The sequence below is a fragment of the Saccharothrix sp. CB00851 genome (assembly GCF_001905065.1).
Classification (GTDB): domain Bacteria; phylum Actinomycetota; class Actinomycetes; order Mycobacteriales; family Pseudonocardiaceae; genus Actinosynnema.
Genome location: NZ_LWLC01000030.1, coordinates 1 through 56,475 on the forward strand (window position 1 = coordinate 1; position 56,475 = coordinate 56,475).

Below are 56,475 nucleotides of genomic sequence, written 5' to 3' on the forward strand. Positions count from 1 at the left end.
GGACACGCCGAGGAACGCATGATCACCCTGACCTTTCAAGATCTGTAGCGTTTTCGCTGGTCACGCGACCGAGCTGCAGGAGTCGCGACGCAGGACAACGGAGCTCGTTGGTACAGGCAGTCGACCAAGACAGCTTGTCCCAAGGAGCTCCGTTGCCCTCTCATTGTGTCCCGCCGCCTGCGCTGACGGCCATCACCCGCATGGTCACCGTGGCTGCGGGCCGGTTCGCTCCCGGGCACCTGGGGGAACTGACGCGGGTGGTCCCGTTCGATCTCGTGGACGCGGTCCTCGAGGAGACCGGGACGGTCCAGCGGCGGTTGCGCGACCTCCCGTCTCGGGTCGGTGTCTACTTCCTGTTGGCGATGTGCCTGTTTCCCGAGGTCGGCTACCGGCTGGTCTGGCAGAAACTGACCGGCGGACTGGCCGGTCTCGCGGTGGCCGATCCGTCCGCGAAAGCCTTGCGGGACCTGCGTCGCAGACTCGGCGGCGCGCCGATGCGCCACCTGTTCGAGCTGCTGTCCGGACCATTGGCCCAGCCCCGCACACCGGGCGTCCGGTTCGGGCCCTACCGCATGGTCTCCTTCGACGGCTGCAGCTCGATCAAGGTCCCCGACACCGCCCGCAACCGGGCCTGGCTCGATTCCCCGGGCAACGGCGGTTATCCCCTGGTGGAGCTGATGACACTGGTCGAGACCGGCACGAGGGCGTTGATCGGCGCGGTGTTCGGTCCCACTCGTGAGGGCGAGACCGACTACGCCAGACGCCTGTTGCACCTTCTCGCCCCGGACATGGTGGTGTTGTGGGACAAGGGTTTCGACAGCAACGCCTTCCTCGCCGACGTGCACGCCACCGGCGCGCGGATCCTGGGACGGCTGCGCGACAACCGGCGCATCCCCGTCCTGGCCCGTCTCGTCGACGGCTCCTACCTGTCCACGATCGGCGCCGTGCGGGTGCGGGTAGTCGACGCGCGGATCACCGTGACCGTGAAAGACGGGACCACGTTCACCGGCACCTATCGACTGGTCACGACCCTGACCGACGCCCGCCGACACCCCGCCGCCGCCCTGGTCGCCCTCTACCACCAGCGGTGGGAACACGAATCGGCGTACTACGCCCTGCGCCACACGATCACCGGCGGACGCGTCCTGCGCTCGGGCGACCCGGCCGGGCTCGAACAGGAGATGTGGTCCCTGCTCACGCTCTACCAACTCCTGCGCACCGTCATGGTCGACGCCGCGGAATCCCGACCCGGCACCGACCCGGACCGCTGCGGATTCACCACCGCCCTGCACGCCGCCCGCGACCAGCATGACCACGAGCTCGCTGCCATGGCCGGGCACCGTACGCAGGACCAGCGTGGTGGCATGGTCCGGTTCATCGAGCATCGTCTGCCCACGGCCCTGTTCGTTGACCGTCGCAACGCTGATCTCGGAGATCCACGCTCGCAGTCCTGGGGGGACCTCGACGGCGCGCTTGTCCACACCCATGGCGTCACAGTAGACGCGCCAGGCGCTGTAACACGTTCCGAAACTTCCAAGCCGCCGCAACGACCACCGTGACAGCGTCGCCGGCATGATCCTGATCACCGGCGCCAGTGGCACTGTCGGAAGCCACCTCCTGCACCAGTTGACCTCCCGGGGCGAGGCAGTCGAGCCATGACCCGCAATCCCGGTGCCGTGCGGGCCGAACCTGGCGTTGATCTCGTCCGGGCGGACTTCGACGATCCAGCCTCGCTGGCAGCGGCGGTGGCCGATGTGCGGGCGGTGTTCCTGCTCACCGCGCCCACCTCACCCACCCCGGCTCACGACCTGGCCATGCTGGAAACCGCCCGGTCAGCAGGAGTGACCACCGTCGTGAAGCTGTCCGCGATCGGCACCGGCGAGACGATCGGCGACAACCAGACGGTCGGAGCCTGGCATCTGCAGGCTGAGCAGGCCGTGCGGTCCGGCGGCATGGCCTGGACAGTGCTGCGGCCTTCCAGCTTCGCCTCGAACGTCCTGCGATTCGCGCACACGATCAACGCCGGGCATCCCGTCCCCAACACGACCGGCACAGCCACCCAGGGCGTCATCGACCCACGCGATGTGGCCGCCGTCGCCGCCGAGGCTCTGACCACACCAGGCCACGCCGGACGGACCTACACCCTGACCGGTCCGGAACTGCTCAGCGTCCCCGACCAGGCCGCCATCCTGGAATCCGTCCTGAACCGCCCCGTCACCACAGTCGACCTTCCCCTCGACATCGCCCGTGAGCAGATGTTGCAACATGGCACCGACCCGTCGGCCGTGGACGCCGCCATCACCGGAATGGCCTGGGCCCGAGCCGGACACAACGCCATCCTGACCCAGGACGTGCCCCGGATCCTGGGGCGCCCGGCCGCCACCTTCGCCACCTGGGTCCACGACCACCAGGACGCGTTCCGGCCAACCCCGTAAGCACCACCATCCCAGGACCTCAGGCGACGCGAACCTGCCGAAGGGGAACCTGCAGAATCAGGCTGCGGCGCACCGGCACCTGTTTCTGCCAAGGAAATGTCACAAGTCTGAGACTGATCTTGATGACACCGCAGTGAGACGACCAGGAAACCCCAGGTCACACAAGATCGACATGTCATGCGATTTGGGACCCTACAAGGACGCCCGTGACCGACCTGTGGACCTACCGCGCTCGCGGCACCGACCACACGGTGAGGACGTCGCTGCGGCTGTCGTGGGAGATCACCGGTGACCCGATCTCCTACGACTACACCCCCGACGAGATCGACGCCGTGGACCTCCTGCGCCTGTGGGTGGACCGGTGCCACCCGGACAACGGCAGCGAACGTTCGTTCGGACCCGGGATGATGTGTATCTCCTGGTTCGTCGACGGCCCGGAGGCGCACCACTTCGAAGCCGCCCCGTTCACCGCCGCGCCGCTCGGCGACGAGAACTTCCTGACCTTCTACACGTGGCCGGCGCACGTCGACACCGGAGAGCCGCTCAACTGGCTCACGTTGCCGGTGCGCGACAAGCTCTGGCACGACGGACAGGCCGACAAAGGCGGTTTCCTGCAAGAGGCAACGGGCTGGAAGCCCTCCCCCTGCAACCTGCGGTGTACCTGCCCGGTCTCCTTGCGGCCGTCCCCGACCTCCGCGACATCGCGATGCCATAGAACCGCACGGTGATCGCGTCACCCCGGACCGTCCGGAAGGAAGGTGGTCCGGGGGCGGCCACCGCTGCGACCCACTGCCTGTTGGCTCAGAGAGCCAGCAGATCACGGATCTGGCTGGACTGGGTCGCCTGCGCCACCTTCGCCAGGACGAAGGCGACTGCGTTGCGCACAGTGTCCGTCACGGTTCCTTTGGTCATCGGCTTTCACCCCTTTCGTCGTCACGTACATGTTCACCGACAGGCTGACTCCTGCGAAGGGCGGAGTCGGCAATACGACCGGCTAGTAGGTACATGGCGATGTGGGCGACCAGCATGCCTAGGTTGTCCGTGTCCACTGCTCCCGAGGCCAGGAACTCTGCTGCCTCTCTGAACCAACAGACCCCGGCGATCGTAACCGCTCGGCTGGCGAAGGTCACCGAGCCCCGCCGTTCGTGACGCACGGCGGGGGACCGGTGCGGTGGCGGCCTGGCAGGGCCAAGGTCTGCGGTCGTGACGTGGGACAGCGGTACGCGGCCGTGGATTCGTGGACTGGCGGACGAGACGCCGGTGTTGTGCTACTTCTGCGGGGAGCAGACGGCGATCGTGTCGATGGAGGACCGACTTGATGACACCGGCCGGGTGGAGTTGTACTGCCGCAACACCGACTGCGACGCCCGCGACATCACAGTCCTGGTAATGAGGGACGGAACCCGGGAGACCGCACAGCGCGCCGACGTCCGGGTGCTGCGGATGATCGACGATCCCAGCCGTCCGGGTCGCCTGCCCGCGCGCCGACGGGGTGTGCCGAGCGGTGAGGTGTCGGTGGAGATCGACCCGTTCGGCGATGAAGTGGTCGGCCGGCGCCGATCCCCAGGACCTATCGACGGTGTGGACGAGGTGGGTGCCGGCGCGCCGGACGCCTGACAGACGGGGGTTCTCGCCGGTCAACGGCCCTTGTCGAGCAGGTAGCGCAGGGTCTTCTGGGCAACCGGCGTGCCGTCGGGGCGGGTGACGGCGGCCGAGAGTTCGGCGATCATGCGCACCGGGACCGCGTTGCGGGCGGCGCCGTTCAGACGTGCCCGGGTGATCGCCGCGCGCAGCCTGCTGGCGTGGTGGTGGTCGCGGCGTTCGGCGGTGGTGAACTCGCACAGGGCGCGGTGGACGTCGGGATCGGAGAGCAGGATCAGGTCGTCGGTGGGGTCGACGAAATGATGGTCGTCGCGGTTGAAGTCGTGCGGGATGACTCCGCCGAGTTCTTCAAGCCGTTGGTTGGCCAGGTCCAGTTGGGCGATCCGCCGTTTGTTGCGGTCCAAGGGGCTACCGCGCCAGCGGTGGCTGCGGTCGTGGACGGCCTGGATCTGCTCGGGGGTCATCGGGTTGGCGGGCAGGTCGCGTTCCCCGTCGCCATAGACCTGCCGCATCCTGCCCGCCCACACGTCGAACGACACCGCCCGGACGATCGGAGTGGGGGGGATATGGGTCTTGACGCTGGCCAGGCTGTCGGGGTCGGCCTGGCGCCACTTGCGCAGCCGGCGCTGGATGAACTCGGCGAGTACGCCGCGGTGTTTGCCGTCGCCGGTGCCCGCGTGCCAGGGCACGGCGCGGGTGTCGTCGGGGTTGTACTCCATCGCACGGACGATCGCGTCGTTGCACCAGCCGGCCTCGTAGAGGGGCTTGACTTCCCTGGTCAGCTCCTGGAGTTCGCTGTACGGCCAGAGGGTGCGGCTGATCAGGGTCAGCACCGCGGCGCGGACCTGGTCGTCGTTGACCGGCACGACCTTGCCCGGCCACTCGCGGATGCGGTACATCCACGGTTGCAGCCGTCGACCCCGGAAGGACGGATCCTGCTCCAGACACTTGAGCAACTCCGCAGTGATGATTTTCGCGGCGGTCGAGCGTTCCGGCGGCAGCTGCTCCATCGCTCCTCCACGGCTGCGCGGATCGGTTCGCGCTGGTCACAACCTCTTGTCTGACGACGGCCCACTCTAGTGCCGGGACCAGGTGCTGGACGCAGACACCTCCGCTACGCTTGGTCTGTGTCGATGTCAGTGGCCAGTTCAACCTGCCCACTGACGGCCACTTCGCGGGGAGGTATCTGGCCGTGTCATCGCTACGCTCGGTGAGCTTGCCTGCCGGGCCGCCGGGCGGAACCGGATCAATGATCCCGAACCAGGCATCGGCGTGTGTCGCACTTCCGGGTGAAGTCTGCAGGGCTACCGCAGCTCAGACGTGGCAGGGTGCAGTGGGGTTGTCGAGTTGGTGTTGGGCACGTTCGGCGTCGGTGTCGCGGCCCAATCACCGCTACAACTCCAGTGCCTGCCTCCGAGCCGCGACACCGCCACCGAACGCGCCCAACACCAACTCGACAACCGACCCGGAACCGCAACTCCGACCCCAAGAACTACCCCGGTCCCGGACGGCAGGCGCTGGCATTCCCACACAGTGGCCCTGGCCGCACCGCCGCCAGGGCCACTGATCGACGCATCGACGGCCCCGCTGATCGACTCGCCGTCACAGCCAGTGGTGAAAACGCCGGTGATCGTGACGCCGACAGAGCCAGCACGGCCTACTGCCGCCGTGTCCCGCCCTTGCCCGCATCATCCTCCACCCCATCATCGCCAGCAGCCGCGACCATCCCTGACAGTCAGCGCTACCAGCGGGGCACTCGGCACTTCCACGGCCACACCAGGACCAGAGGTAACCGGCCCCGGACAGCCTACGGTTCTATTGATCTCCGCCACAGCCTCGATCACTCGGCGAACCGACGCCCCGGTCGACCTTGACCAAGGCGCCCCGGCTTCGACGTGGACGGCCAGCCTGCTCGCCTTCCTCATACAGCCGGCGACTCCGCTCGGCCAGATCGTCCGGTCAGTCAGGCTTCGGAAAGCCATTGATCTCGACCTGCGCTTTTCTCACTCGGTAGACCGTCGCCCCGGTCGCCTTGGTCAAGGAAGCCCGGCCTGGGCGCGGCTTTCCGGCCTTATCTGCCTCCTCATACAGTCGGCGGATCCGCTCGACCAGACCGGTCTCGCTAGCGGGTTCCTGTAGCCACTCGGACAGCGGCGACCGCCCGGTCAGGCCACCATTCGCCCGATCCGGCTCGGGCAGGGGCGACGAACCGTCTTCCGTGCCCGACGGGGCAGACGTCAGCGCCAGCGGGTGACGTTCACGGGTCAGCGCCTGCAATGCCGTCGCCACCTCGTCGATACTGGCTTTGACATAGACCTGGGTTACACCGTGCAGATTGGACTTCGGCATGGAATGCCCGGCGTACGTACGAGCCACCGCATAGCCGAAATTGCGCTCCACCCACGTCAATGTGGTGTGCCGCAGCCAGTGCGTGCTGATGCCCGCTACCCGCACACTTTCCACATACTTACCCACGCGCGCCCACAGCCATTGATAGTGGCCAGAGGTCAGCGGAGTGCCGTCGGCACGCCGCAGCACCTTGTCCTCATCGTCCCGGGCACCCCGGTCACGGGCATGGTGAAGCAGGTGCTCCATCAACGTCGGCGAAACAGGCTGCCATCGTTGCGTGTTCTTCTCCCGCAACCGAACAAGCAACTGATCGGGATCCAGATCACGCACCCGCAGCGCCACGGCACCGCCGGTGCGGGCCGCCGTCTCCAGGTGGAACCGCAGGAGCAAAGCGTCCAGCACCGGATCGAAGCCCGTGCTTCGGGCTGCGGCCAGGATGTCCGAAACCAGTTGCGGAGGCAGAGCATAGCGCCGCGAATGACCCTTGCCTGGCGTGCGAATCAGCCGCATCACGTTCTGCCGCACACTGATCAACTCGTGTTCCACCGCGTACCGGTACAACCACGACAACGTGCGATGCGCGTGCCGCACCGCCCCGTCGCCACCGACGCCAGACCTCCGCACCTGCGCAGTCTCCCGCGCATGCGCCAGAAACCTCCTCACCTCGTCGACGTCGACCTCGTCCAGACGGAGCGGCCCCCACAACGCCATCAGCTTGTTCACATAGGGGCGGTAGGTTCGCCGGGACCCCGCCGGCATCGCCTCGACCGCCTTCGGCACGAACTCAGCGAACGTCGGAATCCTCCGTGCAACCACAGCGGTGAGGAGGTCTTCCGGCGTCAGGTTCATTTGCTTCACCACCTGCAGAGCCACCAGCACGGCCTCGGGATCCGGACGGTCACCGCCGCCGGCGCCCCCGGTCGCCTCTACATCAGCCACCAGCCACCTCCGCACCGCGGTCCACTCCGACAACATCCGGTGTCCCAGACGACAGCGTCCGGGACACCGGCGGCCCTTCCTCGACCGAGCGGACATCGGTCACCATCCGCTCGGGGTCCGGCAGGAAGCGGTCCAGCGCCTCCTGACCGTGGATCACCAGCGCTGACAGCGACGGCACCGCCACCAGCAGTACCTGCTCCCGCTTGGCGAATCCACACCAGTGCAGGATCGGCGCCGGCACGGCGAGCATGGTCCGTTCGGTCAACGCGGACTCGCCGCGCGGATCACGGCAGACCACCAGGGTGCCGCTGCCGTGCACCTTGATCGACACCGGCATCCGGCTGTGCCACTCCAGAACACCGAACAAGAGTCGATCGCCGATCCGGCCCTTCTCGTCGAACGTGCGGATGGCGTGGCGGCGCGGATGCGGCACGCGGAGGACCGGCAGAGCACCGGGACCCGGCGCCTCGGTCCGTCGCAGGTCCAGTTCCCGCCGCCGCAGGAACCGACCGTCGCCGGCGAGGCCGCCATTGTCGGAATCCGGCACTGGGGGGTGAAGGTCCGGTGGGGGAGCCCCGGGTTCGGGGTGGCCGCCGAGCACGAGACTAGGGACAATCCGGTTACCCACGGTGACACCCCTCGGGGGTGAAGTCCCACGGGGGAGAGACCGGCGGCGCCGGTCGAGACGCGTTTCGGGTGGGCTGCTGTGCCGTGGGAACCGGTGGGATGAATCCCACGTCTGCGTGTCGGATATCTCGATCTACACCGACAACAGCCAGTCCTACCCGAAGCCGCCTGCCGACGTGCTGCTCGCGCAGGCCTACCGGTACCGGGACTTCTTCGAGCTGTACAAGAAGTACTCGCGGCACATCAGCTCGGTGACGGTGTGGGGCCTGGCGGACGACAACACCTGGCTGGACAGCTTCCCGGTCACCCGCAAGGACCACCCGCTGCTGTTCGACACCCGACTGCAGGCCAAGGGCGCGTACTGGGGCGTGGTGGACCCGAGCCGGATCACGACCACCACGACCACCACTACGACGACGACAACCACCACCACCACAACGACCACCACGACCACGACGACGACGTCCATGACGATGCCGCCGGTGTTGTGCACGGTCGAGTACAAGGTCGGCAGCCAGTGGCAGGGCGGGTTCCAGGCCGAGGTCCGGATCACCAACCGGACCACCAGGCCCGTCGACGCGTGGACGCTGGCCTGGTCGTTCCCGGACGGTCAGCGGATCACCCAGCTGTGGAACGGCGTCCACACCCAAGAGGGCCCGGCGGTGAGCGTCAAGCACGCGGGCTGGAACAGCATGCTGCCGGTGAACGGCTCGGTGTCGTTCGGGTTCCTCGGCAGCTGGACCGGGTCCAACAACAAGCCGTCCTCGTTCACGCTGAACGGGACCCGCTGCGTGACCTGACGCGTCAGTCCTCGGTCACCCGGTAGTACCTGATGGGGGTGTAGGCGCTCGCCGTCTGCGCCGTCCACTTCCGCTCCACCGGTGGCGCGCCGTCGGGGCCGGTCTGCTCGCGCACGACCGGCTCCGACTTCGCGTCGTCGGCCCAGCGCACGAACAGCGCGGCGTGGTACGGAGCGAGGAGGGCGTCACCGGGGAGCAGGTCGGCGCGGGGGATCTCGGCGGCCACGTCGCGCAGCGTGGTCGTGGTGCGGGAGTGGGTCAGGCCCCACGCCATCGAGACGTAGCCGGAGCAGTCGGTGCGGTAGCTGCCGTACACGTTCTCGTGACACGCCTGCTGGCTGTACGGCACCTGCGCGTCCAACCAGGACTGCGAGCGGACCAGCGTTTCGCTGCGCGAGGTCACGCGGTCCTCCGCGGTCGTGCCGCAGGCGATCACCACGCCCGGGTCGTCGGCCGCGTGCGCGACCGGCGCCTGGAACGCGGCCGTGCACGCGAGTGCGGCGATCAGGGTGCGCGTCTTCATCGAACCCCCTCGGGTCGCGGTGTCCCGCCGCCTCGCGCGGCGGAGTGGCACCAACGGGGTTCCCGGCGTCCGGCGCACCAGCGCCGGACCACCCGGCCGGGTGGTCCGTCACGCGCGCGGTTTCACCCGGAGGGGCGAGGGTAGTCGGGCGGTGATCGCAGCGGACGTGGGAGGGGACCGGCATGCGCGTCGTCATCGTCGTGGCCGTGCTGTGCGCCGCGGTGGCGTGCGGCGAGGAGCTCGGACCGGGTGACGCCCGGTCGTCCACGGACGAGGTGAGCACCCGGGAGATCGGCGTGCTGGCACCGCCCGAGGCGGCGGACGCGGCGTTCACCTACGACCAGGAGGCCGCGCCCGCCGGTGCCGAGCTGCAACTGGAGGTGATCGAGGGCGACGGCGCGACGACCGTGCGGCTGTCCGCCGAGCTGCTCCAGCCCGATCGCGGTTACGCAATCCACGCGCACACCGACCCGTGCGGCCGCAACGGCATCGACGCCGGTCCCCACTACCAGCACGAGGTCGACCCCGCCGCGACGCCCGAGCGGCCGTCGGTCGACCCGGCCTACGCCAACCCGCAGAACGAGATCTGGCTGGAGCTGACCACCGACGGACAGGGCAACGGCCTGGCCGAGACCACCGTGCCGTTCACGTTCGACGACCGCGTGCCCGCCTCGATCGTGCTGCACGAACAGCCGACCACCGAGACCGCGCACGGCCGGGCGGGCAGCGCCGGCGCCCGCCTCGCCTGCTTCACCGCCCCGTTCCGCTGACGGCTCAGTCGACCGCGGTGGTCTTCGGCGAGCTGTAGACGACGTCGACGTACTCGCGGTGCCGCTCGATGTAGCCCTTGATGAACGGGCACAGCGGCAGCACGGGCAACTCCCACGCCCGCGCCTGGTCGAGCGCGGCGCGGGCCAGGGCGCTGCCCACGCCCTTGCCCTCGAACGCCGGGTCGACCTCCGTGTGGGTGAACACGATCAGGTCGGGCGTGCGGATGTACACCGCCTTGCCGGCGGGCGTGCCGTCGACCAAGGCCGCGAAGTGCTTCTCCGCGGGAACGTCGTGCACCTCGATGGCCATGGCGCGATCCTCGCACAGCCCACCGCTCACCGTTCCCCCAGCACCACCGCCCAGTCACCGCTGGTGCGCTCGGCGACGACCGTGATCTCCACGGTGGCGCCCACCTCGGCCTTCGCACCGGAATCCTTCTCCCACAAGTCCTGCGGCAGGGACGACCCGGTGGTGGCTTCGTAGGTCCACTTCACGTAGTCGAACACCCGGACGCCGTCGACCAGCACCTGGATGCGGCCGGGGGTGTTGGCCGCGACCTGGATCCGGACCGGTCGGTCCGGCAGGTCCAGGGTGGTCCGCCACGTGCCGTTCGGCCGGTCCCGTTCGGCCCGCCGCAGGTCGATCCTCGTGGCCGGTGCGCCCAGCAGCGGGTCGACGGGCGACAACGACTCCGGCCGGGGCGGGAACCGGTAGTCCTCCACCGGCACCACCTCGCCGACGGCAAGGGCGAACGTCGTGCCGGCCGGGATCGGCCCCGGCGTCCGCCGGGTGCCGTCCGATTCGCCGACCGTGATGCCGAGCGTCACCGGTGAGCCGACCGGGAAGCTCTCCGTGGTCCAGCTCACCACCCCGTCGGCCGGCTGCCGGCCGCAGGTGGTCCCGAACGCGGAGCGGCCGTTGACGGTCACGCGGTAGGCCGATGGCCTCGGCGAACAGCTGCCGCTGGATGCCCTGGGCGTCGCTGACCTGCCTGCGTGCCACGCTGAGCACCAGGTCGCCGTCGCGCAGCCCCGCCCGTTCGGCCGGACCGCCGGGCACGACCTGCACCAGCCGCACGCCCGCGCGTTGGCCGGTGCGCTCGGCGACGGCGTCCGGCAGGGGCGCGGGCGCGCCGACCACGCCCAGGTACGCCCGTCGCACCCGGCCCTCGACCATCAGCGTCGACAGGATCCGCCGCGTGGTGCTGTTCATCGGGATCGCCAGCCCCAGGCCGATGCCCGCCAGCGTGGTGTTGATGCCGACCACCTCGCCGGTGGAGTTCGCCAGCGCGCCGCCGGAGTTGCCCGGGTTGAGCGCCGCGTCGGTCTGGATCACGTCCTCGATCACCCGCCCCACTCGGCCGTTGCTCACCGGCACGGCGCGGCCCAGCGCGCTGACCACACCGGCGGTCACGGAGCCGGCCAGGCCCAACGGGTTGCCGACGGCGATGACGAGCTGGCCGACCTGCAGGCGGTCGGCGTCGCCGAACTTCGCCGCGCCCGGCGCGTCCGCCGACGCCTTGAGCACCGCCAGGTCGGCCAGGGGATCGGTGCCGACGACGGTGAACGGCGACTCGGCGCCGTCGGCGAACACCGCCGTGCCCTCCCGGCTGCCGCCGACGACGTGCGCGTTGGTCAACAGGAAGCCGTCGTCGGTGAACACGACCGCCGACCCCGCGCCGCGCGGCATCCGCACGCCGGCCACGTGCGGCGTGACCGACTTCGCCACCGCGATCACGGCCTGCGAGTACGCGTCCAGCGGGTCCATGGGCGCCTCCCGATCACACGACCACACCCCAATCGTGCTCTTCGGGGAGCCGTGCTGTCCGGGGCGTTCGCCGACAGCGCACCCGCCCCGGACAGCCGTGGCTCAGCGGTCGAGCAGCATCGCCAGGTCGACCGCGTTCGCCATGGCTTCCGTGCCCGCGTCGTTCGGGTGCAGGTGGTCGCCGCTGTCGTAGGCCGGGTTCAACGTGGCCGGGTCGCCGGGCACCGCGGTCGCGGCGGCGAAGTCGATCACGCCGTCGAACTCGCCGGAGGTGCGGATCCAGTCGTTGAGCGTCCGCCAGGTCGCCTCGCGCTCCTCGGTCCAGATGAACGACCCCTTGAACGGCAGGATCGTGCCGCCGTAGACCTTCACGCCCTTGGCGCGCGCTTGCGCGATCACGTCGCGGTGCCCGGCGATCAGGTCCTCGGCCGACGCGCTGTAGCCGATGTCGTTGACCGCCTCCAGCAGGATCATCGCCTTGACCCCGGTCTGCGACAGCACGTCCCGCCGCACCCGCGTCACGCCCGCCACGCCCCAGAACGGCTCGTCGCGGTCGGCGATGAGGCGGTTGCCGCCCAGGCCCGCGTTCACCACGGACAGCGTGCGGCCCGGCACCGCGTTCAGCCGCCTGGCCAGGAAGTCGGGCCAGCGGCGGTTGGCGTTGCCGGTCGTGTTGGCGGTGTCGGTGATCGAGTCGCCGAACGCCACCACCGTGCCCGCGACCCGCTTGGCGGGCGCGACGTCCACGCCGTTGACGACCATCCAGCACGGGGTGTCGGAGAACCCGCCGGACAGCACCCCGGTCCGGTCACCGGCGGCCAGGTAGTTGCCCTGCGCGGTGAACGGGTGGTTGGTCAGCGGACCGGTGGCCTCCGGCACGTACGCGCTCACCAGCAGCGTGGACAGCGCCTCGACGTCCAGCCGGACCGGGTCGCTGAACAGCTCCCGGCCGGGCGGCACCGTGACGGACCGCCTGCCCTGGAACGTCAACGCCCGCACCGTGCCCGGCACCGCCGCGTCGCCCGAGGCCTGCACCGCGACCGTCGCCCGACCCACCCGCAACGGCGTGCCACCGAACGCGTTGGTCACCCGCACCCGCACCGACTCGCCGCCCGCGCTGAGGAACACCACGTTGCGCACGGTCTGGTCGCGCAGCCCTTCGCCCGCCGGGCAGTCGCTCCACGGGATCTCGCTGCCGACCACGGGACTCGCCGCCCAGCCGGCCACCCAGGGCTTGCCGTGCGCGGTCGCGGTCGGCTGGATCACCGCCGTCGCCACGAGCGCGGCGATCACGGCCAGTGTCCCCACGTTCCTTGCCATGAAGGTCTCCCAACGCCAGTCGTCTGTGATGGCGTCGCCGACGGTGGCAGTGGTCAAATTAACCGGTCAAGCACACCACGACGAGCGGCGTGATAGTTGCGATGAGTGGCCTGTGCTTACGCGTTAAGCAGGGGTGCGGGTGGTGGGACAACATCTACCTCGACGCCGTCGGCTCGGGCGACGCGACCACCGGCCTCGACCGCGGCTCGGTGACCCTGCCGGTCGCGCTCGAACCGGGCAGGTCCTACGGCTACTTCGTCGAGATCACCGACGGCAACGTGCAGCGCGACGCCAACATCTGCGTGTTCCAGCCGCACCAGTTCTTCACCGCGCCGGCCTGAGACCCCGCTTCGGGTGCGCACCGGCTGACCGCGACCCCCCGGTGCACGGTCAGTCGGTGCGCGCGGGCGTTCAGGCGTGGTCGGGCAGGGTGCGGGCCACGTCGTGCGGCGACGGCATGGCGGCCACCTCCTCGGCGATCTCGCGCGCCGCGCTCCGCACGGCCTCGTCGGCGAGCAGGTGCCGCGCCCGGTCGGTGATCGCCTCGGCGGTCACGTCGTCGCCGAGCAACCGGTCGCCCAGCCCGGCCTCGGCCACCGCTTCGGCGTTGCTGAACTGGTCGGCGCCCTGCGGCAGGACCAGCTGCGGCACGCCCGCGCCGAACGTGCCCAGCGTCGTGCCGCTGCCGCCGTGGTGCACGACGAGGTCCACGTGCGGCAGCAGGTCGGCCTGCGGCACCCACTCCAGCACCACGACGTTGTCCGGCAGCTCGCCGATCGCGTCGGCGTCGACGGTGGGTCCGGCGGCCACGAGCACCTTGGCGTCCACCGCGGCCAGGCCGTCGATGGCCGTGCGCAGCACGCCCACCTCGCCGAACGCCGTGCCCAACGTCAGGTACACCAGCGGTTCCCGGTGGTCGAACACCCACCGCGGCAGCTCGCCCGGCTCGGCGAACGGCACCGGCCGCAGCAGGATCCGGTCCGGCGCCTCGGCCAGGAACGCCGGCTCCTGCACCGACGGCGGGCAGATGTCCAGGTACGGGTTGCCCAACGTCATCACGTCGCGGTCGGGCAGCTCGACGCCGAGGTCCGCCGCGACTGCCCGCAGGTGCCCCTGCGCGACGTCGGTGAGTTCGTTGGCCCGCCACATCCGCCCGAACGAGTGGCACAGCGCGGGCACGCCGGCGACCTTCGCGGCCAGGCCCGCGCCGGGGTTCCCGAACTCGTGCACGACCAGGTCGGGCTTGCGGTCGGCGATGACCGATGACACGTCCGCGGCGAAGTGGCGCGGCAGCACCGAACCGAAGACGAAGGAGATGACCTCGGGCCCGACGTCCTGCGGCCGCCCCAGGTCGGCACCCGCCTCCGCGGCCGCCGCGCGCATGTCCAGTCCTCCGGCGACGTGCTCGACGCCGTGCGCGGCCAAGGCCTTCGCGAACGCTTCGCCGGTGACGTAGGTGACGTCGTGGCCCAGCTCGCGGGCGGCGATCGCGAGCGGCAGCAAGGGATAGGTGTGTCCGTGTGAGCCGAGGCTCGAGAAGAGGATTCGCACTGGTTCGAGCGTAGCGAGACTTTTTCTACGGCGGGTGAATTTCGTCCGTTCGGGGCGTTTCCGGCGACGAGGCGAAGATCACTCCGGTGGCGCCAGGCCCGCCCGCACGGCCACCGTGGCGTCGATGCTCGCGCTCAGGAACCGGGCGACGACCTCCTTGTCGGCGTCGCTGAACCGCTCCCACGCCTGGGTGAACGCGCCGTCGAGCGGCTGGAAGAAGTGCCGGCCCAGCTCCAGCGCCTTCTCCGACGTGCGCAGCTCGACCTTGCGCCGGTCGTGCGGGTTGCGGGCGCGTTCGACGTGCCCGGACGCCTCCAACCGGTCGAGCACGGACGTGGTCGCGGACGCGCTCAGGTGCAGTGCCTCGGCCAGCCTGGAGGGGGACATCGGCTCGCCGCTCCACCGCGCGTCCATGATCACCGCGAGCGCGTTGAGGTCCGTGCGGTGCATCCGCTGCTTCTGGCCGAAGAGCTCCGCGAAGCGGTCGGTTTCGACCGTCAGCTGCCGGAGCAACCTGACCAGGGTCGAGTTGTCGGCCATGCGCCCTCCCGATTAGTGTTTCGACCGTCGAACTATTGGACCGTCGAACTAAGTGACCTCGGAGGTCATTCTCCCGTGCACGCGACCCGCTCCCGCACCCGCTGGTTGTTGCCCGCCCTCGTGGCGGTCGCGTGGCTCGCGCTCGGCGGCTTCTCCGGCCCGTTCGCGGGCAAGCTGAGCGAGGTCGCGGTCAACGACAGCACCGCGTTCCTGCCCGCGTCGGCCGAGGCGACGGAGGTGTCCGAGCGGGTCAAGGCGTTCGGTGACGCGCGCGGCCTGCCCGCGATCGTGGTGGCCGAACGCGCCTCCGGCCTCACCCCGGCGGACCGCGAGTACCTGGGCGGCCGCGGGTTCGCGGGTGAGGCGTCACCGGTGATCCCGTCGCCGCGCGACGACCAGGCCGCGCAGGTCGTGGTCGCGGTCGACCCGGCCGATCCGGCGGGGGCGGTGGAGGCCATCCGGGAGAAGGTGGCCGACCCGCCCGAGGGGCTCACCGTGCTCGTGACCGGTCCGGCCGCGCAGGTCGCCGATCTGAAGGAGGCGTTCAGCGGCATCGACGGCCTGCTGCTCCTGGTCGCCGGCGCGGTCGTGGCGCTGATCCTCGTGCTCGTCTACCGCAGCCCGCTGCTGCCGCTGGTGGTGCTGCTGTCCGGGGTGTTCGCGCTCGGGCTGGCCAGCCTCGCCGTGTACCTGCTCGCGGACGGCGACGTGATCGACCTCAACGGCCAGAGCCAGGGCATCCTGTTCATCCTCGTGTTCGGCGCGGCCACGGACTACGCGTTGCTGCTGGTGTCGCGGTTCCGCGAGGAGCTGCGCGACACCGAGGACCGCTTCCGGGCGATGCGGGTGGCGTGGCGGGCCACGATCGAGCCGATCGCCGCGTCCGCGGGCACGGTCGTGCTCGGCGTGCTGTGCCTGCTGTTCAGCGACCTCAACTCGAACAAGGGCCTCGGTCCGGTGGCCGCGATCGGGATCGGCGCGGCGCTGCTGGCCTCGGTGACGTTCCTGCCCGCGGTGCTGGTGCTGCTCGGCCGGTCGGCGTTCTGGCCGCTGCGCCCGAAGCTCGGCTCGCCGCACCCGGAGGCGAGCGGGCTGTGGGCGCGGGTCGCCGGGCTGGTCTCCGCCCGACCGCGGGCCACGTGGGTGGTGACCACGCTGGTGCTGCTGGTGGGCGTGGCGTTCCTGCCGCAGCTCAAGGCGTCCGGCACGGCCCAGTCGGACGTGTTCCTCACCGAGGTCGACTCGGTGGCCGGGCAGGAGGTGCTGTCGCGGCACTTCCCCGGCGGCAGCGGCGCGCCGACCGTCGTGCTCGCGCGTGCCGGGCAGGCGGAGGCGGTGGCCGGGGCGGCGGACGTGGAGGGTGTGTCGGAGGTGCGGCCGGCCGGTGAGGCGTCGGGGCTGGTGCGGCTGGACGTCGTGCTGGAGGACCCGGCGGACTCCGAGGCGGCGCTGGCGACCGTGCAACGGCTGCGTGACGCCGTGCGGGCGGTGCCGGACGCCGAGGCCAAGGTCGGCGGGCCCACCGCCACCCAGCTGGACACGCAGGCCACGTCCGAGCGCGACCGGCTGGTGATCATCCCGATCGTGCTGCTGGTGATCTTCCTGGTGCTGGCGCTGCTGCTGCGGTCGCTGCTGGCGCCGTTGCTGCTGATCGCCACGGTGGTGCTGTCGTTCGCCGCGACCATGGGCGTGGCGGCGCTGGTGTTCAACGGGATCCTCGACTTCCCGGGCGCCGACCCGGTGGTGCCGCTGTTCGGGTTCGTGTTCCTGGTGGCGTTGGGGATCGACTACAACATCTTCCTGATGACGCGGGTGCGCGAGGAGTCCGGGGCGCTGGGCACGCGGGCCGGGGTGCTGCGCGGGTTGACCATCACGGGCGGAGTCATCACGTCGGCGGGGGTGGTGCTCGCGGCGACGTTCTCGGCGTTGGCGGTGCTGCCCATCCTGTTCCTGGCGCAGATCGCGTTCATCGTGGCGTTCGGGGTGCTGCTGGACACGTTCGTGGTGCGGTCGTTGCTGGTGCCGGCGCTGGGGGTGGACGTGGGCAGGCGCATCTGGTGGCCGTCGCGCCTGGCCCGATCCGAGAACGGTCGGTGACCGAGCCGGCGCGGGCCGTCGTCAAGGCCCGATTCCCGGTTTTTCCGGCACGAAATCGGGGGTTTCCGGGCATGGCGCTCGGCCGGATCGTGAAGTAGAAATAGCCAACTCCACACCGCCAACGCCGGACCGCACCGAACCCGAGAGAGCGCTCTCACGTTCGGTGGTCGGCGTCACTACCCTCAGAGGCATGTCAATGACGATCATGCGCCACGCCAGACGTGAGAGCGCTCCCGCGAGGCTGCGCCGGGTGTTCGTGCTCGGTCTTGCCCTGGCCGCCGCCGCGACGGCCGCGGCACCGGCCGTGAGTGCCGACCCGCCCCGGCGCACGCAGGACCTCGGCGTGAACGTGACGGTGTTCGACCCGTCCATGCCGGTCGCCGAGATCCAGGCCGCGCTCGACGCCACGCACGCCGCCCAGGTCGACAACGAGATGGGCACCCAGCGGTACGCGTACCTGTTCAAGCCCGGCCAGTACGGCACGGCCGAACAGCCGCTGCAGCTCAAGGTCGGCTACTACACCGAGATCGCGGGCCTCGGCGCCTCGCCCACCGACGTGGTGATCAACGGCAAGGTCGAGGTCTACAACCGCTGCCTGACCGAGGGCGGCACGGCCAACTGCCTGGCGCTGGTGAACTTCTGGCGCACCCTCGGCAACCTGACGATCAACATCGACGGCAAGGGCCAGGACGGCTGCCGCGCCGGCGCCAACTTCTGGGCCGTCTCGCAGGCCGTGTCGCTGCGCCGGCTCAACGTCACCAGCGGCACGTTCACGCTGATGGACTACTGCACCGCCGGCCCGCAGTACGCCAGCGGCGGTTTCATCGCCGACTCGCGGCTGCCCTCGGTCGTCAACGGCTCGCAGCAGCAGTGGCTGACCCGCAACAGCGAGCTGGGCAGCTGGTCGAACGGCGTGTGGAACCAGGTGTTCTCCGGTGTCGCGGGCGCTCCCGACGACGCGGCGTTCCCGAACCCGCCGTACACCACGCTCGACACCACCCCGGTGAGCCGCGAGAAGCCGTACCTGTTCGTGGACGACAAGGGCCGCTACAACGTCCGGGTTCCCTCCGCGCAGAAGAACACCAGCGGCGTGTCGTGGGCGAACGGCCAGACGCCCGGCCGCACCGTCCCGCTGTCGGACTTCTTCGTCGCCAAGCCCGGTGACTCGGTGCGCGAGATCAACAACCAGCTCGCCCGCGGCAAGCACCTGCTGCTCACCCCGGGCGTGTACGACATCGCCCGCAGCATCGAGGTCAAGCGCCGCGGCACCGTGGTCCTCGGCCTCGGGCACGCCACGCTGACCGCCGTGAACGGCTCGACCCCGCTGGACATCGCGGACGCGCCCGGCATCGTCGTCGCCGGCGTCACGGTCGACGCGGGCACCGAGCTGTCCCCGGTGCTGGTGCGCGTGGGCAAGGAGCACGGCGACCGGCCCAGCGACCCGAACAACCCGACCACGCTGTCGGACGTGTACTTCCGCGTCGGCGGGCCTCACGTGGGCAAGACCGACACCGCGCTGGAGGTCAACAGCGACGACGTGCTCATCGACCACACCTGGGTGTGGCGTGCCGACCACGGTGTCGAGGGCTTCACCGACACCCAGCGCTGGAACACCAACACCGGCCTCACCGGCGTGGTCGTCAACGGTGACGACGTTACCGCGACCGGCCTGTTCGTGGAGCACTTCCAGCGGCACAACACCATCTGGAACGGCGAGCGCGGCACCGTCGTGCTGTACCAGAACGAGCTGCCCTACGACCCGCCGACGCAGGCGGACTGGATGAAGGGAGACGTCGAGGGCTGGGCCGGCTACAAGGTCGGCGACCACGTGCGCCGGCACACGCTGCACGGCGGTGGCGTGTACGTGTTCAACCAGAACAACCCGCAGATCCACACCGAGAACGGCTTCGAGGTGCCCGAGACGCCGGGCGTGAAGCTGCACCACATCATGACCGTCAACCTCAGCGCGGGCGTGATCGACCACGTCGTCAACGGCGTGGGCGGTCCGGCCGACATGACCAAGATCGGTGTTCCGGTCTACATCGCGGAGTACCCCGCTCCCTAGGAGCGACCCGCCGCGGCGCCCGACCCCGACGCGAGGGGGTCGGGCGCCGTTCGCTTGTCCACCGGCCGTGTTGGCCGGGGGTGTCGTGCTGGTTGTGCGCGGTGGCGCCCGACCTCGTCCCCCGAGGCCGGGCGCCGTTGGCCTAGCCGCAGACCGCGCCGCCCGAGGCCGAGCCGACCAGCTTGGCGTACTTCGCCAGCACACCGCGCTCGTAGCGGGCGGGCAGCGGTGCCCAGCCCTCGTGGCGGGCGGCCAGCTCCTCCGGGTCCACGCCGAGGTCCAGCGTGCCGTTGGCGACGTCGAGCGTGATCGGGTCGCCGTCGCGCACGAACGCGATCGGACCCCCGTCCACCGCCTCCGGCGCGACGTGGCCGACGCACAGGCCGGTCGTGCCGCCGGAGAACCGGCCGTCGGTGAGCAGCAGGACGTCCTTGCCCAGCCCCGCGCCCTTGATCGCCGCGGTGATGGCGAGCATCTCCCGCATGCCCGGACCGCCCTTGGGGCCCTCGTAGCGGATGACGACCACGTCGCCCGCCGTGATCGTGCCGTCTTCCAGCGCGTCCATCGCCGCGCGCTCGCGGTCGAACACGCGGGCGGTGCCGGTGAACACGTCGGAGTCGAAACCGGCGGACTTCACCACCGCGCCGTCGGGCGCGAGCGAGCCGCGCAGGATCGTGATGCCCCCGGTGCGGTGGATCGGCTCGTTCATCGCGCGCAGCACCGTGCCGTCCGGGTCCGGGGGCGCGATGTCGGCCAGGTTCTCGGCGACCGTGCGGCCGGTGACGGTCAGGCAGTCGCCGTGCAGCAGGCCCGCGTCGAGCAGCGCCTTCATCACCACGGGCACGCCGCCGATGCGGTCGACGTCGGTCATCACGTGCCTGCCGAACGGCTTGACGTCGGCCAGGTGCGGCACCTTCGCGCCGATCCGGGTGAAGTCGTCCAGGCTCAGCTCGACCTCGGCCTCGTGCGCGATGGCCAGCAGGTGCAGCACGGCGTTGGTCGACCCGCCGAACGCCATCACCACGGCGATCGCGTTCTCGAACGCCTCCCGGGTCATGATCTGCCGCGCGGTGATCCCCTTGCGCAGCATCTCCACCACGGCCTGGCCGGACTTGCGGGCGAACCCGTCGCGCCGCCGGTCGGTGGCGGGCGGCGCCGCGCTGCCCGGCAGGGACATGCCCAGCGCCTCGGCCGCGCTCGCCATCGTGTTCGCCGTGTACATGCCGCCGCACGCGCCCTCGCCGGGGCAGATGGCGCGTTCGATCAGGTCGACGTCCTCGCGGCTCATCAGCCCCCGGGCGCACGCGCCGACGGCCTCGAACGCGTCGATGATCGTCACCTCGCGCTCGCTGCCGTCGGTCAGCGTGACCCGGCCGGGCAGGATCGAGCCCGCGTAGAGGAACACGCTGGCCAGGTCGAGCCGTGCGGCGGCCATGAGCATGCCCGGCAGCGACTTGTCGCAGCCCGCGAGCAGCACGGACCCGTCCAGCCGCTCGGCCTGCATGACCGTCTCCACGCTGTCCGCGATGACCTCGCGCGACACCAGCGAGAAGTGCATGCCCTCGTGGCCCATCGAGATGCCGTCGGACACCGAGATCGTGCCGAACTCGAGCGGGTAGCCGCCCGCCGCGTGCACGCCGTCCTTGCTCGCCTTCGCGAGCCGGTCCAGCGGCAGGTTGCACGGCGTGATCTCGTTCCACGACGAGGCGACACCGATCTGGGGCTTGGCCCAGTCGTCGTCACCCATCCCGACCGCCCGCAGCATCCCGCGCGCGGCGGTCCTCTCCAGGCCGTCGGTGACGTCGCGACTGCGCGGCTTGATGTCCGGGGTCTCGTTCATGGTTCGAAACCTAACGTCCCGACGTGCTCGACGCACCGGCGACCGGCCCTCTGGCCGACGAGGGCCGGGTGCGGCTGTCAGAGCTCGGTGTAGCTCTTCAGCCCGACCAGGGTGGTGAGCTTCATCGAGTTCGTGCCGGCGGGGGAGGGCAGGCCGAACCTCCGGTCCACCAACCGGTCGAGACCGCCGCAGCCGCGGGCCGCGGGCACGGCGAACGCGTTGTCCTCGATGGTGAACCTGAGCACGGGCGGGTCGGCGGAGATCCGCTCGGGCCCGCTGGTCCTGATGGGGCGGAACACGATCGGGTCCGTGTCGTCGCCGATCGTGCAAGTGTCCGGCACGAGGCCGTTGAGCAGCCGCAGCTTCAGGTGCTGCACACCCATCCGGTCGCCGTCGGAGAGGAAGTCGGCGAACCCGGCGTACTCGATGCGCAGGTCGGCGCGCAGCGGCGGGTGGTTCCCGGGAATCCCGAGCAGGCCACCCGGCACGCGGGCGGGCTCGGCCCGCAGCGCGCCGAAGACCTGCGCGAACTTCCCGTCCAGCTGCCCTTCGGCGAACGTCAGCCGCATGGCACCGGTGTCCTGCTCGGCCCGGTTGCCGAACCTGATCGTGCCGCTGGACACCAGCACCTCGCAGCGCCACTGGGCGGGGTCGGCACCGGCGGGGATCGCGGGGCAGTCGGCGAAGTCGAACGCGGGCACCGGCGCGGGCTGCGCGGCGGCCTGCTGGGGCAGCGCCGCGGCGAGCCCGATCATCGCGGTGCTCGCCAGTGCCGCGACGGCGGCGCGGCGGGAGGTTCTCGTCATGCCGCAGAGCCTTCCGCGCCGCGCCCCGCCCATGATCCGGTGGATCCCCGGGATCGACCCTGGGCCGGACCCCGAGGACCCGGCCGGGGTCAACCGAGCAGGAACAGCACGCCCGCCAGGCCGAAGCCCATCAGGCTGATCGAGGTCTCCATGACCGTCCACGTCAGCAACGTGGTCCGCACGTCCATCCCCATCAGGTTGCCGACCAGCCAGAAACCGGAGTCGTTGACGTGGCTCGCGATCACCGACCCGGCCGCCAGCGCGAGCACGATCGCGGCCAGCTCGACCGCGCTGAACCCGCCCGCCTGCACGACCGGCTGCACCAGGCCCGCCGCGGTGGTCAGCGCGACCGTGGCCGAACCCTGCGCCACGCGCAGCGCGGCGGCGATGACGAACCCGGCCACGAACACCGGCAGGCCGAGGTCGGCCAGCCCGTCCGACAGCGCGTCACCGATACCACCCGCCCGCAGCACCGCGCCGAACATGCCGCCCGCGCCGGTGATCAGGATGACCGCGCACACCGGCGCGAGGGCCGAGTCGACCAGCTTCTCGACCACCTCCTTGCGCTGCCCGAGGACGAAGGAGGCGACGAGCACGGCCACCAGCAGCGCCACCGGCGTCGAGCCGAGCGCGCGGGCGACCTGGAACCAGGTGGCCTCGCCGTCGACCCACCCGGCGGCACGGGCCGCGTCCAACCCGGTGTTGGTGAAGATCATGACCAGCGGGAGCAGCAGGAGCGCGACGACGGTGCCCGGGCTCGGCGGGTCCTCGCGGTCCTCGGCCCGCGGGCCGCCGCTGAGCAGCGTCGGCACGGGCAGCACGAGCTGCTTGCCCACCGACAACCCGAACAGGTAGCTGGTCACGTACCAGGTGGGGATGGCGATCAGCAGGCCGAACGCGATCACCAGGCCGACGTCCGCGCCCAGCAGCTCGGTCGCCGCGACGGGACCGGGGTGGGGCGGGACGAACACGTGCATCACCGAGAACGCGCCCGCGGCGGGCAGGCCGTAGCGCAGCACGCCGCCGCCCAGCCGCCGGGCCACCGCGAACACGATCGGCAGCATCACGACCAGGCCCGCGTCGAAGAAGATGGGGAAGCCGAAGACCAGCGAGCTGACGCCGAGCGCGAGCGGCGCGCGTCGTTCGCCGAACCGGCGGATCAGCGCGTCGGTCAACGACTGCGCGCCGCCGCTGACCTCCACGAGCCTGCCGAGGATCGCGCCGAGGCCGACCAGCAGCGCGACGCTGCCGAGGGTGGTGCCGAACCCCCCGACGAGGGTGGGCACCACCGCGTCCGCCGGGATGCGCGCGGCGAACGCGGTGAGCAGGCTGACCACCACCAGCGCCAGGAACGCGTGCACCCGCAGGTACATGATGAGGAACAGCAGCAGCGCGATCGCGCCCCCCGCGATGCCGAGCAGGGCGCCCGCGCCGAGGGTCTGGACCCAGTCGTCGTTGGTGGTCATCGGCAGCTCCGTCGCTTTCGAGGTGTCGGCACTAGGTGGTCGCCGGGTTCGGGACGGGGAGGTCGAGCCGGGTCACGGCGTGCTCGACGATCAGCTCGGGCGGGTCCGCCACGCCGACCGCGGCGCCGTCCTCGTCGGGCCGCAGCGGTTCGAGCGCGTCGAACTGGGACCGGAGCAGGGACGGCGGCATGAAGTGGCCGGACCGGTGCCGCAGCCGGTCGTCGATCACGTCGGCGGTGCCGTCCAGGTGCAGGAAGCGGACCCGCGCGCCCGCCTCGCGCAGCACGTCCCGGTAGGCGTGCTTGAGCGCCGAGCACGTGACGACCGTGCTCTCGCCCATCGCGGCACGTGCGGTGACCCAGTCGCGGATCGCGGCCAACCAGGGGGCGCGGTCGGCGTCGGTGAGCGGTGTGCCCGCGGACATCTTCGCGATGTTGGCGGGCGGGTGGAACTCGTCGGCCTCGGCCAGTGACCAGGCGAGCCGGTCGGCCAGTGCCCGGGCGACCGTGCTCTTGCCCGCTCCGGACACGCCCATCACGACCACGCAGGTCGGTTCGGCGCTCGTGGTCATGGGTGACACCTCTCGGCTGCGACGACGAGACGATCAAAAGTAGTACCTTTGGCGGCGAAAGGTATCACCTTTGCTGCGGCTGAGGAAGGCCGACCGGGATACGCTGCTGCCGTGCCGGTACAACGTCGGGAGAGCGGTCCGGGCGGCGACGCCCTGCACGCCTCCGTGCTCGACACCCTGGGGCTGCGGATCACCAGCGGAGACCTCGCGGAAGGTCGGGTGTTGACGCTCGACGGCATCCGGGAGCAGTTCGGGGTGTCCCGGACCGTGGCCCGCGAAACCATGCGGGTGCTGGAGTCGATGGGGCTGGTGACGTCCCGGCGGCGGGTCGGCATCACCGTGCAGCCCCAGTCGTCCTGGCAGGTGTACGACCCGCGGCTGATCTGGTGGCGGCTGGCAGGCCCGCACCGCGACGCCCAGCTGCGCGCGCTCACCGAGCTGCGGATCGCGGTCGAGCCGGTGGCGGCGGCGCGGGCCGCGTGGAACGCGTCGGCGCGGGAACGCGACCGCCTGCTCGACCTCGCCGGCCGGATGCGGCGGCTGGGTGAGGCCGGTGAGCTGGAGGAGTTCCTCGAACTGGACGTCGCCTTCCACGCGCTGCTGCTGGAGTCGGGCGGCAACGAGATGTTCGCCGCGCTCCAGGAGGTGGTGGCCGTGGTGCTGCGCGGGCGGACCAGCCTGGGGCTGATGCCCGAGAAGCCCGTGCCCGGCGCGTTGGACCTGCACGAGGAGGTGGCGCGGGCGGTCGCGTCCCGGCACCCCGAGGCCGCCGAACTGGCCATGCGCGCGCTGGTCACCGAGGTGCGGGACGCGGTGGTGCCCGTCAACGGGCCTCACGTCGCGCGACGGTGAGGCCGACTCGCGGTCACCATCCCACGTTGTCGTCGATCTGGAGGAACGCGCGGCACCCGTTCGCCGTCGAAGGCGCGAATGGATGAACGGGGAGGCACCGTGAACTACCCACAGCAACCGCCGAGCGGTCAGGACCCGTACGGGCAACCGGGCCAGTACGGCCAGCCGGGACAGCCCGGTCAGTACGGTCAGCCGGGCCAGTACGACGGCTACCAGTACGGCGGTTTCGCGCAGCAGCCCCCGTTCGCCCCGCAGCCGCCTCCCGCGCCGAAGAAGCGGACCGGCGTGATCGTGGCCGCCGTGGTGGCGGTCGTGCTGGTGCTGGGCGGTCTGGCGTTCACCGGGTTCGTCCAGCCCGGGTTCTTCGTCGGCGCGGCGGACCCCACGACCACGACCACCACCACCGCGCCGCCGAGCACCACGTCCTCGACGTCGACCCAGGGCGGTGACGCCGAGGAACTGGTCAAGTCGCTGGTGGCCGGTCTGGACTCCCAGGACGCCGCCGCCCTCAAGAAGCTGAAGTGCGCGGGCGCGAAGTCCGTCGTGGACAGCGCCATCAAGGACGTGTCGTCGCTGAAGGCGGCCGAGCTGGTCGACCCGGTGGAGGTGTCCGGGACCAAGGCCGAGGCGGTCGTGGAGGTGACCACCACCAGTTCGCGCACGTCGAAGGTCGAGGTGACGGTCGTCCGCAAGGACGGTGACTGGTGCTGGCAGGACATCGCGCGTGCCGAGGGCGGGCCGGCGAGCAGCGGGAAGTTGACGCCGACCGCGCCACCGACCACCGACCGCGAACCCACCGCCGGTGGCAAGCCCGTCGACCCGGAGGCGCTGGCCGCCATGCGGTCCTTCCTGGACGCCGTGAACGCGGGTGACGCGGCAGCCGCCACCAAGCTGCTGTGCCCGGACAGCATCCAGCAGGCGGCGGACGTGGAGAAGCTGGTCGGGTACGACCCGGAGCTGGCCATCGACCCGACGATGGACGGCGGCGCCACGGGCGAGGACTCCGTCCAGCTCTACCTCAAGGGCACGGCCAAGGGGCAGAAGCTGCAGGGCTACTCCACGAACCTCTGGGTGACCAGCTACGAGGGCCCGTGGTGCGTGCACGGGTTCCGCGCGGTCGTCATCTGACCCCCGGTTCAGCAGGACCTGGTCCAACTGCACTCCCACCGCGGGTCCGGGGCCTGCTCCGGCGCGACCCGGACCCCGGGTGAGGTCGCGCCGGAGCGGTGGCCGGCCAGTCGCACCGCGACGGCGTCCTCGAACGGCTTCGCCGACGTGAGCGTGTCGTTGCTGATCATGGCGAACACCAGCGGGGTGCCGTCGGCGGTGGTCACGTAGCCGGAGAGGGCGCTGACCCCGGTCAGGGTGCCGGTCTTGGCCCGCACGTTGCCCTCGGCCGGGGTGCCGCGCATCCGGTTGCGCAGGGTGCCGCCGACCATCCGGTCGCTCTTCCCGGCCACCGGCAGCGAGTCGTACCAGTGCTGGAACCACGGCTCGTGCCGGGCCGCGAGCAGCAGCGCGGCGAGCTGGTCCGGGGACACCTGGTCCATCCTGGACAGCCCGGAACCGTCCCGCAGCGACAGCGCCGTCGCGTCCACGCCCCACTCGCCGAGCTCGGCCGTCATGGCGCGCAGGCCCGCCTGCCAGCTGCCTTCGCCGAACACGGCCCGGCCCGCGGTCTTCACCAGGATCTCGGCGTGCATGTTGTTGCTGAGCTTCATGAACGGCACCACCAGCTGCGACAGCGGCATCGACAGGTGCTCGCCGAGGACCCTGGCGTCGGCCGGGGTCGCGCCGGTGGCGGTGCCGCCGAGCACCTGCACGCCGTGCCGGGTGAGCGCGTCGTGGAACAGGGACGTGACCAACCCGGTCGGCTCCCAGACCGTGCTCCACTCGCTCTCCGCGGCACCGCCTGCCGGGATGCTGCCGCGCACGTCGATCACGTTGGTGCCGTGCCGCCGTTCGACGGTCACGCTCGACGCCGAGCCGGGCGCGCCGGTGACGGCGGAGTTGGCGATCGTGACGTAGTCGGTCGGCGGGTCGGTGGTCACCGCGGCCGGTTGGCCCGCGGTGCCGGGCGCGACCCGGACGATGACGGTCCCGGCGTCGTAGTCGGTGTCCGGTGAGACGGTCAGCGCCGAGATCTGGGCGTTGTAGTAGTACGGCTCGTCGTCCCAAGCCCATCCGGTGCCCAGGCGCACGGAGTCGAACCAGGTGTCGTCGGCGACGAGCCTGCCGCGGACCAGCTTGACGCCGCTCGCGGCGACCTTCGCGGCCAGCGCGTCGTAGTCGGCGGCGAGCACGGTCGGGTCGCCGGTGCCGCGCAGGTGCAGGTCACCGGTCAGCACCCCGGCCCGCACCCGGCCGCTCGCGGCGGCGGTCGTGCGGAACCGGTGGTCGGGACCGAGCAGTTCGAGCGCCGCGGCGGAGCTGATCAGCTTGGTGTTGGACGCCGGCTGGCCCCGCCGATCCCCGTCCTTCGAGTACACGACGGCGCCGGTCTCGGCGTGGCGGACCACGAGCCCGACGTCCGCGCCGTCGAGGGCCGGGCTGGTGATGATCGCGTCGAGGTCGCGGCTGAGCGCGTCGTCGGCCTGCGCGGACGCGGGAGTCGCCAGTTCGGCGGCCGGTACCGCGGCGAGCGCGACGGCGGCGAGGATGAGCGCGAACAACCGTGATCTGGGCATGGGAGCTCCTCCGGGACGCCGATGTCGGTCAAGGATTGTCCACGTGCCGAGACGGCTTGTGAAGATCTGACACCGGCTGCATCGCGAGGCGGAGCAGGTCCCGGCGGCACGCGACGACCAGGTCGCCGTCGGGCGTCCACGCGAGCGCGGTGGCGGGGTGGGGGAGCGTCAGCGCGTCGACGGGTGCCAGGGTGTCGAGGTCGAACACGGTCACCGAACAGTCCGCGCGGGCGACGGCGGCGGTGCGACCGGGGTGGACCGCCAGCGCGGTGACCGGTTCCCCGTGGTCCGGGTCGAGGTGTCGGGCGTCGCCGGTGGCGAGGGCCCTGACGCGCACCACGTGATGGCGCACGGTCACCACCGCGGGGCCGTCACCGGTGTGGACGAAGGCGCGCACCTGTTCCAGCACTTCCGCCGCTTCGGTGATCGGCGTGGTGATCGGGGCGTTCCCGGCGAGGTCCCACAGCCCGAACGGCCCGAACGCGCGACTGATCGCGACGACCGGTCGGCCGTCGAGTTCGCCGACGGCGAGACCGTCGGGCTGGGACCCGCCCGGTACCCCGCCGATGCGGTCGCCGGTGAGGACGTCGGTGACGTGCAGGGTCTCGTCGCAGCCGGCAGTGAGCGCGACCGGTCGGTCGTCGAGGACGGTGGTGACCACGAGGCGGACCTCGCCGCGGTGGTCGACGGCGACCGGCCGGTCCACGCCGTCGCCCCTCCACCGGTGCAGTTCGCGGTCGGTCACGCCGTTCAGGTCGCCGCCTCCGGCGAGCACGCGGTCACCGACCGCCGCGACCGCCCGGACCGGGGCGGGCAGCACGCCCACCACCCGCTCGTGCCCGCCGTCCGCCAGTCGCCACGAACCGACCGTCCCGTCGGTGCCGCCGGCGATGACGCGGTCGGCCGTCACCGCGAGGCACCGGACGGTGCTCTGGTGGCCGGCGCCGAGGGGCCGTGCGTCCGTTCCGATCCGCCACACCCCGATGGACTCGTCGACATCGGACACGGTGACCAGCACACCCGGGCCGCCGTCCGCCAGGGCGCACCCGCTCGTCGGGCCGACCAGGGGCGGCCCCACGGGGCGGTCGTCCTCGACGTCCCACAGGTGCACCGCCTCGCTGTCGCTGAGCGCGATGAGCCGCCTGCCGTCCTCGGCGGCCACGGCCGCGATGTCGTGCGCCCACCGCCTGCCGGGCATCCCGCAGGCCAACCGTTGGGCGGAGGCCACGTCCCACAGCTCCACGTCACCGTCCCACGAGAGCGTGGCGACGGCACCGGGCCAGCCGGCGATCTCCCGCACCTTGGCGGCGGTCGGGAGGTAGCCCACCGGAACCCCTCGGTCGAGGTCCCACAGGTCCACGACGTCACCCGCCACCGCCGCGACCGGGCGGCCACCGACGTCGAGCACAGCCAGCGCGTCGAGCCGTTCCCCGGTGTCGAGCACCCGCGCCCGGCCGGTCGCCAGGTCCACGACGCGGATGGTCCCGTCCCACCCGGCCGACACCGCCGCCGGCCCGTCCGGGAGCGTGACGGTCGCCAAGCCCCGCACGACGTCCCGGTGCCGCGTCAGCTCGCCCAGCACCACGCCGGACGCCAAGTCGACCGTCCTGGGCGCATCGCCCCAGCCGCAGGTGACGGCCACCGGCCGGCCACCCACGACCGCCGTGGCGAGGTGCTGCCCGCCGGTGTCGTGGACGGTGCGCAGGAGTTCGCCGGTCGCGGCGTCCCACACCCGCAGCGTCGCGGCGGCGCAGTCGTGGGTGTGCGGGCGGGCGCAGTCGCCGTCGTAGTGCGGCTCGGTCGCCGTCACGTGGACCGGCACGCCGTCGACCACGGCGCGGGCCACCGCGTCGCCCCGGACGGCGGGCAGCACCCGCGCGAGCCGGGGGTCGGTGCCGCGACTCGTGGTCCACAGGATTCGCACGAGCGCCCAGATTACGGACAACACCGCTGTAGCGTGCACGCGAGCGATCACGGTGTGTGGCGAGACCGAGGAGTGGCGGCGTGGAAAGACCGGCGTGGGTGGGCCCCGACATCGACCTGTCCCGACCGAGCCCGGCGCGGGTCTACGACGTGCACCTCGGTGGTGCGCACAACTTCCAGGTGGACCGGGAGGCGGCGCGGCGCATCGTCGAGGTGATGCCGGAGTTACCGCGGATCCTGCGGGCCAACCGCGCGTTCCTGCGCCGCGCCGTGCGCTTCCTGGTCGACCAGGGGATCACCCAGTTCCTCGACCTCGGGTCGGGCATCCCCACGGTGGGCAACGTGCACGAGGTCGCGTGGAGCGTCGACCCCGACTGCCGGATCGTCTACGTGGACGTCGACCCGGTCGCGGTCGCGCACAGCCGGGCCCTCCTGAGCGAGTCCGACAACGCCACGGCGGTGCAGGGCGACCTGCGCCGGCCGCACGAGGTGCTGACCCACCCGGAGGTGCTGCGGACGCTCGACTTCACCCGCCCGGTCGGCGTGCTGATGTTCGCGGTGCTGCACTTCGTGTCCGACGCGGACAAGCCCGCCGAGATCATCCGCCGGTACCTGGACGCCACCGTGCCGGGCAGCCACCTCGCCCTGTCGCACGCCAGCCTGGAGGGCGGGGCCGACCGGGCGGAGGAGGCGACCGAGCAGTTCCGGAGCCGGGTGACGGACTTCTCGATGCGCACCCGGGGCGAGATCACCGACCTGCTCGCGGGCCTGGAAGTGCTGGAGCCGGGTGTCGTCTACCTGACCGAGTGGCGGCCGGAACCCGGTGACGAGGACCCGGACCCGAAGCGCATGTCGACGTTCGCCGCCGTGGGTCGCAAGACCGGCTGATCGCGGACCGGGCCGGGCACCGTGGTTGCCTGCCCGGCCCGCGACCGGTCGACGTGCCGGGTGCCGGAGAGGGCACGATTCGCGCGATCGGCCTCGGTCTAGGATCGTGGTGATGTCGCCACGGGTGTGGCGCGTGCTGCTGGTAAGGGGTTGCGGTGGTGGTGAAGGGCAAGGTCGTCCGGTTCGACGAGGTGCGCGGGTACGGGTTCGTGTCGCCCGAGGAGGGTGGCGAGGACGTCTTCATCCACGTCAACGACATCGATTTCGACAAGCGGCTGATGGCGCCGGGCGCCTTGGTCGAGTTCCTGGTGGAGATGGGCGACCGCGGCCCGAAGGCCTCCCGGGTGAGCCTGGTGCGGGAAGCGTCGGTGCGGTCGGGGACGTCCTACCACTCGGGTGACGACGTCAACGGCAACGACATGTTCTGCGAGGTCGTGTCGACCAAGAGGTACCTGCAGGAGGTCACCGAGACGCTGCTGGCCGCGGCGCCCGGGATGACCGCCGAGCAGATCCTCAACGTGCGCAAGAACCTGGTCGGCATGGCGCGCAAGTACAACTGGATCGAGGACTAGGGCCGGTCCACTTCAGACCGAGTCGATCAAGCTCACCGGCGTTGGACGAGGCGGTCGCGCTGCGGTGACCACGCGGTGACCGGCCCTGGTCGGCCCTGGTCGGCCACCGTCAGCGGACCCGGGTGAGGTCGCGGGCCAGGGCGGTGAAGTTCGCGGCGACCGCGGAACGGCCCTTGACCGGCAGCGCGATCGCCAGGTCGACCAGCCGCACGACGGGGTTCAGCGGCAGGAACGCGACGTCCGGCCGCGGCTGCGCGGCGGACGACCCGGGGACGATGCTCACCCCGCAGCCCGCCGCGACCAGGCCGACGATGGTCGGCATCTGCACCGCCTCTTGCGCGACCCGCGGTGCGAACCCGCCGCGGCGGCACAGCGCGGTGATCTCGTCGTACAGGCCGGGGCCGAGGTGGCGCGGGAACAGCACGAACGGCTCATCGGCCAGGGACCGGACGTGCACGCGCCGCCGCCGGGCCAACCGGTGGTCGTCCGGGACCACGGCGACCAGCGGCTCGCGTGACACCGGCACCAGCTCCAGGTCGTCGGCCGGGCCGGGCAGCGGCGGGCGGAGCAGGCCGACGTCCAGCTCCGCCGTGCGCAGCTGCTCGACCTGCAGCATCGTCGGCAGCACGGAGAAGGACAGGGTGACGGCCGGGTAGCGGGCCCGGAACTCGCGGATGATCAGCGGCAACGGGTGCAGGACCGACGAGCCGACCATGCCGATCGCCAGCGAGCCCTCCTCGCCCCGACCCGCCGCACGCGCCCGGCGGACCGCCGCGTCCACCCTGGACAGCACCTCGCGCGCGTCGGCGACGAACGCCGCACCCGCCTCGGTCAGGTCCACGTTCCTGGTGTCGCGGTGGAACAGCGTCACGCCCAGCTCGGTCTCCAGCGCCTTCACGGCCTGGCTCAACGGCGGCTGCGCGATGCCCAGCGCGGCGGCGGCCCGGCCGAAGTGCAGGTGGTCGGCGACCGCGACGGCGGCGCGCAGGTGCTTGAGATCCATATCAGCCTCGAATCAATCACCGCGGATCACGTGCACGATCAGACTAGGTGGCCGGTGCGGCGGCATCCTGGCCGCATGCTGAAGACCCTCCTCACGCTCGCCCTGGCCGCGTCGATCGCACCGGCGCCGCCTTCGGAACAGGTGGTGCGCAAGGACTGGAAGGTGCGGGGCGAGGCCGGGTACCTGGGCGTCCGCGAGGTGCGCCCGGACCGGGCGGCGCGCGGTCGGCCGGTGGTGCTGCTGCACGGCGCGCGGGTGCCCGGCGTCGCGTCGTTCGACCTGCCCGTGCCCGGTGGGTCGCTGGCCGCGGACCTCGCCCGGCGGGGCCACCGGGTGTTCATCGTGGACGCGCGCGGCTACGGCGCCTCCGACCGCCCGCCGGCCCTCGACGCCCCACCGTCGGCCAACCCGCCCGCGGTGACGGGGGAGCAGGTGGTGCGCGACATCGCGTCGGTCGTGGACTGGCTGCGTGCGACGACCCGCCACCACCGGGTCGACCTCGTAGGCTGGGCGACCGGCGGGCACTGGGCCGCCTGGTACGCGAGCGAGCACCCCGGCCGGGTCGAGCACCTGGTGGTGCTCAACAGCCTGTACGGCGCGATCGACGGCCACCCGGTGCTCGGCCGCGGCTCGGTCTACGAGGACCCGGCGCGGCCCGGCGAGTTCGACGACGCGCGGCACGGCGCGTACCGGCTCTCGACCGGACCGGGCCTGCTCGGCGGCTGGAACTCCGGCATCCCGGTGGACGACAAGTCGCGGTGGCGCGACCCCCGCGTGGCGGCGGCCTACGTCGAGCACGCCTTGGCCAGTGACCCGACGTCGGCCGACCGCGAGCCGCCGAGCTTCCGCGCGCCCACCGGTGCGATGAAGGACAGCTTCCACCTCGCGACCGGCCGCCGGCTGTGGCACGCGGGCACGATCACCGCCCGGACGCTGGTCCTGCGCGGCGGGCTCGACTTCTGGTCGCGCGAGGGCGACGTGACCACGCTCGTCGCCGACCTGCGGCGGGCGAAGGACGTGCGGGCGGTGCACCTGGACGGCGCCACCCACTTCGCCCACCTGGACCGGGCCGGGCACGGTCGCGACCGGCTGCTCGCCGAGATCGTGCGCTGGCTGCGGTAGCCCTCACGACCTCCGCGTGACCAGGCGGGTGCGGAGCCGTTGCAACGGCGGCATGAGCCCGTAGATGACGATCGGCACCGCGATCGTCGCCAGGACCAGGGTTCTCGGCACGGTCGGCGTGCCGTCGAGGAGGTCGCCGAGCAGCAGTTGCAGCACGGTGAGCGCGGGGAAGACGGCAAGCCAGATCATCAGGGCCAGGTGGTGCCGGGGCGGTGGTCCCGTCCGGGTCACCGCCGCCGCGTTGTTCTCGGTCATGGCACCAGGTTCGGCCGGTCGCATTCGGATCGACAACTCCTGTTGCTGTTTCCGGGACAGTCGGTCGTCCCAGGTGGACCGCAATGCCGATCAGAACTCGTCGGCGCCCCGGCCGAACGCGCCCACAACGGCGTGGAACAGGCCCATCAGCAGCACGCCGACCGCCACCGCGATACCGGCCGCGACGGGGTGCGCCGGCATGTCGGCCCACACCGCCAACAGCGCCGCGAGCACGTACATCGCCCACCCCGCCACGAAGTTGACCACCGGCGACGGGCCGAAGGGGGTGGGGAACGGCCGCTTGGTGATGCCCCGCACGAAGTGCGGTGTCGCGTTGGCGGCCGTCACCCCGGCGAGGAAGGCGAGGATCATCGTGTGCCACATGGTGGTTCCCCCAGTGCTGTGCGGTGCCGGGTCAGCCCGCCCACGACCAGTTCGACCAACCGGCGCAGACGGCGTGCGTGTTCGTCCGAAGAGGACGGTTCGAGGGCGATCCCGGTGGCCGAGTCGAACAGCAGCGCCGCCGTCTCGGTGTCGGCCGTACCGGCTTGGGCGAGCACGTCCGCCAGCACGGCCACGACACCGGCCCGGAACGCGGCGGGCAGGTCGGGCGCGAGGGAGTTCGCCTCGGCGAACAGCTCACGCCGCCGTGCCGCCGCGACCGTCGGCCCGGTCAGCTCGACCTTCACCGACAGCACCCGGCACAGCCGGTCGACGGTCGGCCCGTCGGCGCGGCCCGCCGCACCGGCCGCTTCCACCAGGTCGACCACCAGCCGTTCGCCGACGGCCCGGAAGAGGTCTTCCTTGCTCTTGAAGTGCTGGTAGAGGGCCGGTCGGGACATCCGGGCCGCCTCGGCGACCAGTGCCATCGACGTCTGCCGGAAGCCGTGCCTGCCGAACACGTCGAGGCCGGCGGCCAGGATCCGGTCGCGTGGGCCTGCGGTCATGCTGACACTTTTGACGAAAAGTGTCAGAGAGTCAAGCGCCGCGCTCGGACACCGTCCGCGATCGGGTCGGGCTCGGCGGCCGCATGGTCGGCAGGTTCGCGGCCGCGTGCCGGGCGATCACCGCGCGGTAGACCTCCTCGTACCGGCCGGCCATCAGGGAGACGTCGAACCGGCGGGCCGCCTCGGCCCGGCACCGGTCCGGCGACAGCTCGTCGACCCGGCGCAACGCGGCCACCAACGACGCGTGGTCGTCGCACACGAAGCCGGTCCGGCCGTGCGCGACCACCTCCGGCACCGAGCCGCGGCGGCAGGCGACCACCGGCGTGCCACACGCCATCGCCTCGACCATCACCATCCCGAACGGCTCGTCCCAGCGGATCGGGAACAGCAGGCACTTCGCGGCGGTCAGCAGGTCGAGCTTCTCCTCCCGGCCCACCTCGCCGAGCCACTCGACGTCCGGCCCGAGCAGCGGCTTGACCACGTGGTCGAAGTACTCGTGCTCCTCGGGCTGGCGGCACTTGGCCGCGATGCGCAGCGGGAGACCGGCGTCGGCCGCGGCGGCGATCGCCTCGGGGATGCCCTTGGACGCCGCGGCACGGCCGAGGAACAGCGCGAAGCCCTCCTTGTCCCGCCGGAACGGGAAGGTGTCGACGGGGATGGCGTTGTGCACGGTGCCCGCCCAGTCGAGGTCCGGCGCCCGCCGTCGTTGCGCGTCCGAGATGGCCACCAGGTGCACGCTGTCGTTCAGCCGCCGGTAGTACGGGCCGTGCTCATCGTCCACGGGCATGTGCGCGGTGACCACGGTCGGCGTCGGACGGCCGCGGGCCAGCAGCGGTCCGGCGAAGCTGTGGTCGTGCACCACGTCCACGTCCAGTTCGGCCAGGATGGCGGGCAGCGCGGCGGCGTGCACCACGTCCGGCACGCTCTGCCCCAACCGGTCCGGCTCAGGGTGGTCGGCGGTGGCCCGGAACTCGGCGCTCGTGCCGTTGCGGCCGACACCGACGAGGACGACGTGGTTGCCGCGCGCCACCAACCGGTCCACCAGGTCGGCGCACATCGACTCGATGCCGCCGTACGCGGCGGGCGGCACCTCGAACCAGGGCGGCGCGATCATCGCGATGCGCAGCGGTTCCACCGGGCTCACCCCCTGTCCAGGCCCGGGTGCACGCCCACCGGCGCCCGGACCAGTTCCACGTCCTCGGGCAGGCCGTGCACCCGGACGTCGGCACCGTCGACCTCCAGACCGACCCTGGTGCCGAGCATCGGGATGCCGTCGAGCGCCAGCGGCTCGAACGACTCGGGCAGCACGGGGTCCAGCCACACCTTGCGGCGCGGCGCGTACGGCTCCACCCGCAGCAGCACGCGCAGCAGGTGCACGGGAGTGGCCGACGCCCACGCCTGCGGCGAGCACGACGTCGGGTACGGGATCGGGTCCGCGTACTCGGCCCGGTCGAAGCCGCACAGCAGCTCGGGCAGCCTCCCGCCGAACGCCTCGGCCGCTTCGAGGACCGCCGTCGCCACCCGCTGCGCCTGCTCCACGAAGCCGTACCGCATGAGCCCGTGCACGATGATGGCGTTGTCGTGCGGCCACACCGAACCGTTGTGGTAGCTCATCGGGTTGTACGCGCCCATGTCGGAGGCGAGCGTCCGCACACCCCACCCGGTGAACATCTCCGGCGAGAGCAGGGACTCGACGACCCGCTCGGCCTTGTCCTCGTCCACGACGCCGCTCCACAGGCAGTGCCCGATGTTCGACGTGAGCGCGTCCACGGGCTGCTTGTCGCCGTCGAGCGCGATCGCGTAGTACCCGCGGTCGGCCAGCCAGAAGCGCTCGTTGAACCGCTCCTTGAACCGCACCGCGCGGTCACGCCAGTGCCGGGCGCCGTCGAGGTCCTCGAAGTCCTCGCAGATGCAGGCGCGGGCCAGATAGGCGTTGTAGACATAACCCTGCACCTCGCACAGCGCGATCGGCCCCCGCGCGATGCGGCCGTCGGCGAAGTTCACCCCGTCCCACGAGTCCTTCCAGCCCTGGTTGACCAGCCCGCGCTCGGTCGCCCGCTGGTACTCCACGAAACCGTCGCCGTCGCGGTCGCCGTAGCGCTCGACCCACTCCAGCGCGCGGTCGACGTGCGGGATCAGCGCCTCGACCTGCTCGCGGTCGATGCCCCAGCGGGACAGCTCGCCCAGGAGCATCACGAACAGCGGAGTAGCGTCCGCGGTGCCGTAGTAGACGTTGCTGCCGCCCAGGGCCAGCGACGCGTCCGAGCCGAACCGCATCTCGTGCAGGATCCGGCCGGGTTCCTCCTCGCTGTTCGGCTCGACCTTCGTGCCCTGGTGGTGGGCGAGGGTCCGGGCGGTGCCGAGGGCCAGTCCGGGCTCGATGGGCAGCGACATCAGCGAGGCCAGGATCGAGTCGCGGCCGAACAGCGTCATGAACCAGGGCGCGCCGGCCGCGACCGCGGTGTCCGACGGGCGGTCCGGGTCGAAGATCCGCAGCGCGCCCAGGTCCTGCCGGCTGCGCAGCAGCGTGGCGGCCAGCGACGGCTTGCCCGAGTACCTCAGCACGGGCGCGGTCTCGCGCCACCGGCGGGCGCGCAGCACCGGCACCGACTCGTCGATCGGGCGTCCGAGCGGGAACATCTCCTCGGTCGCCTGGTCGTCCACGACGGGGCGCACGGTCACGCTGGTCGACCACTGGCCCTTGGGCGGGATGACGGCGCGGAAGGTCAGGGTGGACGGCGAGTAGTCGGCACCGTCGGCCGCCACCCGCACGCCCCGGCTCTGGCCGTCCAACCACCGGGTCAGGCGCAGCTCCTCCGGCTCGACGTCGCAGTGGTGGCGGCCGCGTCGGCGGACCCGGCCCTCCTTGACCTCGAACACGTCGGCGAAGTCCGCCTCGACGTGGACCGAGATGACGTGCGAGGCGGCTTCGCGGCCGAAGTTGCGCAGCGTGATGTCCTCGCGCAGGCCGGAGCCGACGTACCGCTCGCGGCGCACGAGCAGGGTGCTCTCGGCGCTCTGGGCGTGCGACCGGCCACGACCGACGAACGTCATCCGGAACGGGTCGCGGGTCAGCGTGGTGATGTGCTCGACGGGCGCACCGTCCACGCGCAGCGCCCAGCCGGACACGATCCTGGTGTCCTGGAAGAACACGCCCTGGGCGGCGGCGCCGTTCACGTCGCCGTCGCTGCCGCACACGCAGAAGGAAGTGCCGTGGACGAGCGTCACGGTGTCGGGTGACAGCGTGACGGGCTCGCCGTCGTAAGCCCAACCACCCTCGGTCATGCCGCCTCCTCTGCCGGGGGGTTCCGCCCGCCGATCAGGTCCACTACGGGTGCCACCCGGCCGGACCGGCAAACACCACCCATCCCACCGGGGGACGCCGGTGCCCGGGTCCGCATGCGCGGTCGTGAGAGGGGTAGTCCTCGGCCATGCGCGCGCTACCGGTGGACCTACCGATGCGGACGTGATCACCGACCGCCATGCTGGTCGGCATGGCTGTGGACCCACGAGGCGCCGATCTGAAGCGACTGCTGGCCGAGGACCCGGGCGGTCCGGTCGTCATGCTCAACCTGCTGCGGTTCGCCGAGGGCGGGGTGTCGTCGTACGAGGAGTACGCGCGGCACCTGCGCGAGACGTTCCTGCCGCGTTACGGCGCGAAGATCCTCTACGCGGGCACCGGCTCGACCGTGTTGGCGGCCGAGGAGGGGCAGAGCTGGGACGCGGTGGTGGTCGTGCGCTACCCCGACCGGGCCGCGTTCAGCCGCATGGTCGCCGATCCGGAGTACCAGCAGGTCACGCACCTGCGCACGGAGGCGCTGAGCGAGACCGTGCTCCAGGCGACGATCCCGTGGACCTGACGGTTCACGTGCCGCTCGCGCTGGGCAGCATGGCGGGGCAGCCGGTGGACGCGTACGCCGGGTCGTACTCGAAGTGCCACTCCTCGTTGAGGTAGCGGCGGCACCAGCCCAGCGCGGGCCCGTGCCGCTGCACCCAAGCCGCCGACTCCAGCGGCTGCACGTCCACCGCGATCCCCTTGACGTGCATCGACTTCTCCGGCGGCAGCACGTACCGCGCGGCCAGTTCCTCGGTGCCGAACCGCCGCACGGCGTCCTCGAACTCCCGCCGCTGCTGGCCGACGCTGCGCTTGCCGTCGTTCAGGCACAGCCCGACGCCCTGCCCGGCCGCGGCGGCACGCAGCTCCCGCCACGCCCGGAGCACGTCCGGGCGCAAACCTTCGGGCTGTTCGTCCACGTAACGGCCGTCCAGCGGGCAGGCCGGTCCGGTCTCCGGGCCCGGTACCTCCTCGACGATCGCCGCCGGCCGTCCCGTGACCGGGTGGTGGACGAGGACCAGCCGGTCCACCGCGCCCAGCGTCCCGGCCGAGGCCACGGCGAGCAGCAGGGCCACCAGCACGCCGATCACGGTGCGCCTCGTCGCGGTGGACATCAGGTGAGGGTTCCCACGACGTACGCGGCTGCCTCGGCGAGCAGCGCCTGGTCGTACCCGGCGTCCGCGGCGGCCTTGCTGGACATGATCGAGACGACCAGCGGCGCGGTGTCGGGTGGCCACACCACGGCGATGTCGTTGACCGTGCCGTAGTCGCCGGTGCCGGTCTTGTCGGCCACGGTCCACCCTCGCGGCACGCCCGCGCGGACGCGCAGGGTGCCCGCCTTGGTGGCGTTGCGCTCCAGCAGGTCGCGCAGGAACGCGCGCTGGTCGGGCGGCAGGACGTCACCGAGCACGATCCGGCGGTAATCGGTGCCGATGGCGCGTGGGGTGGTGGTGTCGCGCGGGTCGCCGGGGACGGCGGTGGTGATGTGCGGTTCGAACCGGTCCGCCCGGGTGACGGTGTCGCCGAGCGCGCGCAGGTACGCGGTCAGCCCGGCCGGGCCGCCGAGGTCGCGCAGCAGCAGGTTGCCCGCGGTGCCGTCGCTGTGGCGGACCGCCGCGTCGCACACCTGGCGGATCGTCATCCCGGTCGCCACGTGCTGCCGGGTGATGGCGGAACTCGCCATCAGGTCGGCCTCGGTGTACGTGACGACGGTGTCCAGGTGGGACAGCGGGTGGCGGTGCAGGACCGCGGCCGCCGCCAACCCCTTGAACGTCGAGCAGAACGCGAACCGCTCGTCGGCCCGGTGCTCGACCGTCGTCCCGGTGCCCGTGGCGACGGCGTACACGCCCAACCGGGCGTCGAACTTCCGTTCCAGCTCGACCAGGTGATCGTGCCGCGCGACGGACGGGGTGGGCGTGCTCGTGCTGACCGGCTCGGAGGACCGCGCGGGTGGCGGTTCGGGTTCCCCGGCACAACCGGCCACCGGGAGCAGCGCCACCGCACCCAGGAACGCGCGGCGGCTGACGGTTCGGTATGGCGGTGTCACGTGAGGGAGCTTCACAGCCGACCGTGGATGCTGTCCAAGACACCGAGCTGCGCATCCATGCCGATCTGGCATAGTCGCGGCTCGTGGACGTGGTCGAGGCGTGCAAGGCGTTCGTCGCGGTCAGCGGGCACGGCAGCTTCACCGTCGGCGCCGCCGCCGCGCGGATACCGCAGTCGGTGGCCAGCCGGCGCGTCGCGGCGCTGGAGAGGCACTTCGGGGCCAGGCTGCTCACCCGGAACTCGCGCAGCGTGACGCTGACGCCGTTCGGCCGGGAGATGCTGCCGTCGGCCCGGCGGCTGGTCGACCTCGCCGAGGCGATGGAGCACGACGCCGAGCGCGCCAAGCTGCGGCCGTTCCGGCTGGCCGTGCCCGAGGTCTGCGCGCCGCGCCCGCTGGCCCGGCTCGTCGCCGACGCCCGCCGCCACGACCTCGACCTGGACCCGCGCCCCGCCGGCCCCGCCGAACGCGCCGAGCAGGCACGGACCCTGGACGTCCGGGCCGCGCTGGTCGCCGTGCCGCCCGACGAGGGCGTCTGGCGGGTGCCGCTGGGCCTGGCCGGTCGGGCCGACCCGGGGGCCGCCGCGGTGATCCACGTGGAGACCCTGCGTGCCGGCCGGGCCGAGCGGAACGGCCGTCGTCGGCGCGTGCTGGTCCAGCCGGAGGACGACGTGCCGCACGTCCGCGACCGCGTCACCCGGCTGCGGGACGCCGTGGGCCTGCAACCCGCCCAGGTGGTGGTGGCCCCGTCGCTGGTCGCCGCCGCGGCCGACGTGCTCGGCTCCGCCGACCTGCTGCTGTGCTCACCGGGACAGGCCGACGACCTCGACCTGCACTGGCGGCCGGTCGGGGAGCTGGACCTGGCCCGCGGCTACGACGTCACGGCCGGGCTGCGCGAGGACGCCCGGCGGATCCGCGACCTGCCGCCCGCCGCGATCGGGCGCTGCCTCGGCGTGGCCGAAGGCGAGACGTGATGGGCACGACCAAGGTCCTGCGCGACGCGCGGGCTGCGCTGGACGACGCGGGCCTGCGCGGCTCGTTCCTCGTGCGCGACCTCGACACCGGCGACGAGCTCGGCCTCGACGCCGACCTGGAGTACCCGGTCGCGTCACTGGTCAAGGTGCCGCTCGCGGTCGCCACGCTGGAACGCGTCGAGCGGGGTGAGCTCGACGCCGCCACCCCGGTCGTGGTGCCGCCCGCCCGGGTCGACGCGCGCGGGCCGATCGGGCTGCCCAAGTTCCGCCACCCCGCCACGATCGCCGTGGACGACCTGCTCTACCTGAGCGTGGCGATCAGCGACAGCACCGCCGCCGACGCCCTGTTCGCCCTGACCCCGCCCGCCGCGGTGGCCGGTGAACTGCGCCGGCTCGGCTACGACGGCATCGCCGTCCGCCACCTCATGCGCGACCTGGTCGACACGCCCGCCGAGCGGTTCACCCCGGCCGAAGGGCACCTCGCCCACTCGCTGGCCATCGCGGCGGCGACCGAGGGACGCGGGCACCCGGTGACCCAGCTGGACATCAGCCGGGCGAACGCCGGTTCCGCCCGCGCGTTCGTGGACCTCCTGCACGGCCTGTGGCGGCCGACCACGATCCGGCCCGCGGTCGCCGCCCGGGTCCGCGAGCTGATGGGTGACAACGCGTTGCGGCACCGGCTGGCACCCGACTTCAGCTCCGACGCGTCCCGCTGGTCGTCCAAGACCGGCACGCTGCTCAACCTCCGGCACGAGGTCGGCGTGGTCGAGCACGCCGACGGCCAGGTGTTCGCCGTGGCCGCGCTCACCGAGTCGCGGGTGCCCGCCGTGGTGCAGCCGGGCGCGGAAGCGGTGATGGCGCACGTCGCCCGCACGCTGCGCGACCACCTGCGGGCGTCCTGAGTCAGCGGAAGTCCCGTGCGGACGGCACGAGCGCGGCGGCGGCCGGTGCGGCGAAGCAGACCACCGCGCACACCGCCAGCACGGCACCCGCGCCGAACCCGTCGATCGCCGGTGCGATCAGGGCCAGGCCGACCGGTGCCAGGCCGTAGGACAGCAGGAAGTCCAACGACGACACCCTGGCCAGCACCGAGGGCTCGACCTCGCGCTGCGTCGCGGTGAACCACGGCACGTTGAACAGCTCGATCCCCAGCCCCGCCACCACGTACGCGGCGATCACGACCACCGCGGGCACCGGCAGCAGCAGGCTCAACGGCACGAACCCGTAGCAGGCCAACCCGGCCAACGCGGTCCAGCCCTCCGCCCGGGGCCGCCGGCGCGCGGCGAGGACCGCGCCGACCAACGCGCCCACCGTGTACGCGGTCATGGCGGCCGCGAGCACCGCACCGGTGCCGTAACGGTCACGGCTCACCAGCGGCAGGACCACACCGGTCGCGGAGTACCCGGTGGCGATCACCGCCGTCAACGCGCCCAGACCGGCCACGAACCACGGGTGCCGCCTGGCCTCACGCACCCCGTCGGCGAACTCCGCCGTGAAACGCCGACGGTCCGCCGGAACGACGACCCGGTCGCCCGCCGGCGGGACCAGGGCCGCGACCAACCACAGCACCCCCGTCGCGACGACGAGCGCCGGCGTGTCGACGGCCAACGCCAGCAACGCGGTCAGTCCCGGCGCGACCAACGTGGTGACCCGCACCGCCAGCGTCATCGCCGCGTTCGCCCGTCGCCGCGCGTCCTCGGCGACGACTTCCGCCGTGAGCGCCTGGAAAGCCGGGCGGCACGCGCCCTGTCCCGCACCGACCACCGCCGCGGCCACGGCCATCAGCAGGAGCGAGCTCCCCAACCCGACCGCGATCAACGGCGTGCCGAGCCCGGCCGCGAGCCCCGACCACAGCACCACCCGCCGCCGCGAGTGCCGATCGGCCAGCACACCGGCGACCGGGACCGCGATCAGGAAGCCCGCGGTCCGGACGGCCAGCACGATCCCCAGCTCCACGGCCGTCAGCGACCGCTCCAGCACCGCGAACCCGAGCACGAACGGCAGCGCCCACGTCGCCAACCCGGACGCGGTGGCCCCCGTCCACAGCCGCAGGAACGCCGGATTGCGCAGCAGGGCACCACCGGGCCGGATGTCACCGCGCACGGGCGGTCAGCCGACCTCGGTGGCGTCCGACCGCCCCGTCGCACGCACGAGGTCGTCGCGCGCCCGCGCGACCCGGGACCGGATCGTGCCGATCGGGCACCCCGCGATCTCGGCCGCCTCCGCGTAGGACAGACCGAGGACCTGGGTGAGCACCAAGGCTTCCCGGCGGTCCGGCTCCAGCGCGTCCAGCAGCACGGTCAGCTCGACGGTGCCCTCGAAACCGGACTCGACCGGCCGCCGGTCCACCTCGCGCTCCCCGTCCGCGCCCGGCGACACCCTGGGCCGTGCGCGGACCAGGCGAATGTGGTCGACCACCACCCGGCGGGCGATCGAGAGCAGCCACGTGCGCGCCGACGAACGCCCGGCGAACCGGCGCAGGCTGCCCAGGGCGCGCGCGTACGTCTCCTGGGCCAGGTCCTCGGCCACGGTGACGTCGGAGAGGTGGGCGATGAACCGCCACACGTCCCGTTGCGTGGCCCGCACGAACCGCTCCAGCGCGTCCCGGTCGCCGGAACGGGCCCGCCACGCCCAGCGCGTCACCTCGTCGTCGGGACCGGTCACGTGGGGGAAGGTCACGACTCCGGATCGTAACCACAGCGGGGTCGCGGACTCTTGCGCCGAATGGACCGACTGCCGCGGACGACCGAAGCCGCGGCGCGGACCGTGCCCGCTCAAGCGCGCCAGACGGTGCCGCGGCGCTCGTACTCCAGCACCGTCTCCACCCGCTGGGCGAGCTTCGCGCCGAGGAACCGCTCCACCAGCCACAGCGCGACGTCCAGCCCCGACGTGATGCCGCCGCCCGTGATCAGGTCGCTGTCGTCCACCACGCGGGCGTTGACGACGTTCGCGCCCTGCGCGGCCAGGTCCGCTTTCGCGCCCGTGTGCGTGGTCGCGTTGCGCCCCTTGGTCAAACCCGCCGCGGACAACACCATCGTGCCGGTGCAGATGCCGACCCGCAGCGCGTCCACGGCGGCCAGGCGGCGCAGGAAACCCCGGTCGGCGGCGAGCCGGTTGACGCCGGGACCCGTCTTGTCGTTGTACCCGCCGCCGGGCACGACCAGCACGTCGGCGTCGTCCTGCGCCCAGCCCTCGGCCACCTCGACCTTGGTGCCGTAGGTGCAGGTGACCGTGCCGGGACGTCCCGTGGTCGTCAACGTCGTGGTCAACGCGCCGCCGCTCATCCGCCCGGCGAGCCCCAGCACCTCCACCGGTGCGACGAAGTCCTGCTCCTCGACCCCGTCGAACATCACCACCCGCACCCGCAACGGTGCCGCCGCCGACGCCGTGCCACCGGACACGGCACCCACCGCTCCCACCGACAGTGCCGACGCGCGCAAGAAAGTACGACGTTCCACCGCTGCCTCCCCGGTTGCCTGTTCACCTCAGTGGTCGGCCGAGAGCGCCTTCCGGTTCCGGGTGATCCCCCCGGATGTCTCCACAGCTTCAGTGATGGTGATTCAGCGATGGTGTGGCGGGCGGTGGTCGAGCCAGGTCCGCAGCGCCCACCAGTGCCGCAGGGTGCCCAGGACGGTCGGTGCCTCCGCGGTGTCGTCCCACGGCGTGCCGGTGATCTCGGCGAGCCGGTCCAGCCGGTACCGCACGGTGTTGGGGTGCACGTGCAGCGCGGTGGCCGCGTGGCCGAGCCGTTGGCCGTGGTCGAGGTAGACCAGGGCGGTGCCGACGAGCTCGCGGTGGAATTCGTCGTCGTGGTCGAGACCGGCGAGCGTGCCGCGCAGCAGGTCGGCGAGCACCGGTTGGGCGGCCAGCGCCACTTCGCCGGACAGGTCGGTCAGGTCGTGCACGCCGCGCCGCCCGGCCCGGCCGGCGATCCGCAGCGCCGCCACGCACAACGGGTGGACGTCACGCATCGCCGTGAGCGCCGTGGCGGGCGCCACCACCAGGAGCGCGTCGAGGTCGGCCGCGGTCGGCCTGCGGGCGGACAAGCCGGCCAGCCGTCCCTCCACCAGCCCGTACACGCCGCCGCAGCCCAGCAGTCGCTGTTCCAGCGCACGCGCCTCGCCCGGCTGGGTCACGTCGGACACCAGGCAGTGGTAGTGCCCGTCCGGTGACAGCCCCGCGCGCCGCAGCTCCGCCGGTCCCGGTGGCGGGCCGTCGCCGTGCAGCAGCAACCGGCGCAGCAGGTGAATGTTGGCGTCCCGGTTCGTGCGGGACAGTTCGAGTTCGGCCGTGTGGTAGCCGTTGATGACGTGCCGCTCCAGGGCGCCGGTGTAGCGGTCGAGGTCGACCATCCCTTCCAGCAGCACCTCGTCGGGCACGCCCACGGCCCGGCTGCGCGCGATGGCGATCTTCATCGCCCGCGTGCGAGCGGCCTGGACGCCGCGCAGGAGGCCGTCGATGGAGATGCCTTGTGCGGCGCGGTCGGCGCCCAGCGTCTCGGCGGCGCGGAAGTCCTGCTCGTCCGGTTCGTCGGACCGCTCGAAGAAGTCGAGCCCGGTGGCCAGCAGCACCTCGACGTGCCGCCGGTTCTCGGCCTCCGGCAGCCGGGCCACCTCCGGTGACCGGCCGCGTGCGGCCCGGACCAACTCCTCCACGACACCGCTGTCGGTCGCCATGCTCCTGAGCACCTGCCCGAGCAGGCGACCGCGGTCGTGCGCTGCCGACACCGGCCCATCCCTCCCGCCGCGACGTTGTGGCAGTGGCATAACGAGCACGCGGCTCGTTGGGCATCGGCCCCTACCGCGGGCGCGCCGCGAGCCGGTACCCATGACCTACTGAACAGTAGCCTTGTGGTTGGGAGCTGTCGTGGACAAGAAATCCGGGTCGAAGAGGCACGTGCCCCGCGGGGTGCTCGGTGTGCTGGCCGCCTGCGTGCTGGCCACGACCGCCGCGCCCGCCGTCGCCGCCCCGGCGGAGGGCTTGCGGGAGGTGATGTTCGTCGGCAACAACTGGGACGGTACCGCCGACGTGATCGCCTCCAGCGGCGACTTCGCGAAGATCGGCCGGGTGAACATCATCCCGGACCGGCAGGAACGGCTCTGGGAGATCTACCTCAACCCGATCAAGCTCGCGTTCTTCCTCGGCATCCGGTCCGGTCCCGGCGAGGGCCACGACCAGTTCGTGGACGACATGTACACCACGCCGGACGGCCGCGCGGTGGTCGCCTCCCGGCCGAGCTTCGCCGACGTGGTGTCCATCGACCTGGCGACCGGTCGGGTCAACTGGCGCTTCCCGGTGTCGGGTTTCCGCTCCGACCACATGGCCGTGTCGCCGGACGGGCGCCGGGTGGCGGTGTCCGCGTCGACGTCCAACACCGTGCACGTGCTGGACATCCAGACCGGTCGTCAGGTCGGGTCGTTCCGGACCGGCGACAAGCCGCACGAGAACGTGTTCACCGACGGCGGCCGGTACTTGTGGAACATGTCCATCGGCGAGGTCAACACCGCGCTGGACGATCCGGCGCTGGACTTCACCAAGGGTGACCGTCGCGTCACGGTCGTGGACACGGCGACGTTCCAGCAGGTGAAGGTGATCGACATGCGGCAGCGGTTGGACGCGTTCGGTCGTGCCGACCTGTCCGATTCGGTGCGGCCGGTGGCGTTCACGCCCGACGAGTCGAAGCTGTACTTCCAGGTGTCGTTCTTCCACGGTTTCCTGGAGTACGACGTGGCCACCGACCGGATCACCCGGTTGAAGGAACTGCCGAAGAACCCGAACACCAGCGAGGACCGCACCACGTGGGTCAACGACTCGCGTCACCACGGCATGTCGATGAGCCCCGCCGGTGACAAGTTGTGCGTGGCCGGGACGATGGACGACTACGCGGTGATCGTGGACCGGGCGACCCTGCGCGAGGGGGCGCTCGTGCCGGCGGCGAAGCCGTACTGGGCGACCGTGAGCGGTGACGGGCGCAGTTGCGTGATCTCGGAGAGCGGGTCGGACCAGGTGACGGCGATCGACTTCGCCACCGGGCGCAAGGTGGTCTCGGTGCCGGTGGGCGACCACCCGCAGCGCGTGCGCATCGGCCACGTGCCCGCCGGGTGGACCGGGCCTTCGACCAGCTGAGACCAGGAGGCGTCGGTGGTCGGCGAGGTCTGCCGGCCACCGCTTTCCCACGCCCGGACCGGGCGGCCCGTGACCTGCTGGAGCTGCGGGCGTCGCTGGACCCGCTGGCGGTCGCGTTGGCGGCCGGGCGACGCACGGAGGCCGACGTGCGGGAGTTGCGTGCCGCCTTGCGCGGGCTGCGGCCGCTGCGGCGCGATCCCGGGGTGGCGGACCTGGTCGCGCACCGCCGGTTCCACGCCGCGCTCTACCGCGCGTCGCACAACGACCTGCTCATCGCCACGTTGGACGGTCTGTGGGACAAAGCCGACCGGTATCGCCGACTCGGGCTGGAGACGGGTCGCGGTGACGAGGAGCGCGACCGGGCCGCGGCCGAGCACCGGGAGCTGGTGGAGCACGTCGTCGCCGGTGACGCCGATGCGGCGGCGGCCGTGATGCGCCGGCACATCTCCGCGAGCCTCGGTGCGAGAGCCGTGTCGCACCTGGGTGGCGTCGAGTCCGATGTCGAGTCCCGTGCGGAGTAAGGCGGTGGCGGTGCTGCTGGTGCACACCGTCCTGGTCCGGCTCATCACGTTCGTGTTGCGGCCGACGTCCACCTATCGCGCGGTGGAACTGGGCGTGCCGACGGGGTGGCTGGGGTGCTGTCGGCGGGTTTCGCGGTCGCGCCGCTGGTGTTGGCGATCCCGTCCGGGCAGGCGGTCGACCGGCTGGGGGAGCGGCGGGTGATGTTCGTGGGTGCGGTGTCGATGTGCGCCGCCGCCGGGACGTTCGCGTTCGTCGGGTCGGTGGCGGGTCTGCTCGTGGGCAGTGTGCTGCTCGGCACGGGGCACCTGTGCTCGGTGGTGGCGCAGCAGGCGCTGGTGGCCAACACGACCGAGACCGCGCGGTACGACGCGGCGTTCGGTTACTACACGTTCGCGGCGTCGTTGGGGCAGGCGGTCGGGCCGGGCCTGATCCTGTTGTTCGGCGGGGACCCGACGATCCCGCGCACGGACACGATCTTCGCGGTGGCGCTCGTGCTGACCGCCGCGGGTCTGACGGCCGCCGGTCGGCGTCCGCCGGGCTGAGCCGCGTCACGGGTCGGCGAGCCCCGCTTCGTAGCCCGCGATCACCAGTTGTGCCCGGTCGCGGGCGGCCAGTTTCGCCATGAGGTGGCCGATGTGGGTCTTGACGGTGTGCCGGCTCAGGTGCAGGGCCTGTTCGATCTCGGTGTTGGACAGCCCTCGGGTGATCAGTTGGAGCACTTCCCGTTCGCGTGGGGTGACGCGGTCGAGCGGTCGGCGTGGGCGGGCGGGGGAGCGGAGGAAGTCCGCGATGAGCCTGCGGGTGACGGTGGGTGCGAGCAGCGCTTCGCCGGCCGCGACCGTGCGGACGGCGTCGAGCAGCCGGTGCGGTGCGACGTCCTTGAGCAGGAACCCGGCGGCGCCCGCGCGCAACGTCTCGTACACGACGCCGTCGAGGTCGAAGGTGGTGAGGATGAGCACCTTGGGCGGGTCGGGTAACGCGGTGACGTGCCTGGTCACGGCGATGCCGTCGAGGTCGGGCATCCGGACGTCGACCACGGCCACGTCGGGCCGGTGCCGGGCGGCCAGGCCGCACGCCGCCCGACCGGTGCCCGCCTGGGCGACGACCTCCACTCCGGGGTCGGCGTCCATCAGCACGCGGATGGTGTCGAGGTAGAGCGGCTCGTCGTCGGCGAGCAGCACGCGGATCGGCTCAGTCGTCATGGCGGAAGGGGAGGGTCGCGCGGATCTCGAACCCGCCGTCGGGAGCCGGTCCGGCGTGCAGCGCGCCGCCGTGGAGCGCGACCCGTTCCCGCAGGCCGAGCAGTCCGTGCCCGGCGGGGTCGGGTGCGGTCGCGGTGGTGCCCTCGTCCACGACGCAGACCACGAGCCCGTCGGGTTCGACGGTCGTGACGAGGTGGCAGCGCGGTGGGTGGCAGTGCCGCCGCACGTTGGTCAACGCCTCCTGCACGATGCGGTAGGCCGAGATCCGCACCGCCGCGGGTATCCCCGTGAGGTCGGCCTGCTCGGCGGTCACGTGGACACCGGCCGACCGGGCGTCGTCCACCAGCCGGTCCAGTCCGGCGGTGCCGGCCGGTGTGGTGGCCGGGTCGCGCAGCCCGCCGAGGACGGTCCGGACGTCGGCCAGGGCGGACCGGCTGACCTGCTCGATGCCCCGCAGGGCCGCTTCGCGCTCGTCGGGACGCGTGGCGGCCACGTGGTTGGCGACGGCGGCCTTCATGGCGATCAGGCTGAGGTTGTGCCCCACCACGTCGTGGATGTCGCGGGCGATGCGCAGCCGTTCCTCGGCCACCGCCCGCGCGGTGCGCGACTCGGCCAGTTCGGCGTGGTGCCGCCGGCGCGTGCGGACGGCGGCGGCGACCGCCCAGGACCCGGTGACGATCACCGCGCTGAACAGCAACGTGGGCACGGGGAACGTGGCGAAGGATTCCGTCCCCGCGGGCGGTGGGACGAGTGGCAGGCCGGGGACGGTCGCCACCGCGATACCGGACGTCACCACGCACGCCAGCGCGGCGACGGCGCCCACCACGCCCGATCGGGGTGAGGTCGTCACGACCGGGTGGAGCGCGAGGGCGACCGCCGCGAGCACCGACTCGTTCCCGATGCCGACCACGATGGCCACCGCACCGACCAGCAGCACGGTGACCAGCACGGCGGTGGGCCGCGGGCGGCGGGCGGCGAGCGGGACCCCCAGTGCCGCGGCCACGACCACGGCGGGCACGTCGACCGCGGGTGCCCGCAGGACCGTCCACACCACGACCACGACGGCGGCCACCGCGTCCACCACCAGCAGCCCTCCCGGGCCGAGTCCGCGCACCATGGGTGGCACGGTAACCGGCCGGCGCCGGGCGGAACTCGGACCACGGTCCGATGTCACGCCGAACCGATCGCTTCGAGACTGCCGGTGTGTTCACCTCGATCCTCTCCGCTCTGATCGTCTCCGCCGCGTCCCTCGGTCCCCCGACCGCGGCACCACCCGTGGTCGACGGTGCCGCCATCGACGCGGTCGTGGCGCAGTACCGGGAGCAGACCGCGGTGCCGGGTGTCGCGGTGGCCGTCACGCGCGGCGACACCGTCGTGCACACCGCCGGGTACGGCCACACCCCGGACGGCGACGCCGTGTCCGAGCACACCACCATGGCGGCGGCGTCGCTGAGCAAGTCCTTCACCGCGTTGGCGGTCGTGCAGCTCGTGGAGGCCGGTCGGGTCCGGCTGGACGACCCGGTGCGCGCGCACCTGCCCGAGTTCACGATGGCCGACCCGCGTGCCGCCGACATCACCGTGCGGCAGCTGCTCGACCAGACCTCGGGCCTGTCGGACACGACGTTCCGGTCGTTCAGCGGCCCCGCGGTCCACACCTTGGCGGAGGCCGTGGCGGCGATGCGCGGCTCGGCGTTGGCCGCCGCGCCCGGCACGCGTTGGGAGTACCACAACCCGAACTTCCAGGTGGCCGCACGGCTGGTCGAGGTCGTCGTCGGCGTGCCGTTCGCCGACTACCTGCGCGACCACGTCTTCGCGCCGCTCGGCATGGACGACAGCCGCACCGCCGACACCGAGCGCGACCTGCCGCCGTCCGCCCGCGGGCACGTCAAGGTCCTGGGCCACCCCGTCGCGCTGCCCGAACCGCCGGCGTTCGGCAATGGTTCCGGTGGCGTGCTCACCTCCGCGCACGACCTGGCGGCGTGGCTGATCGCGCAGAACGACGGGGGCCGTGGACCCGGCGGCACGTCGATCGCCACCCCGCGGAGCATCAGCGCGACGCACACCCCGTCCGCCGTGTCGGAGTCGTACGGCCTGGGCTGGTTCGTGGGCCGCACGGCGTCGGGCGCACTGTTGATCGACCACGGCGGTGACCTGTTCACCTCGACCGCGTACCAGGCGCTGCTGCCCGGCTCGGGTCACGGCATCGCCGTCCTGGCCAACACGGGCCTGCGGCACGGCGACGCGCAGGCGATCGGCGAGCGCCTGCTCGCCCTGGTCGAGGGCCGGGAGCCGCCGCCCGTGGACGACCCGTCCCCGGTGGTCGACGCGGTGCTGCTCGTCCTCGCCCTGGTGATCGGGGCGCCGGCCTGGCGCGGTGTGGCCCGGTCCCGGCGGTGGGCCGACCGCCGACGGTCGGCGCCGTGGACGGTGGCGCGCCTGCTCCCGCTGGTGCTGCCGCTGCTGCTCGCCGTGACGGTCCACCGGGTCGTGGGCTTCCTCTACCGAGGCCGTGACGTGGCGTGGCGGCAGGTGCTGTACCTGTACCCGACGTTCATGGTCGTGCTGGCGGTGGCGACGCTGGGCGGTGTCGCCGTGCTCGCCGCGCGGCTCGTCGCGCTGTCCCGGCGACGGGCTGCCGCCTGACGCACACCCGGGCGTCGTGCGGTGACCACGACCGGGCCCGTCCCGCCGCTGTGGCAGCCGACGCCACGGCACGCGATGATCTTCGCGTGACGGAGAGCCCGCGGGACGTGAGTTCGGCCGAGCCGCACGCGCGGACGGCGAGTCCCGGCCCGGCGGCGGGTCGGTGGCCGCGGTGACGGAGGGACCGCCGGCCGCCGTGGCCGCCCACGCCCGCTTCGACAGCACCCCGGAGGGATCCCGATGACCGCCCGCACCATCGACCCGGCCGACCTCGCCGAGTCCATCCGCGCCGAGATCCGCGCCGACCTCGCGGCGATCCCGGAACGCCTCACCGTCGTCGGCTTCCTGGTCGACGGCGACCGGCCCGCGCGCACCTACGCCGAGTACACCCGGCGCGCGTGCGCCGAGGTCGGCATCGACTTCGACCTGCGCACACCCCGTGCCGACGACATCGAGACCGCCGTCCGCGACGCCAGTGCCGACGACGGCGTGCACGGCGTGTTCGTCTACTACCCGGTCCGCGACCCCGAACGGGACCGGTGGCTGCGCGAGCTGGTCGACCCGCGCAAGGACGTCGAGGGCCTGCACTCGTTCTGGAGCCGTTGCCTGTACGAGAACCGGCGGTTCGTCGACGACGCGGGCACCCGGCGTGCCGTGCTCCCGTGCACCCCGCTGGCCGTGATGAAGCTGCTCGGCGAGGCGGGCGCGTTCCGCGGCGACGGGGACACCCCGCTGGCGTCGGTGAAGGCGTGCGTGTTCAACCGCAGCGAGATCGTCGGCCGCCCGCTGGCCGCGATGCTGGCCAACGACGGCGCCGAGGTGACGTCGTTCGACCTGTCCGGTTCGCTGGTGTTCCGCCACGCGCCGGGCATCCAGGGCCACCACGTGGACGCCGTCGCGACCGACCGCGCGACCGCCCTGGCCGAGGCGGACGTCGTGGTCACCGGGGTGCCGTCACGGGAGTTCCCGCTGGTCCGGGCCGACGAGATCAAGCCCGGCGCGGTGTGCGTAAACTTTTCCACGATGAAGAACTTCGCCGACGACGTGGTGGAACGCGCCTCGGTCTTCGTGCCGCGGGTGGGCTCGATGACCGTGACCATGGCGATGCGCAACGCCGTCCGCCTCTACCGCAACGCCCACCCGTCGTGAGCGGAGGGCAGCGGCGTCCAGAGCACGGGCCGGTTGGTGCTGTCCGTGCCGGTGGTGTGGCCGACGACGACACCGTGGTTGTTGATCGCGACCGGCAGGCTGTAGTGGCCGGTCGGCGGGTCGAGGTAGGTGATCCGGCCGGCGCGCCACAGGAACCCGCGGGGTGAGGACCACTCGTTGGCCGCGGTCCACCCGATCACGTCACCGCGCTCGTTGATCGCCACGGCCTCGGCCGGCGCGGGCACACCGAGGTCGACCTGCTTGCCGCCGGCGGGCCACAGCACCGCGTGGGGGACGCCGTCCTCCTCGGCCGCCCACCCGACCGCGTCACCGCGTTCGTTGAGCGACCCCTCGCCGTGCGCGACCCGGCCGTTCTCGGACAGCACGGTCGCCTCGTCGCCCTCCCAGCGCAACGCGACCGTGCCGCGGTTGCCGACCACGACCCCGGCCTCGTTGATCGCCTCCGGGATGTACGGGCCGTAACCCGACGAGCCGCCCAGGCGCGTGCACGCGCCGTCGACGCAGCGGACGGCGGCGAAGTCCTGCAGCGCGGTGGACGCGTAGCTGCCGGCCACGACACCGGCGTCGTTGATCGCGTACACCCACAGGTCGGGCCCGGACAGCGACAGCTCGGTGTGCCGACCGGCCTGCCAGACGGCGGCGCGGTTGTGGTTCTGGCGCATCAGGGACGTCGAGTAGTTCACCGGCACGACGCCGTTGCCGTTGATCGCCGGCGCGGTCGCCCACGCCGCGTAGGCCTGCATGACGGTCGTCCGCACGCCGCCGGACCAGACCCACGGCTTGTGCCGGTACGGCGCGACGGCCGCGCGCGTCTCCACCCCGAGCACCTGACCGCGCTGGTTGATCCCCACCGCCACGCCGGGACCGAGGTCGCTCGCACCGCCGCGCGGCGACCACAGCACGGCGTGCGCCGGCGACCCGTAGCCCTGGGCGCTGCCGACCACCTGGCCGAGGTCGTTGATCCCGGCGACGTAGTGGTCGGGATGACCCGCCAGGCGGCCCAGCTCGGTGACGACCATCGTGGGCTCGGCGACCGCAGACGGCGCGGCGACGAACGGCAGGGCGGTCGCGAGCGCCAAGGCGGCCAGCGACGTGCGTAACTCGGGCATGATCGCTCCGTTGCGAGGATGTCCTGGATCGATCAAACGGTAACCCCGCCCCGCCGCGGACGGCGTCCGCCGGACAGCGCAACCATCCGCGAAACCCTTGCGCGGGGCGGATTCCCGTGAGCGGCGCCGTGACCGCGGCCGGCCGCCTCCGTGGAACGGCCACGACGAAAGCGGTGTCGGCGGGGACTCGTTTCGCGGACCGGGACGCGGGTAGTCCGCCCGCATGAGCGAGCGAGAGGACGTGGTCGACCTGCTGGTGCGGCAGCACGGTGAGCTGCGCGAGCTGTTCGCCGAGGTCGGGACCGCGAAGGGCCGCGACCGCATCGACGCGTTCCACCGGCTGGTCCGGCTGCTCGCGGTGCACGAGACCGCCGAAGAGGAGATCGTCCACCCGGCCGCGCGTCGCGGCGAGGGCGGGGACGCGATCGTCGACGCACGGGTGGCCGAGGAGCGCCGGGCCAAGGAACTCCTGGTCACCATGGACACGATCGGCGTGGACGCGGAGGGGTTCGACACGCTGCTGGCGCAGTTGCGCGACGACGTGCTCGCCCACGCCGAGCACGAGGAGCGCGACGAGTTCCCGAGGCTGCGCGAGCAGTACGACCACGACCGGCTGGTCGCGATGGCGAAGGCCGTGCGCGCCGCCGAGGCCGTCGCGCCCACGCGACCGCACCCCGGCATCGAGTCGCCCGGGGCGGCCATGCTGCTCGGCCCGCCGATCGCGCTGTTCGACCGGGCGCGCGACCTGGTCCGGGACGTGCTGCGCCGCTGACCGTCAGCCGAACGCGGCATCCCTCCACGGTCAGCTCGGCCCGTGCGGCGGCCACCGACCCGGAGTTCCCGGTGGACAACGGCTCGGCGCCCGTGTGCGCGGGCGGCCCGGTGACGGCGCCGAGATCGCTCACCACCGTAGTCGACGCGGGCGGGAACGACCGCACCGCGTCGGCGCCGGTCCGCCGTCGCCTCGCCACGGCGGACGCCCCGGTGCGTCCGCCGTGCTCGCGAACGGCGGGCCGCGGTGCTCGGCCGTGCCGGACACGGTGGACCGCCGAGCGGCCCGCCCGGGTCGCACGAGGGCGTCGAGCCGGGGTTACGCTCGCCCGGTGATCCCGCACGACCCTCCGCAGGCCCCCGAGCAGGAGACCTCGCTCCGACCGCAGTCGCTGATGCTCAGCTTCCTCGGCATCCACGTGCTCAACCGGGGCGTCGCGGTCTTCTCCGGCAGCGTCATCGACGTGTTCGCCCGCGTCGGCGTGTCCGAGGAGGCGGTGCGCTCGACGTTGACCCGGATGGTCAAGCGGGACCTGCTGGCCCGGCACCGCCGGGGCAGGCGGATGTACTTCGGGCTGACCGCGCGGTCGGCGGCCGTGCTGGAGGACGGCGAGCACCGGGTCTGGCGCGGTGGCGCGGTCAACGGCGACTGGGACGGCACCTGGACGATAGTGGGCTTCTCGCTGCCCGAGTCGTGGCGCAGCCGGCGGCACGACCTGCGCTCACGGCTGATCTGGGGCGGGTTCGGCCCGCTGCAGAACGGCCTGTGGGTCGCGCCCGGCGTGGTCGACGTGCCCGCCTTGGTCGACGACCTCGACCTGAGCGACTACCTGAAGGTCTTCACCGCGCACACGGCCAAGCCGACCGAGGCCGAGCAGATCGCGCACACGGCGTTCGACGTGCCCGCGATCGCCAGCCGCTACCAGGCCTTCCTGCGCCGCTGGGACCACGCCCACCCGCTGGCCGACGCACCCGACGACCTGGCCAGGCAGCTCCTGCTGCACACCGAGTGGCTGCACTTGGTCCGCCAGGACCCCCGGCTGCCCGCCGAGCACCTGCCCGCCGACTGGCCCGCGATCCGCGCCGAACAGGTCTTCCACACCCTCGCCGAGGCCTATGACGCACCGGCCCGCACGATCGCCGGATCCGTCCTGGACACGATCCCGGTCGACGGCCCGGCCGCCGGCTAGACCGCGGCCGGCAAAGCCCGGGTGACGTCCTCCGGGTACGCCGACCGCGCGACCGCCTCGCTGTCGCGGATCTCACCCGCCACCACCGCGTCCCTCAGCTCGACCAGCCGGACGAGACCGTCGCGGTGCCGTGCGACGAACCCGGCGTCGACCGGCTCACCGTGCCCCGGGACGACGACCGCCCAGACGTCGCACGGCAGGAACGGGGTCGGGCCGAAGCAGTGGTCGAAGTGCGCGTGCGTGTAGACCAGCGTCCACGGCAGCGCGGTGATCCCGCGGACCGCGGCGGCGAGTTCCGCGCCCTGCACGACGTCGCCCCGGCTGTCCACGACGAGGCAGCCCGTGTCGCCGACTACCAGGCCGACGGTGAGGTCGAGTTCGCCGTACCGCCGGGCGTACACGCGGTCGGCGACGTCGATCCAGTGCCCATCGGTCATCAGGTCAGCCTGGACGGGCGTGTGCGACAGGCGGTCATCGCGTTTCCCGGCATTTCCCGAGCCGTTGCGCCGAACCATTCGCGTGATGTGGCGTTGACGGCCCGGAAACCTGTGCTCTACCTTCGCGACAAGGATTCGAAGAACTTTCGAGAGCGTGCCGCCAACCGCCGCCTCCGTTTGTCGGCAGCCGTTGCCCTTCCGTGCTCGCACCCGCGTTCACCAGCGTGAACGCATTCATCAGTGTGAACACGGCCGGGTCGGCGGAATCGGTCGATGACAGCCCGGTTCACCCTTGAGGAGGCTCTTGTGAGCAAGCACGGAAGATTAGCGTCGCTCGCCGCGGTGGCGAGCGCGTTCGTGGTCGCGATAGCGGTTTTGCTGGTGCCCTCGGCAGCAGCGGCCGCGTTGTTCGGCGACGACTTCGAGGACGGGAACTCGACCGGCTGGAGCTCCAGCGGCGGCAGCTGGTCCGTGATCACCGACGGCTCGCGGGCGTGGCGCCAATCAGGCACCAGCGCGGACGCCAGGGCGCTGGCGGGCTCGGTCTGGACCGGCCAGTCGGTGCAGGCCAGGGTCAAGCCGACCGCGTTCAACGGCTCGAACCGGCACGTCGCCGTGACGGCCCGGGTGCAGAA

The 56,475-nt window shown here is 72.2% G+C and carries 57 protein-coding genes and 1 pseudogene (1 of these 58 only partly in view); 26 read left to right on the forward strand and 32 right to left on the reverse strand.

The features are described 5' to 3' along the window. The first annotated feature begins 107 nt into the window (after positions 1–107). The 5 genes from A6A25_RS26980 to A6A25_RS26995 all read left to right on the forward strand — a co-directional run bounded on the left by A6A25_RS26980 (position 108) and on the right by A6A25_RS26995 (position 4,052). The gene (locus A6A25_RS26980; RefSeq protein ID WP_143193444.1) at positions 108–1,559 is read left to right on the forward strand and encodes an IS4 family transposase; all 1,452 of its coding nucleotides are present in this window, start codon (positions 108–110) and stop codon (positions 1,557–1,559) included. 13 nt (positions 1,560–1,572) lie between these two features. Further along, positions 1,573–1,659: an NAD-dependent epimerase/dehydratase family protein gene (locus A6A25_RS46685; protein ID WP_338013234.1), complete on the forward strand. Its 87-nt coding sequence runs from the start codon at positions 1,573–1,575 to the stop codon at positions 1,657–1,659. Then, positions 1,656–2,435 (forward strand): NAD(P)H-binding protein, encoded by a 780-nt coding sequence (locus A6A25_RS26985; protein WP_073894797.1) that lies wholly within the window; start codon positions 1,656–1,658, stop codon positions 2,433–2,435. The genes A6A25_RS46685 and A6A25_RS26985 overlap by 4 nt, the downstream gene beginning before the upstream one ends. Before the next feature lie 206 nt (positions 2,436–2,641). Next, positions 2,642–3,163 carry a hypothetical protein gene (locus A6A25_RS26990; RefSeq protein WP_073894800.1) on the forward strand — a complete coding sequence of 174 codons (522 nt, stop codon included), beginning with the start codon at positions 2,642–2,644 and terminating at the stop codon, positions 3,161–3,163. Positions 3,164–3,638: 475 nt separating this feature from the next. After that, complete coding sequence (locus tag A6A25_RS26995) at positions 3,639–4,052, forward strand: hypothetical protein (RefSeq protein ID WP_073894803.1); 414 nt, start codon at positions 3,639–3,641, stop codon at positions 4,050–4,052. Positions 4,053–4,072: 20 nt separating this feature from the next. Here A6A25_RS26995 and A6A25_RS27000 read toward each other — a convergent pair whose 3' ends face one another. The 3 genes from A6A25_RS27000 to A6A25_RS27010 all read right to left on the reverse strand — a co-directional run bounded on the left by A6A25_RS27000 (position 4,073) and on the right by A6A25_RS27010 (position 7,872). Then, entirely contained in the window at positions 4,073–5,047 is a 975-nt protein-coding gene (locus tag A6A25_RS27000; RefSeq protein WP_073894806.1) for a hypothetical protein, read from the reverse strand. A gap of 949 nt (positions 5,048–5,996) precedes the next feature. Next, positions 5,997–7,325: a tyrosine-type recombinase/integrase gene (locus A6A25_RS27005; RefSeq protein ID WP_241828937.1), complete on the reverse strand. Its 1,329-nt coding sequence runs from the start codon at positions 7,323–7,325 to the stop codon at positions 5,997–5,999. After that, a complete protein-coding gene (locus A6A25_RS27010; RefSeq protein ID WP_073894812.1) occupies positions 7,318–7,872 on the reverse strand; it encodes a hypothetical protein in 555 nt (184 codons plus the stop codon). Before A6A25_RS27010 ends, A6A25_RS27005 begins: the two co-directional genes overlap by 8 nt. A 196-nt stretch (positions 7,873–8,068) precedes the next feature. On the opposite strand from A6A25_RS27010, the gene A6A25_RS27015 reads away from it, so the two are divergent. Next, positions 8,069–8,752: a cellulose binding domain-containing protein gene (locus A6A25_RS27015; RefSeq protein ID WP_073894815.1), complete on the forward strand. Its 684-nt coding sequence runs from the start codon at positions 8,069–8,071 to the stop codon at positions 8,750–8,752. 4 nt (positions 8,753–8,756) lie between these two features. On the opposite strand, the gene A6A25_RS27020 is transcribed toward A6A25_RS27015, so the two are convergent. Then, positions 8,757–9,275 carry a hypothetical protein gene (locus A6A25_RS27020; protein ID WP_073894818.1) on the reverse strand — a complete coding sequence of 173 codons (519 nt, stop codon included), beginning with the start codon at positions 9,273–9,275 and terminating at the stop codon, positions 8,757–8,759. Between the two features lie 182 nt (positions 9,276–9,457). On the opposite strand from A6A25_RS27020, the gene A6A25_RS27025 reads away from it, so the two are divergent. After that, complete coding sequence (locus tag A6A25_RS27025) at positions 9,458–10,045, forward strand: hypothetical protein (protein WP_073894820.1); 588 nt, start codon at positions 9,458–9,460, stop codon at positions 10,043–10,045. Positions 10,046–10,049: 4 nt separating this feature from the next. Here the strand turns inward: A6A25_RS27025 and A6A25_RS27030 are convergent, their stop codons facing one another. The 4 genes and pseudogenes from A6A25_RS27030 to A6A25_RS27040 form a co-directional block, all read right to left on the reverse strand. Continuing rightward, on the reverse strand, positions 10,050–10,355 hold the full coding sequence (locus tag A6A25_RS27030; RefSeq protein WP_073894823.1) for a GNAT family N-acetyltransferase: 306 nt from the start codon (positions 10,353–10,355) through the stop codon (positions 10,050–10,052). A gap of 26 nt (positions 10,356–10,381) precedes the next feature. Continuing rightward, a complete protein-coding gene (locus A6A25_RS45815; protein ID WP_241828945.1) occupies positions 10,382–10,975 on the reverse strand; it encodes a hypothetical protein in 594 nt (197 codons plus the stop codon). 7 nt (positions 10,976–10,982) lie between these two features. After that, positions 10,983–11,813 (reverse strand): annotated as a pseudogene (locus A6A25_RS45820) (S1C family serine protease); the annotation flags it as partial. Between the two features lie 102 nt (positions 11,814–11,915). Beyond that, positions 11,916–13,133, reverse strand: a complete 1,218-nt coding sequence (locus A6A25_RS27040) for an SGNH/GDSL hydrolase family protein (protein WP_073894958.1) — start codon at positions 13,131–13,133, stop codon at positions 11,916–11,918. Positions 13,134–13,234: 101 nt separating this feature from the next. On the opposite strand from A6A25_RS27040, the gene A6A25_RS27045 reads away from it, so the two are divergent. Beyond that, the gene (locus tag A6A25_RS27045; protein ID WP_073894825.1) at positions 13,235–13,474 is read left to right on the forward strand and encodes a hypothetical protein; all 240 of its coding nucleotides are present in this window, start codon (positions 13,235–13,237) and stop codon (positions 13,472–13,474) included. Between the two features lie 70 nt (positions 13,475–13,544). On the opposite strand, the gene A6A25_RS27050 is transcribed toward A6A25_RS27045, so the two are convergent. Both A6A25_RS27050 and A6A25_RS27055 read right to left on the reverse strand, forming a co-directional pair. Further along, positions 13,545–14,684 (reverse strand): glycosyltransferase, encoded by a 1,140-nt coding sequence (locus A6A25_RS27050; RefSeq protein ID WP_073894827.1) that lies wholly within the window; start codon positions 14,682–14,684, stop codon positions 13,545–13,547. Between the two features lie 78 nt (positions 14,685–14,762). Continuing rightward, positions 14,763–15,224, reverse strand: a complete 462-nt coding sequence (locus A6A25_RS27055) for a MarR family winged helix-turn-helix transcriptional regulator (RefSeq protein WP_073894830.1) — start codon at positions 15,222–15,224, stop codon at positions 14,763–14,765. 75 nt (positions 15,225–15,299) lie between these two features. On the opposite strand from A6A25_RS27055, the gene A6A25_RS27060 reads away from it, so the two are divergent. Next, on the forward strand, positions 15,300–17,321 hold the full coding sequence (locus A6A25_RS27060; RefSeq protein WP_073894832.1) for an MMPL family transporter: 2,022 nt from the start codon (positions 15,300–15,302) through the stop codon (positions 17,319–17,321). 190 nt (positions 17,322–17,511) lie between these two features. Next, the gene (locus A6A25_RS27065; protein WP_198932876.1) at positions 17,512–19,386 is read left to right on the forward strand and encodes a hypothetical protein; all 1,875 of its coding nucleotides are present in this window, start codon (positions 17,512–17,514) and stop codon (positions 19,384–19,386) included. Between the two features lie 142 nt (positions 19,387–19,528). On the opposite strand, the gene ilvD is transcribed toward A6A25_RS27065, so the two are convergent. The 4 genes from ilvD to A6A25_RS27085 all read right to left on the reverse strand — a co-directional run bounded on the left by ilvD (position 19,529) and on the right by A6A25_RS27085 (position 24,069). After that, positions 19,529–21,226: a dihydroxy-acid dehydratase gene (ilvD, locus tag A6A25_RS27070; RefSeq protein ID WP_073894837.1), complete on the reverse strand. Its 1,698-nt coding sequence runs from the start codon at positions 21,224–21,226 to the stop codon at positions 19,529–19,531. A gap of 77 nt (positions 21,227–21,303) precedes the next feature. Next, positions 21,304–22,032, reverse strand: a complete 729-nt coding sequence (locus A6A25_RS27075) for a hypothetical protein (protein ID WP_073894840.1) — start codon at positions 22,030–22,032, stop codon at positions 21,304–21,306. An 89-nt stretch (positions 22,033–22,121) separates the two neighbouring features. Next, positions 22,122–23,498, reverse strand: a complete 1,377-nt coding sequence (locus tag A6A25_RS27080; RefSeq protein WP_073894842.1) for a GntP family permease — start codon at positions 23,496–23,498, stop codon at positions 22,122–22,124. 31 nt (positions 23,499–23,529) lie between these two features. Next, on the reverse strand, positions 23,530–24,069 hold the full coding sequence (locus tag A6A25_RS27085; RefSeq protein ID WP_073894845.1) for a gluconokinase: 540 nt from the start codon (positions 24,067–24,069) through the stop codon (positions 23,530–23,532). A 111-nt stretch (positions 24,070–24,180) separates the two neighbouring features. On the opposite strand from A6A25_RS27085, the gene A6A25_RS27090 reads away from it, so the two are divergent. Continuing rightward, a complete protein-coding gene (locus A6A25_RS27090) occupies positions 24,181–24,921 on the forward strand; it encodes a FadR/GntR family transcriptional regulator (RefSeq protein WP_073894847.1) in 741 nt (246 codons plus the stop codon). A 99-nt stretch (positions 24,922–25,020) separates the two neighbouring features. Next, the gene (locus tag A6A25_RS27095; RefSeq protein WP_143193447.1) at positions 25,021–26,049 is read left to right on the forward strand and encodes a hypothetical protein; all 1,029 of its coding nucleotides are present in this window, start codon (positions 25,021–25,023) and stop codon (positions 26,047–26,049) included. 8 nt (positions 26,050–26,057) lie between these two features. Here A6A25_RS27095 and dacB read toward each other — a convergent pair whose 3' ends face one another. Both dacB and A6A25_RS27105 read right to left on the reverse strand, forming a co-directional pair. Next, positions 26,058–27,608: a D-alanyl-D-alanine carboxypeptidase/D-alanyl-D-alanine endopeptidase gene (gene dacB, locus A6A25_RS27100; protein ID WP_083668719.1), complete on the reverse strand. Its 1,551-nt coding sequence runs from the start codon at positions 27,606–27,608 to the stop codon at positions 26,058–26,060. Between the two features lie 28 nt (positions 27,609–27,636). Then, the gene (locus A6A25_RS27105) at positions 27,637–29,532 is read right to left on the reverse strand and encodes a WD40 repeat domain-containing protein (RefSeq protein ID WP_073894851.1); all 1,896 of its coding nucleotides are present in this window, start codon (positions 29,530–29,532) and stop codon (positions 27,637–27,639) included. Between the two features lie 80 nt (positions 29,533–29,612). Between A6A25_RS27105 and A6A25_RS27110 the strand changes: the two genes are divergently transcribed. Then, positions 29,613–30,419, forward strand: a complete 807-nt coding sequence (locus A6A25_RS27110; RefSeq protein ID WP_073894853.1) for an SAM-dependent methyltransferase — start codon at positions 29,613–29,615, stop codon at positions 30,417–30,419. A 155-nt stretch (positions 30,420–30,574) separates the two neighbouring features. Next, a complete protein-coding gene (locus A6A25_RS27115) occupies positions 30,575–30,991 on the forward strand; it encodes a cold shock domain-containing protein (protein ID WP_073894855.1) in 417 nt (138 codons plus the stop codon). Positions 30,992–31,100: 109 nt separating this feature from the next. On the opposite strand, the gene A6A25_RS27120 is transcribed toward A6A25_RS27115, so the two are convergent. Further along, on the reverse strand, positions 31,101–31,994 hold the full coding sequence (locus tag A6A25_RS27120; RefSeq protein WP_073894857.1) for a LysR family transcriptional regulator: 894 nt from the start codon (positions 31,992–31,994) through the stop codon (positions 31,101–31,103). Between the two features lie 75 nt (positions 31,995–32,069). Here A6A25_RS27120 and A6A25_RS27125 point away from each other — a divergent pair, with 75 nt between their 5' ends. Beyond that, positions 32,070–33,116 carry an alpha/beta fold hydrolase gene (locus A6A25_RS27125; protein ID WP_073894859.1) on the forward strand — a complete coding sequence of 349 codons (1,047 nt, stop codon included), beginning with the start codon at positions 32,070–32,072 and terminating at the stop codon, positions 33,114–33,116. A gap of 3 nt (positions 33,117–33,119) precedes the next feature. Here the strand turns inward: A6A25_RS27125 and A6A25_RS27130 are convergent, their stop codons facing one another. From A6A25_RS27130 to A6A25_RS27150, 5 genes are all read right to left on the reverse strand, one after another. Continuing rightward, positions 33,120–33,371: a hypothetical protein gene (locus A6A25_RS27130; protein ID WP_073894861.1), complete on the reverse strand. Its 252-nt coding sequence runs from the start codon at positions 33,369–33,371 to the stop codon at positions 33,120–33,122. Between the two features lie 90 nt (positions 33,372–33,461). Then, the gene (locus tag A6A25_RS27135; RefSeq protein ID WP_073894863.1) at positions 33,462–33,755 is read right to left on the reverse strand and encodes a hypothetical protein; all 294 of its coding nucleotides are present in this window, start codon (positions 33,753–33,755) and stop codon (positions 33,462–33,464) included. Further along, complete coding sequence (locus tag A6A25_RS27140; protein WP_073894865.1) at positions 33,740–34,318, reverse strand: TetR/AcrR family transcriptional regulator; 579 nt, start codon at positions 34,316–34,318, stop codon at positions 33,740–33,742. The genes A6A25_RS27135 and A6A25_RS27140 overlap by 16 nt, the downstream gene beginning before the upstream one ends. A 31-nt stretch (positions 34,319–34,349) precedes the next feature. Next, the gene (locus A6A25_RS27145; protein WP_083668733.1) at positions 34,350–35,453 is read right to left on the reverse strand and encodes a glycosyltransferase family 4 protein; all 1,104 of its coding nucleotides are present in this window, start codon (positions 35,451–35,453) and stop codon (positions 34,350–34,352) included. A gap of 5 nt (positions 35,454–35,458) precedes the next feature. Then, entirely contained in the window at positions 35,459–37,603 is a 2,145-nt protein-coding gene (locus tag A6A25_RS27150) for an amylo-alpha-1,6-glucosidase (protein ID WP_073894869.1), read from the reverse strand. 209 nt (positions 37,604–37,812) lie between these two features. Between A6A25_RS27150 and A6A25_RS27155 the strand changes: the two genes are divergently transcribed. After that, complete coding sequence (locus tag A6A25_RS27155) at positions 37,813–38,178, forward strand: DUF1330 domain-containing protein (RefSeq protein ID WP_073894962.1); 366 nt, start codon at positions 37,813–37,815, stop codon at positions 38,176–38,178. A gap of 4 nt (positions 38,179–38,182) precedes the next feature. On the opposite strand, the gene A6A25_RS27160 is transcribed toward A6A25_RS27155, so the two are convergent. Beyond that, positions 38,183–38,767: a D-alanyl-D-alanine carboxypeptidase family protein gene (locus A6A25_RS27160; protein ID WP_198932877.1), complete on the reverse strand. Its 585-nt coding sequence runs from the start codon at positions 38,765–38,767 to the stop codon at positions 38,183–38,185. Next, a complete protein-coding gene (gene bla / locus A6A25_RS27165; protein WP_073894871.1) occupies positions 38,767–39,699 on the reverse strand; it encodes a class A beta-lactamase in 933 nt (310 codons plus the stop codon). The genes A6A25_RS27160 and bla overlap by 1 nt, the downstream gene beginning before the upstream one ends. A gap of 83 nt (positions 39,700–39,782) precedes the next feature. Here bla and A6A25_RS27170 point away from each other — a divergent pair, with 83 nt between their 5' ends. Both A6A25_RS27170 and A6A25_RS27175 read left to right on the forward strand, forming a co-directional pair. Then, positions 39,783–40,670, forward strand: coding sequence for a LysR family transcriptional regulator (locus tag A6A25_RS27170; protein WP_073894873.1), 888 nt, complete (start codon positions 39,783–39,785; stop codon positions 40,668–40,670). Continuing rightward, positions 40,670–41,572 carry a serine hydrolase gene (locus A6A25_RS27175; protein ID WP_073894875.1) on the forward strand — a complete coding sequence of 301 codons (903 nt, stop codon included), beginning with the start codon at positions 40,670–40,672 and terminating at the stop codon, positions 41,570–41,572. Before A6A25_RS27170 ends, A6A25_RS27175 begins: the two co-directional genes overlap by 1 nt. A 1-nt stretch (position 41,573) precedes the next feature. Here A6A25_RS27175 and A6A25_RS27180 read toward each other — a convergent pair whose 3' ends face one another. The 4 genes from A6A25_RS27180 to A6A25_RS27195 form a co-directional block, all read right to left on the reverse strand. Then, a complete protein-coding gene (locus A6A25_RS27180) occupies positions 41,574–42,773 on the reverse strand; it encodes an MFS transporter (protein ID WP_380734582.1) in 1,200 nt (399 codons plus the stop codon). 6 nt (positions 42,774–42,779) lie between these two features. Then, positions 42,780–43,349, reverse strand: coding sequence for an RNA polymerase sigma factor SigC (gene sigC / locus A6A25_RS27185; RefSeq protein WP_083668721.1), 570 nt, complete (start codon positions 43,347–43,349; stop codon positions 42,780–42,782). Between the two features lie 95 nt (positions 43,350–43,444). Further along, a complete protein-coding gene (locus A6A25_RS27190; RefSeq protein WP_073894877.1) occupies positions 43,445–44,128 on the reverse strand; it encodes a DJ-1/PfpI family protein in 684 nt (227 codons plus the stop codon). A gap of 102 nt (positions 44,129–44,230) precedes the next feature. Beyond that, positions 44,231–45,397, reverse strand: a complete 1,167-nt coding sequence (locus A6A25_RS27195; RefSeq protein WP_241828938.1) for a helix-turn-helix domain-containing protein — start codon at positions 45,395–45,397, stop codon at positions 44,231–44,233. Between the two features lie 169 nt (positions 45,398–45,566). Between A6A25_RS27195 and A6A25_RS27200 the strand changes: the two genes are divergently transcribed. From A6A25_RS27200 to A6A25_RS27210, 3 genes are all read left to right on the forward strand, one after another. Then, on the forward strand, positions 45,567–46,796 hold the full coding sequence (locus A6A25_RS27200) for a YncE family protein (RefSeq protein ID WP_073894973.1): 1,230 nt from the start codon (positions 45,567–45,569) through the stop codon (positions 46,794–46,796). After that, positions 46,772–47,317: an FCD domain-containing protein gene (locus A6A25_RS27205; protein WP_073894879.1), complete on the forward strand. Its 546-nt coding sequence runs from the start codon at positions 46,772–46,774 to the stop codon at positions 47,315–47,317. Before A6A25_RS27200 ends, A6A25_RS27205 begins: the two co-directional genes overlap by 25 nt. A gap of 105 nt (positions 47,318–47,422) precedes the next feature. Next, complete coding sequence (locus tag A6A25_RS27210) at positions 47,423–47,860, forward strand: MFS transporter (protein WP_073894881.1); 438 nt, start codon at positions 47,423–47,425, stop codon at positions 47,858–47,860. Between the two features lie 6 nt (positions 47,861–47,866). On the opposite strand, the gene A6A25_RS27215 is transcribed toward A6A25_RS27210, so the two are convergent. Together A6A25_RS27215 and A6A25_RS27220 are read right to left on the reverse strand one after the other, a co-directional pair. Beyond that, complete coding sequence (locus tag A6A25_RS27215; protein ID WP_073894883.1) at positions 47,867–48,520, reverse strand: response regulator; 654 nt, start codon at positions 48,518–48,520, stop codon at positions 47,867–47,869. Beyond that, positions 48,510–49,637, reverse strand: a complete 1,128-nt coding sequence (locus A6A25_RS27220) for a sensor histidine kinase (protein ID WP_073894885.1) — start codon at positions 49,635–49,637, stop codon at positions 48,510–48,512. The genes A6A25_RS27215 and A6A25_RS27220 overlap by 11 nt, the downstream gene beginning before the upstream one ends. An 86-nt stretch (positions 49,638–49,723) precedes the next feature. Between A6A25_RS27220 and A6A25_RS27225 the strand changes: the two genes are divergently transcribed. Both A6A25_RS27225 and A6A25_RS27230 read left to right on the forward strand, forming a co-directional pair. Then, complete coding sequence (locus tag A6A25_RS27225; protein ID WP_143193449.1) at positions 49,724–51,163, forward strand: serine hydrolase domain-containing protein; 1,440 nt, start codon at positions 49,724–49,726, stop codon at positions 51,161–51,163. 240 nt (positions 51,164–51,403) lie between these two features. Further along, complete coding sequence (locus A6A25_RS27230) at positions 51,404–52,312, forward strand: bifunctional methylenetetrahydrofolate dehydrogenase/methenyltetrahydrofolate cyclohydrolase (protein ID WP_073894889.1); 909 nt, start codon at positions 51,404–51,406, stop codon at positions 52,310–52,312. Here the strand turns inward: A6A25_RS27230 and A6A25_RS27235 are convergent. Further along, the gene (locus tag A6A25_RS27235; protein WP_073894891.1) at positions 52,288–53,442 is read right to left on the reverse strand and encodes a hypothetical protein; all 1,155 of its coding nucleotides are present in this window, start codon (positions 53,440–53,442) and stop codon (positions 52,288–52,290) included. The genes A6A25_RS27230 and A6A25_RS27235 overlap by 25 nt on opposite strands. A gap of 223 nt (positions 53,443–53,665) precedes the next feature. Here A6A25_RS27235 and A6A25_RS27240 point away from each other — a divergent pair, with 223 nt between their 5' ends. Then, complete coding sequence (locus tag A6A25_RS27240) at positions 53,666–54,214, forward strand: hemerythrin domain-containing protein (RefSeq protein WP_073894894.1); 549 nt, start codon at positions 53,666–53,668, stop codon at positions 54,212–54,214. A gap of 331 nt (positions 54,215–54,545) precedes the next feature. After that, positions 54,546–55,403, forward strand: a complete 858-nt coding sequence (locus A6A25_RS27245; RefSeq protein ID WP_241828939.1) for a PaaX family transcriptional regulator — start codon at positions 54,546–54,548, stop codon at positions 55,401–55,403. On the opposite strand, the gene A6A25_RS27250 is transcribed toward A6A25_RS27245, so the two are convergent. Then, positions 55,400–55,840 carry an MBL fold metallo-hydrolase gene (locus A6A25_RS27250; protein ID WP_073894896.1) on the reverse strand — a complete coding sequence of 147 codons (441 nt, stop codon included), beginning with the start codon at positions 55,838–55,840 and terminating at the stop codon, positions 55,400–55,402. The two genes, A6A25_RS27245 and A6A25_RS27250, sit on opposite strands and share 4 nt — an antisense overlap. A gap of 306 nt (positions 55,841–56,146) precedes the next feature. Between A6A25_RS27250 and A6A25_RS27255 the strand changes: the two genes are divergently transcribed. Beyond that, positions 56,147–56,475, forward strand: the beginning of a protein-coding gene (locus A6A25_RS27255; RefSeq protein ID WP_198932878.1) for a pectate lyase family protein. It continues 1,267 nt past the right edge of the window; 329 of the gene's 1,596 nt are visible here — the first part of the coding sequence; it begins with the start codon at positions 56,147–56,149; its stop codon lies off the right edge, out of view.

Bases quoted from the DNA above. Each gene is read 5' to 3' on its own strand.
- A6A25_RS46685 (WP_338013234.1), top strand. From the start codon at position 1,573: ATGATCCTGATCACCGGCGCCAGTGGCACTGTCGGAAGCCACCTCCTG.
- A6A25_RS26985 (WP_073894797.1), top strand. From the start codon at position 1,656: ATGACCCGCAATCCCGGTGCCGTGCGGGCCGAACCTGGCGTTGATCTC.
- A6A25_RS27000 (WP_073894806.1), bottom strand. From the start codon at position 5,047: ATGGAGCAGCTGCCGCCGGAACGCTCGACCGCCGCGAAAATCATCACT.
- A6A25_RS27020 (WP_073894818.1), bottom strand. From the start codon at position 9,275: ATGAAGACGCGCACCCTGATCGCCGCACTCGCGTGCACGGCCGCGTTC.
- A6A25_RS27025 (WP_073894820.1), top strand. From the start codon at position 9,458: ATGCGCGTCGTCATCGTCGTGGCCGTGCTGTGCGCCGCGGTGGCGTGC.
- A6A25_RS27030 (WP_073894823.1), bottom strand. From the start codon at position 10,355: ATGGCCATCGAGGTGCACGACGTTCCCGCGGAGAAGCACTTCGCGGCC.
- A6A25_RS27040 (WP_073894958.1), bottom strand. From the start codon at position 13,133: ATGGCAAGGAACGTGGGGACACTGGCCGTGATCGCCGCGCTCGTGGCG.
- A6A25_RS27045 (WP_073894825.1), top strand. From the start codon at position 13,235: ATGAGTGGCCTGTGCTTACGCGTTAAGCAGGGGTGCGGGTGGTGGGAC.
- A6A25_RS27055 (WP_073894830.1), bottom strand. From the start codon at position 15,224: ATGGCCGACAACTCGACCCTGGTCAGGTTGCTCCGGCAGCTGACGGTC.
- A6A25_RS27065 (WP_198932876.1), top strand. From the start codon at position 17,512: ATGTCAATGACGATCATGCGCCACGCCAGACGTGAGAGCGCTCCCGCG.
- ilvD (WP_073894837.1), bottom strand. From the start codon at position 21,226: ATGAACGAGACCCCGGACATCAAGCCGCGCAGTCGCGACGTCACCGAC.
- A6A25_RS27075 (WP_073894840.1), bottom strand. From the start codon at position 22,032: ATGACGAGAACCTCCCGCCGCGCCGCCGTCGCGGCACTGGCGAGCACC.
- A6A25_RS27080 (WP_073894842.1), bottom strand. From the start codon at position 23,498: ATGACCACCAACGACGACTGGGTCCAGACCCTCGGCGCGGGCGCCCTG.
- A6A25_RS27085 (WP_073894845.1), bottom strand. From the start codon at position 24,069: ATGACCACGAGCGCCGAACCGACCTGCGTGGTCGTGATGGGCGTGTCC.
- dacB (WP_083668719.1), bottom strand. From the start codon at position 27,608: ATGCCCAGATCACGGTTGTTCGCGCTCATCCTCGCCGCCGTCGCGCTC.
- A6A25_RS27120 (WP_073894857.1), bottom strand. From the start codon at position 31,994: ATGGATCTCAAGCACCTGCGCGCCGCCGTCGCGGTCGCCGACCACCTG.
- A6A25_RS27125 (WP_073894859.1), top strand. From the start codon at position 32,070: ATGCTGAAGACCCTCCTCACGCTCGCCCTGGCCGCGTCGATCGCACCG.
- A6A25_RS27130 (WP_073894861.1), bottom strand. From the start codon at position 33,371: ATGACCGAGAACAACGCGGCGGCGGTGACCCGGACGGGACCACCGCCC.
- A6A25_RS27135 (WP_073894863.1), bottom strand. From the start codon at position 33,755: ATGTGGCACACGATGATCCTCGCCTTCCTCGCCGGGGTGACGGCCGCC.
- A6A25_RS27140 (WP_073894865.1), bottom strand. From the start codon at position 34,318: ATGACCGCAGGCCCACGCGACCGGATCCTGGCCGCCGGCCTCGACGTG.
- A6A25_RS27150 (WP_073894869.1), bottom strand. From the start codon at position 37,603: ATGACCGAGGGTGGTTGGGCTTACGACGGCGAGCCCGTCACGCTGTCA.
- A6A25_RS27155 (WP_073894962.1), top strand. From the start codon at position 37,813: ATGGCTGTGGACCCACGAGGCGCCGATCTGAAGCGACTGCTGGCCGAG.
- A6A25_RS27160 (WP_198932877.1), bottom strand. From the start codon at position 38,767: ATGTCCACCGCGACGAGGCGCACCGTGATCGGCGTGCTGGTGGCCCTG.
- A6A25_RS27175 (WP_073894875.1), top strand. From the start codon at position 40,670: ATGGGCACGACCAAGGTCCTGCGCGACGCGCGGGCTGCGCTGGACGAC.
- A6A25_RS27215 (WP_073894883.1), bottom strand. From the start codon at position 48,520: ATGACGACTGAGCCGATCCGCGTGCTGCTCGCCGACGACGAGCCGCTC.
- A6A25_RS27220 (WP_073894885.1), bottom strand. From the start codon at position 49,637: ATGGTGCGCGGACTCGGCCCGGGAGGGCTGCTGGTGGTGGACGCGGTG.
- A6A25_RS27230 (WP_073894889.1), top strand. From the start codon at position 51,404: ATGACCGCCCGCACCATCGACCCGGCCGACCTCGCCGAGTCCATCCGC.
- A6A25_RS27235 (WP_073894891.1), bottom strand. From the start codon at position 53,442: ATGCCCGAGTTACGCACGTCGCTGGCCGCCTTGGCGCTCGCGACCGCC.
- A6A25_RS27240 (WP_073894894.1), top strand. From the start codon at position 53,666: ATGAGCGAGCGAGAGGACGTGGTCGACCTGCTGGTGCGGCAGCACGGT.
- A6A25_RS27250 (WP_073894896.1), bottom strand. From the start codon at position 55,840: ATGACCGATGGGCACTGGATCGACGTCGCCGACCGCGTGTACGCCCGG.